58 protein-coding genes (2 of these 58 running past the window's edge) are annotated in these 56,411 nt (G+C 70.8%); 16 read left to right on the top strand and 42 right to left on the bottom strand.

Annotation, left to right across the window (positions count from 1 at the left end; genetic code table 11):
• The 12 genes from QQX02_RS10945 to hrcA form a co-directional block, all read right to left on the bottom strand.
• A protein-coding gene (locus QQX02_RS10945) for an isoprenyl transferase (protein ID WP_301143101.1) crosses the window boundary here: on the bottom strand, positions 1–131 show its start. The gene continues 628 nt to the left of window position 1, outside the view; only the first 131 of its 759 coding nucleotides appear in the window; the start codon lies at positions 129–131; the stop codon falls past the left edge of the window.
• An 87-nt stretch (positions 132–218) separates the two neighbouring features.
• Positions 219–965, bottom strand: coding sequence for a DNA repair protein RecO (gene recO, locus QQX02_RS10940; RefSeq protein ID WP_301143100.1), 747 nt, complete (start codon positions 963–965; stop codon positions 219–221).
• Positions 966–1,010: 45 nt separating this feature from the next.
• Positions 1,011–1,496 (bottom strand): GNAT family acetyltransferase, encoded by a 486-nt coding sequence (locus QQX02_RS10935; protein ID WP_301143098.1) that lies wholly within the window; start codon positions 1,494–1,496, stop codon positions 1,011–1,013.
• Between the two features lie 7 nt (positions 1,497–1,503).
• A complete protein-coding gene (leuA, locus tag QQX02_RS10930) occupies positions 1,504–3,246 on the bottom strand; it encodes a 2-isopropylmalate synthase (RefSeq protein WP_301143096.1) in 1,743 nt (580 codons plus the stop codon).
• A gap of 158 nt (positions 3,247–3,404) precedes the next feature.
• On the bottom strand, positions 3,405–3,875 hold the full coding sequence (locus QQX02_RS10925) for a hypothetical protein (RefSeq protein WP_301143095.1): 471 nt from the start codon (positions 3,873–3,875) through the stop codon (positions 3,405–3,407).
• A 1-nt stretch (position 3,876) separates the two neighbouring features.
• Positions 3,877–4,797: a GTPase Era gene (era, locus tag QQX02_RS10920; RefSeq protein ID WP_301143093.1), complete on the bottom strand. Its 921-nt coding sequence runs from the start codon at positions 4,795–4,797 to the stop codon at positions 3,877–3,879.
• Position 4,798: 1 nt separating this feature from the next.
• Positions 4,799–5,251 (bottom strand): rRNA maturation RNase YbeY, encoded by a 453-nt coding sequence (gene ybeY / locus QQX02_RS10915; RefSeq protein WP_301143091.1) that lies wholly within the window; start codon positions 5,249–5,251, stop codon positions 4,799–4,801.
• Positions 5,248–6,285 (bottom strand): PhoH family protein, encoded by a 1,038-nt coding sequence (locus QQX02_RS10910; protein WP_301143725.1) that lies wholly within the window; start codon positions 6,283–6,285, stop codon positions 5,248–5,250. Before QQX02_RS10910 ends, ybeY begins: the two co-directional genes overlap by 4 nt.
• 38 nt (positions 6,286–6,323) lie before the next feature.
• On the bottom strand, positions 6,324–6,665 hold the full coding sequence (locus QQX02_RS10905; protein ID WP_301143089.1) for a histidine triad nucleotide-binding protein: 342 nt from the start codon (positions 6,663–6,665) through the stop codon (positions 6,324–6,326).
• Between the two features lie 4 nt (positions 6,666–6,669).
• Positions 6,670–7,461 carry a 16S rRNA (uracil(1498)-N(3))-methyltransferase gene (locus QQX02_RS10900; protein WP_301143088.1) on the bottom strand — a complete coding sequence of 264 codons (792 nt, stop codon included), beginning with the start codon at positions 7,459–7,461 and terminating at the stop codon, positions 6,670–6,672.
• 7 nt (positions 7,462–7,468) lie between these two features.
• Complete coding sequence (gene dnaJ, locus QQX02_RS10895; protein WP_301143086.1) at positions 7,469–8,605, bottom strand: molecular chaperone DnaJ; 1,137 nt, start codon at positions 8,603–8,605, stop codon at positions 7,469–7,471.
• Positions 8,602–9,618, bottom strand: a complete 1,017-nt coding sequence (hrcA, locus tag QQX02_RS10890; protein ID WP_301143085.1) for a heat-inducible transcriptional repressor HrcA — start codon at positions 9,616–9,618, stop codon at positions 8,602–8,604. Before hrcA ends, dnaJ begins: the two co-directional genes overlap by 4 nt.
• A 94-nt stretch (positions 9,619–9,712) precedes the next feature.
• Between hrcA and QQX02_RS10885 the strand changes: the two genes are divergently transcribed.
• The 3 genes from QQX02_RS10885 to QQX02_RS10875 all read left to right on the top strand — a co-directional run bounded on the left by QQX02_RS10885 (position 9,713) and on the right by QQX02_RS10875 (position 11,007).
• A complete protein-coding gene (locus QQX02_RS10885) occupies positions 9,713–10,078 on the top strand; it encodes a magnetosome magnetite crystal formation protein family (protein ID WP_301143084.1) in 366 nt (121 codons plus the stop codon).
• Positions 10,075–10,440, top strand: a complete 366-nt coding sequence (locus QQX02_RS10880; RefSeq protein WP_301143082.1) for a DUF4870 domain-containing protein — start codon at positions 10,075–10,077, stop codon at positions 10,438–10,440. The genes QQX02_RS10885 and QQX02_RS10880 overlap by 4 nt, the downstream gene beginning before the upstream one ends.
• A 90-nt stretch (positions 10,441–10,530) precedes the next feature.
• On the top strand, positions 10,531–11,007 hold the full coding sequence (locus tag QQX02_RS10875; protein WP_301143080.1) for a DUF4870 domain-containing protein: 477 nt from the start codon (positions 10,531–10,533) through the stop codon (positions 11,005–11,007).
• Between the two features lie 23 nt (positions 11,008–11,030).
• Here the strand turns inward: QQX02_RS10875 and hemW are convergent, their stop codons facing one another.
• The gene (hemW, locus tag QQX02_RS10870) at positions 11,031–12,245 is read right to left on the bottom strand and encodes a radical SAM family heme chaperone HemW (protein WP_301143078.1); all 1,215 of its coding nucleotides are present in this window, start codon (positions 12,243–12,245) and stop codon (positions 11,031–11,033) included.
• Positions 12,246–12,247: 2 nt separating this feature from the next.
• On the bottom strand, positions 12,248–14,101 hold the full coding sequence (gene lepA, locus QQX02_RS10865) for a translation elongation factor 4 (RefSeq protein WP_301143076.1): 1,854 nt from the start codon (positions 14,099–14,101) through the stop codon (positions 12,248–12,250).
• 148 nt (positions 14,102–14,249) lie between these two features.
• Here lepA and QQX02_RS10860 point away from each other — a divergent pair, with 148 nt between their 5' ends.
• The 4 genes from QQX02_RS10860 (at position 14,250) to QQX02_RS10845 (ending at position 17,607) form a co-directional block, all read left to right on the top strand.
• Positions 14,250–15,932, top strand: a complete 1,683-nt coding sequence (locus QQX02_RS10860) for a sensor domain-containing protein (RefSeq protein ID WP_301143074.1) — start codon at positions 14,250–14,252, stop codon at positions 15,930–15,932.
• Positions 15,933–15,941: 9 nt separating this feature from the next.
• Positions 15,942–16,496: a type II toxin-antitoxin system PemK/MazF family toxin gene (locus QQX02_RS10855; RefSeq protein ID WP_301143072.1), complete on the top strand. Its 555-nt coding sequence runs from the start codon at positions 15,942–15,944 to the stop codon at positions 16,494–16,496.
• A gap of 70 nt (positions 16,497–16,566) precedes the next feature.
• Complete coding sequence (gene rpsT / locus QQX02_RS10850) at positions 16,567–16,827, top strand: 30S ribosomal protein S20 (RefSeq protein ID WP_062133055.1); 261 nt, start codon at positions 16,567–16,569, stop codon at positions 16,825–16,827.
• Between the two features lie 78 nt (positions 16,828–16,905).
• Positions 16,906–17,607, top strand: coding sequence for an EAL domain-containing protein (locus QQX02_RS10845; protein WP_301143070.1), 702 nt, complete (start codon positions 16,906–16,908; stop codon positions 17,605–17,607).
• Here QQX02_RS10845 and holA read toward each other — a convergent pair.
• The 8 genes from holA to QQX02_RS10805 all read right to left on the bottom strand — a co-directional run bounded on the left by holA (position 17,589) and on the right by QQX02_RS10805 (position 28,601).
• Positions 17,589–18,572, bottom strand: a complete 984-nt coding sequence (holA, locus tag QQX02_RS10840; protein WP_301143069.1) for a DNA polymerase III subunit delta — start codon at positions 18,570–18,572, stop codon at positions 17,589–17,591. The genes QQX02_RS10845 and holA overlap by 19 nt on opposite strands.
• 4 nt (positions 18,573–18,576) lie before the next feature.
• Positions 18,577–20,868 carry a ComEC/Rec2 family competence protein gene (locus QQX02_RS10835; protein ID WP_301143067.1) on the bottom strand — a complete coding sequence of 764 codons (2,292 nt, stop codon included), beginning with the start codon at positions 20,866–20,868 and terminating at the stop codon, positions 18,577–18,579.
• Positions 20,865–21,635 (bottom strand): ComEA family DNA-binding protein, encoded by a 771-nt coding sequence (locus QQX02_RS10830; RefSeq protein WP_301143065.1) that lies wholly within the window; start codon positions 21,633–21,635, stop codon positions 20,865–20,867. Before QQX02_RS10830 ends, QQX02_RS10835 begins: the two co-directional genes overlap by 4 nt.
• 112 nt (positions 21,636–21,747) lie before the next feature.
• The gene (locus QQX02_RS10825) at positions 21,748–22,611 is read right to left on the bottom strand and encodes a DegV family protein (RefSeq protein ID WP_301143064.1); all 864 of its coding nucleotides are present in this window, start codon (positions 22,609–22,611) and stop codon (positions 21,748–21,750) included.
• A 79-nt stretch (positions 22,612–22,690) separates the two neighbouring features.
• Positions 22,691–25,195: a leucine--tRNA ligase gene (gene leuS, locus QQX02_RS10820; protein WP_301143058.1), complete on the bottom strand. Its 2,505-nt coding sequence runs from the start codon at positions 25,193–25,195 to the stop codon at positions 22,691–22,693.
• A gap of 54 nt (positions 25,196–25,249) precedes the next feature.
• Positions 25,250–26,086 (bottom strand): transglutaminase family protein, encoded by an 837-nt coding sequence (locus tag QQX02_RS10815; protein ID WP_301143057.1) that lies wholly within the window; start codon positions 26,084–26,086, stop codon positions 25,250–25,252.
• Positions 26,083–27,006, bottom strand: a complete 924-nt coding sequence (locus tag QQX02_RS10810; protein ID WP_301143056.1) for an alpha-E domain-containing protein — start codon at positions 27,004–27,006, stop codon at positions 26,083–26,085. Before QQX02_RS10810 ends, QQX02_RS10815 begins: the two co-directional genes overlap by 4 nt.
• Positions 27,000–28,601, bottom strand: a complete 1,602-nt coding sequence (locus QQX02_RS10805; protein ID WP_436968510.1) for a circularly permuted type 2 ATP-grasp protein — start codon at positions 28,599–28,601, stop codon at positions 27,000–27,002. The genes QQX02_RS10810 and QQX02_RS10805 overlap by 7 nt, the downstream gene beginning before the upstream one ends.
• Positions 28,602–28,689: 88 nt before the next feature.
• Here QQX02_RS10805 and QQX02_RS10800 point away from each other — a divergent pair, with 88 nt between their 5' ends.
• From QQX02_RS10800 to QQX02_RS10770, 7 genes are all read left to right on the top strand, one after another.
• Positions 28,690–29,205 carry a PH domain-containing protein gene (locus QQX02_RS10800; protein WP_301143055.1) on the top strand — a complete coding sequence of 172 codons (516 nt, stop codon included), beginning with the start codon at positions 28,690–28,692 and terminating at the stop codon, positions 29,203–29,205.
• A 124-nt stretch (positions 29,206–29,329) separates the two neighbouring features.
• Positions 29,330–29,842, top strand: coding sequence for a MogA/MoaB family molybdenum cofactor biosynthesis protein (locus tag QQX02_RS10795; protein ID WP_301143052.1), 513 nt, complete (start codon positions 29,330–29,332; stop codon positions 29,840–29,842).
• Positions 29,842–30,261 carry a molybdenum cofactor biosynthesis protein MoaE gene (locus QQX02_RS10790; RefSeq protein ID WP_301143051.1) on the top strand — a complete coding sequence of 140 codons (420 nt, stop codon included), beginning with the start codon at positions 29,842–29,844 and terminating at the stop codon, positions 30,259–30,261. Before QQX02_RS10795 ends, QQX02_RS10790 begins: the two co-directional genes overlap by 1 nt.
• Before the next feature lie 26 nt (positions 30,262–30,287).
• On the top strand, positions 30,288–31,298 hold the full coding sequence (gene moaA, locus QQX02_RS10785) for a GTP 3',8-cyclase MoaA (protein ID WP_301143721.1): 1,011 nt from the start codon (positions 30,288–30,290) through the stop codon (positions 31,296–31,298).
• The gene (gene modA / locus QQX02_RS10780) at positions 31,299–32,042 is read left to right on the top strand and encodes a molybdate ABC transporter substrate-binding protein (protein WP_301143050.1); all 744 of its coding nucleotides are present in this window, start codon (positions 31,299–31,301) and stop codon (positions 32,040–32,042) included. It begins immediately after the preceding gene.
• A 20-nt stretch (positions 32,043–32,062) separates the two neighbouring features.
• Positions 32,063–32,821, top strand: a complete 759-nt coding sequence (locus QQX02_RS10775; RefSeq protein WP_301143048.1) for an ABC transporter permease — start codon at positions 32,063–32,065, stop codon at positions 32,819–32,821.
• On the top strand, positions 32,821–33,834 hold the full coding sequence (locus QQX02_RS10770) for a sulfate/molybdate ABC transporter ATP-binding protein (RefSeq protein WP_301143719.1): 1,014 nt from the start codon (positions 32,821–32,823) through the stop codon (positions 33,832–33,834). The genes QQX02_RS10775 and QQX02_RS10770 overlap by 1 nt, the downstream gene beginning before the upstream one ends.
• Positions 33,835–33,864: 30 nt before the next feature.
• Here QQX02_RS10770 and QQX02_RS10765 read toward each other — a convergent pair whose 3' ends face one another.
• The 20 genes from QQX02_RS10765 to QQX02_RS10670 all read right to left on the bottom strand — a co-directional run bounded on the left by QQX02_RS10765 (position 33,865) and on the right by QQX02_RS10670 (position 55,050).
• Entirely contained in the window at positions 33,865–34,101 is a 237-nt protein-coding gene (locus QQX02_RS10765; RefSeq protein ID WP_301143046.1) for a MoaD/ThiS family protein, read from the bottom strand.
• A complete protein-coding gene (locus tag QQX02_RS10760; RefSeq protein ID WP_301143045.1) occupies positions 34,101–34,352 on the bottom strand; it encodes a DUF6457 domain-containing protein in 252 nt (83 codons plus the stop codon). The genes QQX02_RS10765 and QQX02_RS10760 overlap by 1 nt, the downstream gene beginning before the upstream one ends.
• Entirely contained in the window at positions 34,349–34,927 is a 579-nt protein-coding gene (mobA, locus tag QQX02_RS10755; protein WP_301143043.1) for a molybdenum cofactor guanylyltransferase, read from the bottom strand. The genes QQX02_RS10760 and mobA overlap by 4 nt, the downstream gene beginning before the upstream one ends.
• Complete coding sequence (gene moaC / locus QQX02_RS10750; protein ID WP_301143041.1) at positions 34,924–35,394, bottom strand: cyclic pyranopterin monophosphate synthase MoaC; 471 nt, start codon at positions 35,392–35,394, stop codon at positions 34,924–34,926. The genes mobA and moaC overlap by 4 nt, the downstream gene beginning before the upstream one ends.
• Entirely contained in the window at positions 35,391–36,599 is a 1,209-nt protein-coding gene (locus QQX02_RS10745; protein WP_301143040.1) for a molybdopterin molybdotransferase MoeA, read from the bottom strand. Before QQX02_RS10745 ends, moaC begins: the two co-directional genes overlap by 4 nt.
• The gene (locus QQX02_RS10740) at positions 36,586–37,329 is read right to left on the bottom strand and encodes a HesA/MoeB/ThiF family protein (RefSeq protein ID WP_301143039.1); all 744 of its coding nucleotides are present in this window, start codon (positions 37,327–37,329) and stop codon (positions 36,586–36,588) included. Before QQX02_RS10740 ends, QQX02_RS10745 begins: the two co-directional genes overlap by 14 nt.
• Positions 37,310–37,996: a sirohydrochlorin chelatase gene (locus tag QQX02_RS10735; protein WP_301143037.1), complete on the bottom strand. Its 687-nt coding sequence runs from the start codon at positions 37,994–37,996 to the stop codon at positions 37,310–37,312. The genes QQX02_RS10740 and QQX02_RS10735 overlap by 20 nt, the downstream gene beginning before the upstream one ends.
• Positions 37,996–39,108: a uroporphyrinogen-III synthase gene (locus QQX02_RS10730; RefSeq protein WP_301143035.1), complete on the bottom strand. Its 1,113-nt coding sequence runs from the start codon at positions 39,106–39,108 to the stop codon at positions 37,996–37,998. Before QQX02_RS10730 ends, QQX02_RS10735 begins: the two co-directional genes overlap by 1 nt.
• Positions 39,109–39,119: 11 nt before the next feature.
• Positions 39,120–40,340, bottom strand: a complete 1,221-nt coding sequence (gene cobA / locus QQX02_RS10725) for a uroporphyrinogen-III C-methyltransferase (protein ID WP_301143034.1) — start codon at positions 40,338–40,340, stop codon at positions 39,120–39,122.
• Complete coding sequence (nirD, locus tag QQX02_RS10720; protein ID WP_301143025.1) at positions 40,337–40,756, bottom strand: nitrite reductase small subunit NirD; 420 nt, start codon at positions 40,754–40,756, stop codon at positions 40,337–40,339. The genes cobA and nirD overlap by 4 nt, the downstream gene beginning before the upstream one ends.
• Entirely contained in the window at positions 40,753–43,326 is a 2,574-nt protein-coding gene (gene nirB / locus QQX02_RS10715) for a nitrite reductase large subunit NirB (protein WP_301143023.1), read from the bottom strand. The genes nirD and nirB overlap by 4 nt, the downstream gene beginning before the upstream one ends.
• Positions 43,327–43,338: 12 nt before the next feature.
• Complete coding sequence (locus QQX02_RS10710) at positions 43,339–44,859, bottom strand: FAD-dependent oxidoreductase (RefSeq protein WP_301143021.1); 1,521 nt, start codon at positions 44,857–44,859, stop codon at positions 43,339–43,341.
• Entirely contained in the window at positions 44,856–47,027 is a 2,172-nt protein-coding gene (locus QQX02_RS10705; RefSeq protein WP_301143020.1) for a molybdopterin oxidoreductase family protein, read from the bottom strand. Before QQX02_RS10705 ends, QQX02_RS10710 begins: the two co-directional genes overlap by 4 nt.
• A 2-nt stretch (positions 47,028–47,029) precedes the next feature.
• Positions 47,030–48,430, bottom strand: a complete 1,401-nt coding sequence (locus QQX02_RS10700) for an MFS transporter (protein WP_301143014.1) — start codon at positions 48,428–48,430, stop codon at positions 47,030–47,032.
• A gap of 443 nt (positions 48,431–48,873) precedes the next feature.
• Positions 48,874–50,184, bottom strand: a complete 1,311-nt coding sequence (hemL, locus tag QQX02_RS10695) for a glutamate-1-semialdehyde 2,1-aminomutase (protein ID WP_301143000.1) — start codon at positions 50,182–50,184, stop codon at positions 48,874–48,876.
• A 37-nt stretch (positions 50,185–50,221) separates the two neighbouring features.
• Entirely contained in the window at positions 50,222–51,208 is a 987-nt protein-coding gene (hemB, locus tag QQX02_RS10690; protein WP_301142999.1) for a porphobilinogen synthase, read from the bottom strand.
• Complete coding sequence (locus tag QQX02_RS10685) at positions 51,205–52,227, bottom strand: uroporphyrinogen-III synthase (protein ID WP_301142998.1); 1,023 nt, start codon at positions 52,225–52,227, stop codon at positions 51,205–51,207. Before QQX02_RS10685 ends, hemB begins: the two co-directional genes overlap by 4 nt.
• 1 nt (position 52,228) lies before the next feature.
• Complete coding sequence (gene hemC, locus QQX02_RS10680; RefSeq protein WP_301142997.1) at positions 52,229–53,146, bottom strand: hydroxymethylbilane synthase; 918 nt, start codon at positions 53,144–53,146, stop codon at positions 52,229–52,231.
• A gap of 19 nt (positions 53,147–53,165) precedes the next feature.
• Entirely contained in the window at positions 53,166–54,407 is a 1,242-nt protein-coding gene (locus tag QQX02_RS10675; RefSeq protein WP_301142996.1) for an MFS transporter, read from the bottom strand.
• Between the two features lie 31 nt (positions 54,408–54,438).
• Positions 54,439–55,050: a copper resistance CopC family protein gene (locus QQX02_RS10670; RefSeq protein ID WP_301142995.1), complete on the bottom strand. Its 612-nt coding sequence runs from the start codon at positions 55,048–55,050 to the stop codon at positions 54,439–54,441.
• 129 nt (positions 55,051–55,179) lie between these two features.
• On the opposite strand from QQX02_RS10670, the gene QQX02_RS10665 reads away from it, so the two are divergent.
• Together QQX02_RS10665 and QQX02_RS10660 are read left to right on the top strand one after the other, a co-directional pair.
• Positions 55,180–56,349 carry a glycosyltransferase family 4 protein gene (locus QQX02_RS10665; protein WP_301142994.1) on the top strand — a complete coding sequence of 390 codons (1,170 nt, stop codon included), beginning with the start codon at positions 55,180–55,182 and terminating at the stop codon, positions 56,347–56,349.
• On the top strand, positions 56,346–56,411 hold the beginning of the coding sequence (locus QQX02_RS10660; RefSeq protein WP_301142992.1) for a glycosyltransferase. Its footprint extends 1,125 nt past the window's final position; 66 of the gene's 1,191 nt are visible here — the first part of the coding sequence; its start codon is at positions 56,346–56,348; its stop codon lies off the right edge, out of view. Before QQX02_RS10665 ends, QQX02_RS10660 begins: the two co-directional genes overlap by 4 nt.

The following is a 56,411-nucleotide window of genomic DNA, read 5'->3' as shown; positions in this document are numbered from 1 at the left end:
GGCAGCCCGCGCTGCTTGGCCCACCGCCCGTTGCCATCCATCACCACGGCCACGTGGGCGGGCACGGCCGATGCGGGCAGGTCCGGAGGCGTCGCGCCTCCTGGGTGCGGATACGGCCGGGAGTACTTCACAGTGGCAAGCCTAGCCGCGCACGACAGGGTCCCGGCCCCCGGCGGCTTCCCCCGAACGCCGTCGGTGACACGGAGCGGGCGCCGCGGTCAGCTCTGACGCGCGTCGGTCCTGTCCACGTGCGTCAGCGAGCGCACCTTTCGCTCCAGATGGAACTGCGTGTACGCCGCGATCAGGCCAGCGGCGTCGCGGCGGGGGCGGTCGTCCGACGCGTCGGCCGAGGCCCAGTCGCCGCTCAGCAGCGCCTCGAGCAGGGAGAACGTCTCGGGAGCCGGCGCCGCGGCGCCGGGCGGCCGGCATGCCTCGCAGACCGCTCCGCCCCCGGCCACCACGAAGGCCCGATGCGGTCCCTGGCGACCACAGCTGGCGCACAGGTCGAAGCTCGGCTCGTAGCCCGCGAGCGCGAGCGACCGCAGCAGAAAGCTGTCGAGCACCATCCCCGGCTCATGCTCACGACGGCTCAGCGACCCCAGCGCCCCATGGAGCAGTCGGTACTGGTCCCACGCCGGCTCCTTCTCGTGGTCCACGAGCTTGTCCGCCGTCTCGACCATCGCGGTGGCCGCGGTGTACATCGCGTAGTCCTCGGCGATGCGACGAGCGTACGGCTCCTTGGTCTCGACCTGGCTGACGATGTCGAGGTTCCGGCCCTCATAGAGCTGAACGTCGACGAGCATGAAGGGCTCGACCCGCGAGCCGAGCCTGCTGGACGTGCGGCGCACGCCTTTGGCGACCGCCCGCACCTTGCCATGGCGCTTGGTCAGCAGCGTGATGATGCGGTCGGCCTCGCCCAGTTTGTGGGTGCGGAGCACGATGGCGTCATCACGGTAGAGGGGCACTCCCCCATTGTCTCTCTCCCGCGCTCCCAGCCGCGCGAGCGTGCCTCAGGGCGAGTCGCTGATCATGCGCCCCAGAGACGCGGAATGGTCTTCGGTCCATCCGAGCGATGCGTAGAAGGCTCGCACCTCACGGTTGGTCTCGCGCACCTGGAGGTTCACCTTGAGGCACCCCACGGCGCGCAGCTCGTCGACGGCGCGCGCGACCAGGGCCGTCGCCACGCCACCGCGCCGATGCTCCGGAGCCACCGCGAGGTGATAGAGCCATCCCCGCACGCCGTCGTAGCCGGCCATCAGCGCGCCGATCACCTCACCGCCGCCCGCGTCGCCCACCGCAGCGTCCGAGCCGGACCCGGCCCGCGCATCGGCCGCTGGCACGCACGCGACCCAGAACAGCTCCGGGTCGCGTGCGAGCTTGCGCGCGATCATGCCATGCGGCTCGTTGCGCGCGGGATCATCCGGGAAGGCCTCGGCCCACAGTGCGGCCACGTCCCCCGCATCGGCCGCGACGAAGCGCCTGACCTGGCATGACACCCGAGCGCTACCGCTCTGCGCGGTTGACCGCCGAGATGATGGCCTTGAGCGTCGCGGTGGTGATCGACGGGTCGACGCCCACACCCCAGAGGATGTCGTCACCGATCTGGCACTCCACGTACGCGGCCGCGCGGGCGTCGCCGCCGCCGGTCATCGCATGCTCGTGGTAATCGAGCACCTCGACCTTGATTCCGCGGGTGCCGAGCGCCGCGACGAACGCGTCGACGGGACCGTTGCCTGATCCTTCGATGGTCACCGCGGCGTCGCCGTCACGGATATCGGCCGCGAGCGTGTCCGCGCCTTCGTCGGACGACGTGGTGCGAGTGCCGTGCAGCGCGAGTCGGCCCCACTGGCGCCCCTCGTCCGGCACGGGCAGGTACTCGTCCTGGAAGATCTGCCAGATGTCCTCGGCGGTCTGCTCGGCGCCGGTGGAATCGGCCGCCACCTGCACGACGCGCGAGAAGTCGATCTGCAGGCGGCGCGGCAGATCGAGATTGCGCTCCGTCTTGAGCAGGTAGGCCACGCCGCCCTTGCCGGACTGCGAGTTGACGCGGATCACGGCCTCGTAGGACCGGCCCACGTCGCGCGGGTCGATCGGCAGGTACGGCACGGCCCACGCGAGGTCGTCGACGCTGACGCCCTGCGCGGCCGCCTTGCCGTCCATGGACTCGAGGCCCTTCTTGATCGCGTCCTGGTGCGAGCCCGAGAAGGCCGTGAACACCAGGTCCCCGCCCCAGGGGTGGCGCGGGTGCACGTCGATCTGGTTGCAGTACTCGACGGTGCGACGAATCTCGTCGATGTCGGAGAAGTCGATCTGCGGGTCGATGCCCTGGCTGAACAGGTTCATGCCCAGGGTGACCAGGTCGACGTTTCCGGTGCGCTCGCCGTTGCCGAACAGGCACCCCTCGATGCGATCGGCACCGGCCATGTACCCCAGCTCGGCTGCCGCGATGGCCGTGCCGCGGTCGTTGTGCGGGTGCAGGCTCAGCACCACGGAGTCGCGGTAGTCGAGGTGGCGGTTCATCCACTCGATCGAGTCCGCGTAGACGTTCGGGGTGGCCATCTCGACCGTCGCGGGCAGGTTGATGATGACCTTGCGCTCCGGGGTGGGCTTCCACACGTCGAGCACCGCGTTGCAGACCTTGACCGCGTACTCCAGCTCCGTGCCGGTGTACGACTCCGGGCTGTACTCGTAGAAGACCTGGGTGTCAGGGATGGTCTCCTCGAACTTCTGGCACAGCATCGCTCCGTGGGTCGCGATGTCGAGGATCTGGTCCTCGTCCGCGCGGAACACGACCTCGCGCTGCACGATCGACGTCGAGTTGTACAGGTGCACGATCGCGTTCTTCGCCCCCTCGAGCGACTGATACGTGCGCTCGATGAGGTGCTCGCGGGCCTGCGTCAGCACCTGGATGGTGACGTCGTCGGGAATGCGCTCGCCCTCGATCAGCGCGCGCACGAAGTCGAAGTCCGTCTGGCTCGCCGACGGGAAGCCCACCTCGATCTCCTTGTAGCCCATGCGCACCAGGAGGTCGAACATGCGCATCTTGCGCTCGATGTTCATGGGCTCGATGAGCGCCTGGTTGCCGTCGCGCAGGTCCACGGCGCACCAGCGCGGGGCCTTCTCGATGCGCTTGTCGGGCCACGTGCGGTCGGGCAGGTCCACCGTGATCTGCTCGTGGAACGGGCGGTACTTCTGGATGGGCATCGCCGAGGGCGTCTGATCGCCCGAGGTGTAGTAATCGCTCATGTCTGGGGTCCTTCGTCGGGGTCTGGGCTGAAGAGTCAGCCGGCGCGACAGCCTCCGCGACGAGGAGCCGGCCTGGTGTTAGGCCTCGTCGCGGCGACGAAGAAGAAGCGAGCGTGCACGCATGCGTTCACCATAGCCGATGCTCACCAACCGGGCCGTCAGCGCAGCGGGAGCCCGTCACCGTCATGCCGCACGCTTGCGATCTCCGCGATGCTCCACACGCGGAGCCCTACCCCGATCACCACAGACACGATGAGCAGCGTCGACCCGAGAGCAAGGTTGTCGCTCGCCCCGAGCACGGCAAGCCCCCCTGCCCCGAGGACTATCGCCACGGCGAGCAGCGACGCTTGAAGGTTCGCGAGCCGATGCTTCCCGATGGAGCGGTTGTGAGCACCGGCCGGCCCTCTGAAGCGCCCTCTGGACTCGAAGTCCGCGTATGAATAGGGCGACACTCTGCCCTCCGTCGTGGTTGCCCCACCCCCGTGGTTCACAAGATCGGCCCCGCAGCTGACGCAGGACACCGTGGTGCCCGCGTTGACGAACCCGCATTCGCGGCACCGCCGCCTGCTGCCCGAGTCACGTGCGGCACCGAGCGCCTCGAACGCATCCTCTCGCGAGTAGTCGGTCACGTCAGAAGCCCATGCGGCCCAGCTGCTTGGGGTCGCGCTGCCACTCCTTGGCGACCTTGACATGCAGGTCCAGGTAGACGCGACGGCCGAGCAGTCGCTCGATGCCCGCACGGGCGGTCGCACCCACGTCGCGCAGCCGTTCGCCCTTGTGGCCGATGATGATGCCCTTCTGCGAGTCACGCTCAACGAACAGCTGGGCGCGAATCTCGAGCACGTCCTTGGTGGCCTCCGGGGAGTCGGGCTCCACCATCTCCTCGATCATCACCGCGATCGAGTGCGGCAGCTCGTCGTGCACTCCCTCCAGGGCGGCCTCACGGATCAGCTCGGCGACGCGCACGTCCTCGGGCTCGTCGGTGATTTCGCCGTCGATGTACAGCGGCGGCCCCTTGGGCAGGTACTTGACGAGCAGGTCGGCGAGCACATCCACCTGAATGTCCTCCACCGCGCTCACCGGGATGACCTCGGCCCAGTCGGCGAGCTCGGACACGGCCATGAGGTGCTCGGCCACGCGGGCCTTCGGCACGGAGTCGACCTTGGTGACGATCGCGATGACGGGAGCACGCGCCTCGCTGAGCTCGCGAGCGATCCACTTGTCGCCCGGGCCGATCTTCTCGTCGGCAGGCAGGCAGAAGCCGATGACGTCGACCTCGTTGAAGGTCTCGCGGACCACGTCGTTGAGGCGTTCACCGAGCAGGGTGCGCGGCCGGTGGAGTCCGGGGGTGTCCACGAGGATCAGCTGCGCGTCGTCACGAGTGAGGACGCCTCTGATGGCGCGCCGGGTGGTCTGCGGGCGCGAGGACATGATCGCGACCTTCTCGCCTACGAGCGCGTTGGTCAGCGTCGACTTGCCGACGTTGGGGCGCCCCACGAAGCAGGCGAAACCGCTCCGGTGCGTCTCGGCGGTGGTCGCGTCGTCTCCCATGTCAGGCACGTCCCGCGAGGAAGGTGAGCAGCAGACGTCGCTGCAGTGCGAACATCTCCTTCTCCTCCTCTGGCTCGGCGTGGTCGTAGCCGAGCAGGTGCAGAATGCCGTGGGTGGTGAGCAGGAGCATCTCCTCTTCGGGGGTGTGGCCGGCCGTCGCGGCCTGACGTGCCGCGACCGTGGGACAGACGACGATGTCGCCGAGAAGCCCCGCCGGCGTGGGCGCATCGGCCGTGCCTGGACGCAGCTCGTCCATGGGGAAGCTGAGCACATCAGTGGGTCCCGGCTCATCCATCCACTGCAGATGCAGCTGCTCCATCGCGGCCTCGTCGACGAACAGGATCGCGAGCTCCGCGCCGTCGGCGACGTGCATCTCATTCAGGACGTACGTGGCGAGCTCGGCGAACTCGACCTCGTCGACGCTCACGTCCGTCTCGTTGTTGACGTCGATCATGCGGAACCCCCTTGGTGGCCGAAGCGTCGGTGCTGGCCGCCGCCGCGCGGTGCGTTGCGCTCGTCGAGCTTGGCGTACGCCGTGATGATGTCGCTCACCAGCCGGTGTCGCACCACGTCGTCCGCGTTGAGTTCGCAGAACGCGATGTCGTCGATCCCATCGAGGATCTCTCGCGAGGCGCGCAGTCCGGACTGGGTGCCGCCGGGGAGGTCGACCTGCGTCACGTCTCCGGTCACCACCATCGTCGAGCCGAAGCCCAGGCGGGTGAGGAACATCTTCATCTGCTCGCGAGTGGTGTTCTGGGCCTCGTCGAGGATCACGAACGCGTCGTTGAGCGTGCGACCGCGCATGTATGCCAGCGGCGCCACCTCGATCGACCCCGCCTCCATCAGGCGCGGGATGGACTCGGGGTCCACCATGTCGTGCAGCGCGTCGTACAGGGGACGCAGGTACGGGTCGATCTTCTCGTTGAGACCCCCGGGCAGGAACCCCAGCCGCTCCCCCGCCTCGACCGCCGGCCTGGTGAGCACGATGCGGTTGACCTTCTTTGCCTGGAGCGCAGCCACGGCCTGCGCCATGGCGAGGTACGTCTTGCCGGTGCCGGCCGGGCCGATGCCGAACGTCACGGTGTGCGTCTCGATCGCCCTCACGTACTCGGCCTGGCCGTGCGTCTTGGGCCGGATCGTGCGGCCCCGGCTGGACAGGATCGACCGCGACAGCACGTCGACGGGGCGGCTCGCGACAGCGTCTCCTGAAGTGCCCACCGTACCCGTGTCCCCGGCCCCCGCCGCGGCCGCAGCGACGCCACGCGCCGCGCTCAGCATGCGAGTCGACTCGCGGGCGACTTCCGGCGTCAACGGGACGCCAGCCGAGCGCACGGAGCGCAGCTCCTCGATCGCCGTGGCGGCCGCAGCGACCTGGGCGGGATCCCCGGTCAGCGTGATCTCGTTGCCCCGCACGTGGAAGTCGACGTCCTCGAAGGCTCGCTCGATCTCCTTCATGACGGCGTCGCCGCTGCCCATCAGATCGGTCATCTCGGCCGAGTCGTCGACCACCACGATGCGGTTCGGGCTCACGCGGGGTTCCAATCGAGCTCGCCCCCGCCGATCACGTGACCGTGCACGTGGAAGACGCTCTGGCCAGCGCGCGCGCCGGTGTTGAAGATCCACCGGAACTGCCCGCCGCATTCGGCGTCCGCGATCCGCTGTGCGACCTCTGCCATCTCAGCGAGCACCTCAGGGATCTCGCGGGCGGCGGCGGCGACATTCGGCACATGGGCGCGGGGCACCACCAGCACATGCACCGGCGCCTTGGGCGCGATGTCTCGGAAGGCCACCACGCGCTCGGTCTCGAGAACCATGTCGCCGGGAATGTCACCGGCGATGATCGTGCAGAACAGGCAGTCGTCACTCATATGGCTAGCGTAGGCCCCCGTCGGCCTGGTCGTCGGACCCGTCGGCGCCGGGCCAGGTGCCGCGGGCCACCGCGAGCGCCGCGAGAGCGGCGGGACCGGCCGTCGACGCGCGCAGCACGTGGGGCCCGAGCACCACGGCCTCGGCGCCCGCGTCCGTGAGCGCGGCGAGCTCGCCGTCGGAGATGCCGCCCTCAGGCCCCACCACCAACCACACCGTCGGGGCCGAACCGTCCCACGCCAGCGTGGCGAGGCCGGCGGTCGCCGACTCGTGCAGCACCAGTACCCGCTCCCCGCGCGCCACGGCATCGCGCACGAGCCGAGCGAGTTCAGCGGACGAGACCTGCGGGTCCACCGTCGCGACGAGCGCACGTCGCGACTGCTTGGTCGCGGCGACGACGAGCGACTGCCATCTCCCCCGCGCCTTGTCCGCTTTCGCCCCGCGCCATTGCACGATGCAGCGGGACGCGGCCCACGGGACGATGCGGGTGGCCCCGAGCTCGATCGCGGCCTCGACGGCCTGCTCGTCGCGGCCGCCCTTCGCCAGCGCCTGCACCAGCACCACCTCGGGGTCATCGTCGCTGGACACCGATTCCACGCGCACGCGCATCTGGTCGGCGCTCGTCTCGGCGATCACGCCGCGGGCACGTCGTCCCGCACCGTCGACGACGTCGACGGTCTCGCCTGGGGCTCGGCGCTGAACCGTCACCGCATGCCGCGCCTCATCACCGGTGACGGCGATCACGTCGCCGGGGCGCGCATCGGCCGCCGCGTCGCTGAGGAACACCGGGGCGCTCATGGCGGCGTCAGCGAGGCTTGAACGCGTCGCGCAGTCGCGAGAACACGCCGCCGCCGATGGGCGCGAGCGTCGCCTCGGGCATCTCCTCGCCTCGCAGCTCGGCGAGACGACGCATCAGGTCGCGCTGCTCGTCGTCCAGGTCCTCTGGCGTCTGGATGTCGAGGTGCACGAACAGGTCGCCGCGGCTGCCGCGCTGGAGGCGGCCCACACCGAGACCTCGCAGCCGTACGGTCGAGCCGGCATGCGTTCCGGGCCTGACGTCGATCTGCTGCTCGCCGTCGAAGGTGTCGACGCCCATGGTTGCGCCCAGCGCCGCGGCGGTCATCGGCACCTCGACCGTGCAGTGCAGGTCGTCCCCGCGCCGCTCGAACGTGGGGTGCTGCTTCTCGCGGATCTCGATGTACAGGTCGCCCTTGGACCCGCCGCCCGTGCCCGCGTCGCCGCGGTTCGGAAGCCGGATCCGCGTGCCCGTCTCGACGCCCGCCGGGATGTCGACGGAGATCGTGTGACGCGAGTGCGTGCGTCCTTGGCCCGAGCAGTCGGCGCAGGGCTGACGGATGATCGTGCCGTAGCCGCCGCAGCCGGGGCACGGTGACGTCGTCATGACCGGTCCGAGCAGCGATCGCGCGGTGCGCTGAATCATGCCCGCGCCGTTGCACTGCCGGCAGGTCTCGGGAGACGTTCCCGGTGCGCAGCACGAGCCCTGACACGTCTCGCACCTGTCGGCGAGGTCGACCTGCACCTCTCGAGTGACGCCGAACACTGCCTCTTCGAGAGTGACGGTGGTCTGCACCAAGGTGTCCCCGCCGCGCTGGGTCCGCGACGCCGGGCCACGCTGCTGCGCTCCCCCGAACGGACCGCCGGAGCCGCCGAAGAACTGCTCGAAGATGTCCTCGAAACCGTATCCCTGCGGGCCGCTCTGGCCGCCCGACGCGGAGCGAGGGTCGACGCCGCGGTCGTATTGCGCGCGCTTGTCGGCGTTGCCGAGGACCTCGTAGGCGGCAGCCACGTTCTTGAAGTGGTCGCCCGCATCGGGGCCCGCCACGTCAGGATGGTGCTCGCGCGCGAGCTTGCGGTAGGCCTTCTTGATCTCTGCCTCGGAGGCGTCTCGCGAGACGCCCAAGGTGGCGTAGTAGTCCTTCACTCGTTCTCCACGACTCTTGAGAGGTAGCGGGCGACGGCTCGCACGGCGGCCATCGTCCCTGGGTAGTCCATGCGGGTGGGGCCAAGCGCCCCCAGCAGGGACGTCGCGTCCCCGCCCGGTCCGTAGCCCGCAGCGACGATCGATGTGCGCGCCAAAGCCTCGTTCTTGGTCTCGGCGCCGATGCGCACGGCGATGTCGTGGCCATCAGCAGCCATCTCGTGCAACAACCGAAGCAGCACCACTTGTTCCTCGAGTGCGTCGAGCACCGAGCCGATCGCATCCGACTCGAAGCCCGCACCCGCACGTGCCAGGTTAGCGGCGCCGGCGAAGACCACGCGCTCCACGGTGCCGCCGCGCGCCGCAGCGACCACCGCATCGGCGACTGACTGGGCCCACGCCACCTGGGAGGGGCGGGCCACCCAGCCGTCGAGCGAACGCTGGAGTGCCGCAGGGGTGTGCCCGACAGACGCCTCGTTGATCTCGCGAGCGACGCGCTCGAACTCCTCGTCGGGGGTCTCGCCGCCGAGCGAGATCGTGGACTGCTCGACCCTGGCATCGGCCGAGACCACGACCACCAGCGCGCGATCCGTGCCGATCCTCACCAGTTCGACCCGACGCACCGCGGACTCGCGCAGGCTCGGGTACTGCACCACCGCAACCTGGCGCGTGAGCTGGCTCAGCAGGCGGACCGACCGCTCCACGACGTCGTTGAGGTCGACGGCATCGGACAGGAACGTCTGGATGGCGCGCTTGTGGGGGTCCTGCAGCGCCGATGCGGCGAGGTGGTCGACGAAAGAGCGGTAGCCGGCGTCGGTGGGAATGCGTCCTGCGCTCGTGTGCGGCTGGGCGATGAGCCCGTCCTCCTCGAGAGCGGCCATGTCGTTGCGGATCGTCGCCGACGACACCCCCAGCACCGACGACGCCGCCAGCGCCCTCGACCCCACGGGCTCGGACGTGGACACGTAGCCCTCGACGATCGCGTGCAGCACGGCGCGCCTGCGTTCCTCACTCACTTCACACACCTCCCCCTGGGGACCCGTTCGCGTTGGCACTCGACTGGTTCGAGTGCCAATTCTAACGCGGACCTCTGGACGGTAGCGTGGCCCCATGAGGGAGCCCGCAGACGCCGTCGCCACCCCCGGCCGGGACACCGCGCTGGCGAGCGTCGCGCACCTGGGGGCGATGGCCGGTCCGCTCGTGCCGTGGATCGTCTACGTGTCGCGACGCAGGAGCGAACCGTGGGCCGCGCGCGAAGCCGCAACTGCGACAAACTTCGGATTCCTGGTACTTGCCGGGTTCGTGGTCGCCACGCTCGTCCGAGAACTCGTGCCTTTGCTGGCGTTTCTCGGTACATTGGCCCAGTTGGTGATCCTCATCGTCGCGGTCGCGCTGTGCCTCCAGGCATTCCGCTCCGTGCGACGAGGGCATCCAGCGACGTACCCCTACGAGATCAAAGTGGTGAGACAAGCATGACTGACAGCACGACTCCCCCGCCCCCCGAGCAGCCCGCCGCGGGCGGACAGCCGCAGGGCCAGAACCCGTACACGATGGCCACCCTCGCACACGCGACGGTCTTCACCGGCTTCCTCGGCCCGCTGATCTTCTGGCTCATCGGCAAGGACCAGAGCCCGTTCGCCGACGAGGAGGGCAAGAAGGCCCTCAACTTCGGCATCCTCATCTCGATCGCGTACATCATCTCGGTCATCCCGTTCATCGGATGGATCATCTGGATCGCCGCGATCATCGCCGCACTGGTGTTCGGCATCCAGGGCGCCATGGCTGCGAACAGCGGAAAGCCGTACAAGTACCCGTTCACGCTGCCGATCGTCAAGTAGTTCTCAGGGGTCTACCCCGACGGAATTCAGGGCCCGTCATCGGTCGTCAGACCGATGGCGGGCCCTTGCCGTCTCTGCCACTCTGGTCACATGAGCGAGAACACACCCCCCAGCACCCCCACCCCGCCGAGCGCGCCCGAGCCCCACGGGCCGCCTCCCACCGGCTACTCTCCGCAGCCGTCCGGACCCACCGTCGCCCCGATGCTCGAGTCAGAGGCTCGCACCTGGGCGATGCTGGTCCACATCATCGCCGCCGCCGCGATCATCCTCAGCGCTGGCACCCTCGCGTTCGTCGCGCCCCTCGTGGTGTGGCTGCTGTATCGCGAGCGCAGCGCCCTCGTGGACTACCACGGCAAGCAGAACCTGAACCTGCAGCTCACGCTGCTCGTGGTGGGCATCTCCGCCATCGTGATCGGCCTGGTGACCTTCACCGTCGGGTTCCTCATCACGCTGCCCGCGCTGTTCGCCTACGGAATCTACGCGCTCGTCATCTCGATCATCGCGGGCGTCAAGGCGAATGCCGGCGAGTACTACCCGATCGGCTTCACGATCCGCTTCATCCGCTGATCCGACGCTGCGGTGCGCTTGTCTCAGGTGAGCGCGCGCACTGCGGCATCCGCGAGCAGTCGGCCCCGCAGCGTCAGCAGCAGCATGCCTGCGATGGCCGCCCGGCCGTCGAGCACCCCGTCGGCCACGAGAGCGGCCACGGCCTGAGTGCGCGTCTCGGGGAGGTCCCCGATGGGCATCCCCTGCGCGAGGCGCACCCTGAGCATCACCGATTCGAGAGCGAGATCCGCCGGGCTGAGCGGTTCGCGCTCGGCCTCCGGACTCTCCCCCGCGTGCAGACGCTGCGCGTAGACGCGCGGCAGCTTGACGTTCCACCACCGCTCGGCGGGCGCATCGGCGCCATCCGCGCCGATGCGCGGGCCCAGGTAGCTGTGCGCCCCCGGCCCGATCCCCCACCAGTCCTGGCTGGTCCAGTACGCGACATTGTGGCGGCACGCGTCTGCAGGTGTCCGTGCCCAGTTCGAGACCTCGTACCAGGCGTATCCCGCCTGGGCCAGGCGCGCATCGGCCGCCTCGTACATGTCCGCCTGGGTGTCGAGGTCCACCGCCTGGATCTCGCCCCTGCGCAGCTGGGTGCCCATGCGGGTGCCGGGCTCGATCACCAGGGCGTAGGCGCTGACGTGGTCGGGCTCCAGCGCGATCGCTGCGTCGAGGCTCGCGTGCCAGTCCGCGAGCGACTCGCCCGGGGTGCCGTAGATGAGGTCGAGGCTGGTCGCGAGGCCGGCCTCCTTGGCCCACGTGATGGCGCGCTCGACGTTCTCGGGCCGGTGGGTGCGCTCCAGCGTTGCCAGGACGTGCGGCACTGCGGACTGCATCCCGAACGACACCCGCGTGAAGCCGGCCGATGCGAGGGCTGACAAGGACTCGCGCGTCACCGAGTCAGGGTTGGCCTCGGTGGTGACCTCGGCATCGGCGGCAAGGCCCCAGGTCTCGCACACCCCGTCGAGCAGGGCGGCGAGCGCGCCCGCATCGAGCATGGTCGGGGTGCCACCGCCGACGAAGACGGTGCGTGCCGGGCGATCGTCGCCTGCCATCACGGTGCGAGCGAGCGCCATCTCGCCCAGCGCCGCACCCACGTAGTCGTCTCGCGAGGAGAACTCGCTCTCGCCTGGCGCGTACGTGTTGAAGTCGCAGTAGCCGCACCGCACCGCACAGAACGGCACGTGGATGTACACGCCGAAGTCGCGCCTGCCGCCCTCGTGCTGCGACAGGGAGGGGGCGGACAGGGCGTCGCCCACCGCTACTTCTTCTTGCCCTTGGCGGCGCTGTCGTCAGAAGTGGACAGCGCGGCGATGAACGCCTCGGGCGGCACCTCGACCGAACCGATGTTCTTCATGCGCTTCTTGCCCGCCTTCTGCTTCTCGAGCAGCTTGCGCTTGCGGGAGATGTCGCCGCCGTAGCACTTGGCGAGCACGTCCTTGCGGATGGCGCGGATGGTCTCGCGCGCGATGATCCGGGCACCGATGGCCGCCTGGATGGGAACCTCGAACTGCTGGCGATCGATGAGGTCCTTCAGCTTGCCCACCATGGACACGCCGTAGGCATAGGCCGCGTCCTTGTGGACGATGGCGCTGAACGCGTCCACCTGCTCGCTCTGCAGCAGGATGTCGACCTTGACGAGATCGGCTGCCTCGTCACCCGCGGGCTCGTAGTCGAGGCTCGCGTAGCCCTTGGTGCGGGACTTGAGCTGGTCGAAGAAGTCGAACACGATCTCGGCCAGCGGCAGCGTGTAGTGCATCTCGACGCGCGTCTCGCTGATGTAGTTCATGGTGCCCATCTGGCCCCTGCGCTCCTGGCACAGCTCCATGACCGACCCGATGAACTCGCTCGGGACGAGGATCGTGGCCTTCACGATGGGCTCGCGGACCTCGGCGATCTTGCCGCCCGGGAACTCGGACGGATTGGTGACCGTGATCTCCTTGCCGTCCTCCATCTTGACCGTGTAGACCACGTTCGGGGCCGTGGAGATGAGGTCGAGGTTGAACTCGCGCTCGAGCCGGTCGCGCACGATCTCGAGGTGGAGCAGTCCCAGGTAGCCGCAGCGGAAGCCGAAGCCCAGCGCCACCGAGCTCTCGGGCTCGTACACGAGCGCGGCATCGTTGAGCTGCAGCTTGTCGAGGGCGTCGCGCAGCACCGGGAAGTCCGAGCCGTCGAGCGGGAACAGCCCGGAATAGACCATCGGGCGAGGGTCGCGATAGCCGCCCAGCGACGTCTCGGCGCGGCCCTTCGCGCGCGTCACGGTGTCGCCGACCTTGGACAGGCGCACGTCCTTCACGCCGGTGATGAGGTAGCCCACCTCGCCGACGCCGAGCCCCTTGGTGGGTGTGGGCTCCGGGGAGATCACGCCGATCTCGAGCAGGTCGTGGGTGGCGAGCGTGGACATCATCGCGATCTTCTCGCGAGGCTTGAGGTCGCCGTCCACCACCCGGACGTACGTGACGACGCCACGGTAGGAGTCATAGACCGAGTCGAAGATCATGGCGCGCGTGGGCGCGTCGGCGTCGCCGACGGGGTGCGGGATGTCGCGCACCACTCGGTCGAGGAGCTCGGGCACGCCCTCGCCCGTCTTGCCGCTGACGCGCAGGACGTCGTCGACGTCGCAGCCGATCAGCTGGGCGAGCTCGGCCGCGTAGCGGTCCGGGTCGGCCGACGGCAGGTCGATCTTGTTGAGCACCGGAATGATGGTGAGGTCGTTCTCCATCGCCAGGTACAGGTTGGCGAGCGTCTGCGCCTCGATGCCCTGGGCCGCATCGACGAGGAGCACCGCACCTTCGCACGCCGCGAGCGACCGCGACACCTCGTAGGTGAAGTCCACGTGGCCAGGGGTGTCGATCATGTTGAGCGCGAACGGGCTGCCCTCGACGTCCCACGGCATCCGCACTGCCTGCGACTTGATGGTGATGCCGCGCTCGCGCTCGATGTCCATGCGGTCGAGGTACTGCGCCTTCTGCAGACGCTCCTCGAGCACGCCGGTGATGCCGAGCATGCGGTCGGCGAGCGTCGACTTGCCGTGGTCGATGTGCGCGATGATGCAGAAGTTCCTCAGGAGCTCCGGCGCGGTCGCGGCAGGCACGATGCGGGGATCGGTGGTCACAGTCGTGGCGTTTCCTCGGGTCGAGTGATGCGGAACACCTATCCTCCCACGAGTGGGCCCGCGCTCATGCGACGGGCATTCGTGCCGATAAAGCCTGGTGACGGCGGGATTTGTCCCCCGTCACGACCGTGACACAAGGGGGCACGGGATGGCGCACCACGATCTGCTGTTTCACCAGACCTTTCACGACTCGCCCATCGGCATGCTCATCGCCGATGCCGAGGGGAAGGTCGTGTCCGTCAACCGGGCGTTCACCCACATGTTCGGTCACGACGGTGCGGTGCTCGAGGGACGACGGGCGGAATCGCTCACGCATCCCGACGACGTGAGCCGCGAGCGCGAGCTCGTGCATCAGCTCGTCGCGGGACACCACGACTCGTACCAGGTCAACAAGAGGCTGCTGCACCGCTCAGGGGACGTGGTCTGGACACGCTCCACCGTGTCGAAGGTGGTGGACGACGCGGGCGACGCACGCTACGTCGCCCAGATCGAGGACGTCACCGAGGTGCGCAAGGCCAAGGACCTGCTGTCGCGGCGGACCCTCCACGATCCCCTCACGGGGCTCGCGAACCGCGCGCTCGTCCTGGAACGACTCACGGTCTCCCTCGACGCCCACCGGGAGCGCGACACCACCGTCGCGTGCCTGTTCCTGGACATCGACCACTTCAAGCTCATCAACGACTCGCTGGGCCATGAGGCCGGCGACACCCTCCTCGTGGAGCTCGCCCGTCGCATCCAGCACGCGGTGCGGGCAGGCGACACGGTCGCCCGCCTCGGCGGCGACGAGTTCGTGGTGGTGCTCGAGGACATCGCGGACCAGGGAGTGGCGGAGGACCTGCTCACCATGGTCTCGACTGCAGTCCAGTCGCCGTTCATGGTCGAAGGGCACGAGGTGGTGCCGACCGTGAGCGCCGGCCTCGCACTCGCCGAGCCCGGCATCTCGGCCGAGTCATTGATGCGCAACGCGGACACCGCGATGTCTCACGCCAAGGCGAGCGGGCGGAACCGCAGCGAGGTGTTCACTGCGCACCTGCGCGAGAACGCCCTGGTCAGACTGTCCATCGAGGCGGAGCTGCGGTCCGCGATCCGCGAGGGCGAGCTGGTGGTGCACTATCAGCCCATCGTGGACCTGGAGTCCAGGACCACCGTGGCCCTCGAGGCGCTGGTGCGCTGGAACCACCCCACCCGCGGACTGCTCCTGCCCCAGCACTTCATCGACGTCTGTGAGGACGCGGACCTGGTGGTGCCGCTGGGCGCCTTCGTGCTGCACGAGGCATGCCGGTTCATCGCTGATCGGCCTGATTACACCGGCCGGGTGCTCGTCAACGTGTCGACCCGTCAGATCGGGGCGGCCGACCTCACGCGAGTGGTGCGCGCCGCGCTCGAATCGTCCGGAGTCCACCCGTCGCGGATCGGGCTCGAGATCACCGAGTCCGGAATGCTGCTCGCCACCCAGGCGGCGCACGCGGACCTGACCTCTCTGAGCGCCATGGGCGTCGATCTCATCATCGACGACTTCGGCACCGGCTACTCGGCGCTGTCCTCGGTGCTGCAGAACCCCGTCGCGGGCCTGAAGCTGGCCCGCGAGTTCACGCTGCGACTGGGCGACCGGTCCACGGGTGACCGCATCTCGACCGCGGTGGCCACGCTCGTCAACAGCCTCGACATGTACGGCGTCATCGAAGGCATCGAGACCGAGGCGCAGTACCGACAGGCGCTGCGTCACGGCTGGCGGCTCGGGCAGGGATTCCTGTTCAGCCATCCGCGTCCCGCGGAGCAGATCGACACGAGCCGATTGGAGCGCTCGCCGGAGCCGCTCGCGGCTGGCTAGGGTGCGACTGTGGAGCCATTCATCGTCCTTGCCGCCGTGGTCATCATCGCCGCGCTGGCGGCGGTGCAGCGACACCAGCGCGCGACGCGCCGGCGGGAGCCGGTCCGCCGCCGCCCGTCGCACCAGCGCCCTCACGGCGCCCATGCACCGCATCGCCACTACCCCGGGGACTACACGGGGCGGGTCGACCTGCGCTATGCGCCGCGTCACGACGGCCAGCCCGATCCCGGCGAGATCGTGTGGACCTGGGTGCCCTTCGAGGAGGACCACGCTCGGGGAAAGGACCGGCCGGTGCTGCTCATCGGGCACGACGGCACCTGGCTGCTCGGAATCCAATTGTCGAGCAGGGACCACTACCTCGACGAGGCGCAGGAGGCGCGGCGCGGGAGGCACTGGCTCGGGATCGGCGCGGGACCGTGGGACGCCAAGCGGCGCCCGTCCTCCGTGCGACTCGATAGGATCATTCGGGTGGACCCCCTCGCAGTGCGCCGTGAGGGCGCGATGCTCAGTCGCCGAATGTTCGACGAGGTCGCACGTTCGCTTTCAGCGCTGCATCACTGGTAGCATCGGAAGCCGTGTGTGAGCGCGCTCGCGCTCCATTCCAGAATTTTCCCATCATCGCAGAAGGACTGTCGTGGCAAATATCAAGTCGAAGATCAAGCGCATCGGCACGAACGAGAAGTCGCGCCAGCGCAACGTGGCCGTGCGTTCGGAGCTCAAGACTCACGTGCGTCGTGTCCGCGAGGCCGTCGCCGCTGGCGACAAGGCCGCAGCCGAGACGGCGCTCAAGACCGCCCTCACCAAGCTGGACAAGGCCGCTTCGAAGGGCGTCATCCACCAGAACCAGGCGGCGAACCGCAAGTCCTCGCTCGCCAAGAACGTCGCCGCTCTCTAGCGACTTCTGAGCCAAGAGCCCCGACGCGCCGCATCGGCGTGCGGGGCTCTTGCCGTGCATGCCGATATCGTCTCGACCGTGACCCGCGCCCCGGCCGCTCCCCGAACCTGGCACCTGCCTGCATCGGGACGCCATTCGGGCGCGTCACGACGGGTGCTCCTGGGCCGTCAGGGGATCTTCACCGCTGATCGCGATCTCTACGCGTACGAGCTGCTGTTCCGCGCCCCCGGTCGTGTGGGGCTGCGCGTCGACCTCTGGAACTCGCGCCAACAGGACCGCGCGACGGAGCACGTCGTGGCGGCCGCCTTCCACCTCGACGAGCGCCCACCGCTCGACCAGCTGGCGTTCGTCAACTTCACCCGCAGCTACCTGATCGAGCGCGACTGGATCGGCTTCGCGCCCGACCAGGCCGTGATCGAGGTCGTGGAGTCCGCGTTCGCGGACGAGGCGCTGCGCGACCGCGTGCGCACGCTGCGAGCGGAGGGCTACCGGGTCGCGATCGATGACTTCGTGGGCACCACGTCACAGTTGGCGCTGCTCGAGCACGCCGACTACGTGAAGATCGACGTGCGGGACCTCGCCGCACGCGGCCCCGATCTCGCCACCGTGGGACGCAGCCCCGGCTGCACCATGATCGCGGAGCGCGTCGAGGACGCCGGCACCCTCGCGTGGTGTCAGGAGCTGGGGTTCGATCTCTACCAGGGCCACCTCTTCGAGCCCGCAATCATCATGGACCGCGGGCGTGACCCGCTGGCCGAGGATCAGTCCGCCGCCAGCTGAGCGACGCGCCTGACCACCCGCTCCATGGCGAAGTGCGGGGCACGGCCGCCGCCCTTGATGTCGGCGTCGGCCTCGGCGACCAGCTCGATCGCCTCGCCGAGCGTCTCCGCCGTCCATCGCCGCAGGTCGCGACGCGCGCGATCCACCTGCCAGGGCGCGATGTTCAGGTCCTTGGTGGGGTCAAGTCCGCGCCCTCGTGACGCCCCGACCTTGGCGAGCGTCCGCAGCTTGGCGGCGAGCGCCGCGGTCAGGGGCACGGGATCCACGCCCGAGGACAGCGCGTGGCGCGTCAGCGCGATCGCCTGCCGCACGTCGCCGGCGATGGCGGCATCGGCCACCGCGAACGCGGTGGCGTTGACGCGCGAGCCGTAGTATCGCGCGACTGACTCCTCATCGACGGTGCCCTCGACGTCGTTCATCAGCTGCTGGCATGCCGCCGCGAGCTCCGACACGTCGCCGCCGACCGCATCGAGCAGTCGGCGAGCCACCACGGCCTGCACCGGACGCCGCTCGCGCTCGAACTCGGCACGCACGAAGTCCACGAGCTCGGCGTCCTTCTTGACCGCCGGGCAGAGGTATTCGGGAACTCCCGCCTTGCGCAGGGTGTCGAGCAGGCGCTTGCCTCGCACACCCCCGCCATGCAGGATGACGACGACCACCTCAGGGTCCGGCGCCTGAGCGTACGCGAGCGCATCGGCCAGGAACTCGTCGTTCATCGCTTCGGCGCCTCGCACCACCACCAGGCCTGGCTCGTCGAACAGCGAAGGGCTCGCGGCGGCGAGCAGTGCGCCGCGCGAGTACGCGCCGGCGTCGAGAGCCGTGAGCGCGACTCCGGCACCCATCGCGCGGTGGATGAGCTCCACGGCGCGGTCGGCGAGCAACGACTCCGGTCCGCTCACGAGCACGAGTGGCGCGGGCTGTGCGCGGTGCCACGTCGGCTCGGCGGCGCGGGTACGGGGCGGCATGGGACTAGCGTGCCACGTCCGTCGGACAGCGCGACCACGTGAGCGCGCCGTCGACGGTGCCGAGGTGGACGTCGCCGCACAGATCGGTGCGCAGAAGCGCCTCCGCGCCAGCGCCGTACAGTTCGAGCGCCTCGTCAGTCGGGTGACCGTGCCTGTTGTCGAGCCCCACCGTGACGACCGCGACGACGGCGTCGATGCGTGCGGCGAGCGCCGGCAGCTGATCAGCCGAGCCGTGATGGGCGACCTTCACGACATCGACCGCGACCCCGCCACTCAACTGCGTCAGCAGGCCCTGCTGCCCCCGCCGCTCCAGGTCCCCCAGCGCAAGCAGGGTCGTCTCCCCCGCTGCCGCGTGAACGATCACGCTGGCATCATTGCCGTCCTCGCCCGGGTCCGCATGCGCCTCCGACAACACCGTCAACGCCACCCGACCCACCTGCTCCTGGCGTCCGGGGCGGGGCACCTCGACGGGCACGCCCGCGCCGGCGAGAGCGCTCGCTGCCGGGCCACGCGCTCCCGCCTCCGCCACCCAGGCCGATTCGACCGTCGCGGCCCCCAGCACGGACACCACGGCGCCGTCGTGATCCTGATGGGGGTGGGTGAGCACGAGTACAGGAACGCGCTCCACCCCGTGGCGCTCCAGGCAGGCCGACGCGCCGCCGCCGGGCGGGCCGGTATCGATCACGACCGCTGCACCGGGCGCCGCCCGCAGCAGGAGCATGTCACCTTGACCGACGTCGCAGACGGCAATGTCCCAGTCCCGCATGACGGGGCTCTCCGCTCCCGCCGCGACCGCAAGGCTCGCGCCTGTCAACGCGCACGCCCCGACGAGGGCGGCGACGCGCCTGCTGGGGTGATGAAGCACGGTCGCCGCGATGAGGCAGGCGGTGACGAGTGCCGCCAGGATCACGCCGAGCACGCCCGCCGGCCACGACAGCCAGGAGCCTGGCGCACCCGCGCTCACACGCGCGATCATCGCGATCGCCGAGGCGCACAGGCCGGCCAGCTGCGCGGCGGCCGCCGCCGCCCAGGGGAAGCCAGCCGCGAGCACGAGCGTCGTCGCTCCCACGAGCATGGTCGGCAGCACGGCGATGCCGGCGGCCAGATTCGCGATCACGGCGTAGGGCCCGAGGCGCGGCTCGATGACCACGAGCACCGGCGTGACCGCCGCCTGCGCGACGATGGGGATCGCCGCCACTCGCGCCAGGCCGGGCGTCACCACGCGAGCGAGCGTCACCGCGACGCGTGGCGACCACAGCACGATCGCGGCGACCGCGAGCACGGACATCGCGAACCCGAGCGACCCCGAGAGCTCCGGCTCGACCACCATCAGCACGGTGACCGAGGCTGCGAGGGCCGCGAGTCCTCGCGCCGGCCGTCCCCACGCCGTGGCGAGAGCGACGGCCACCGCCATCCCGAGCGCGCGCAGCACCGAGGACTCCGCCCCCACGAGGGCCGCGAAGATGACCGCCACCGCAAGGATCACTCCCGCGCGGATCGCGCGCGGTGCGCGCATCGCCGCCATCGCGCCACCGCTCGCCATGATGAGGATCGCGAAGTGGGCTCCCGACACGGCGGTGAGATGGGCGAGCCCCGCCACGCGCATCTCCCGCTCCTGCGACGGCGGCATGCTCGAGGTGTCCCCCACGACCATGCCGCGCACGAGGCCGCGGGACGAGGGGTCTACCCCAGCCGTCGCTCGGTCGAAGCTCGCGCGCCATGCGACGAGCAAGGATGGCGGGCCGACCTCGACAGTGCGAGCGTCCCACGCGACCGCTGCCGCACGGCCACGGTCCGACGCGACCCAGAGAGCCTCGACTCGGAGCGCATCTCCCCGGCGTGGCGGCGCCTCCAGTGACACCATCACCGGGGCGTCGGATGCTCTCCACGGCGCACACGAGGGCGGCTCTCGACACTGCGGACGCCACGCGGAGACGGTCGCAGCGACCCGGTGGCGTTCGCCCCCGTCCCACCCCGTGAGCGGGGTGGCCTGACTGGTCACCGTGATCCACGCCTCAGTGTCGCCAGCGGCGATGATGGCCTCGCCGGACGCTGCCTCGCGATCACCTTGAGCCGTGGCCACCCCTGTCACGCCACCCGCGACCGCGCACACGAGGGCGCACGTCGCCGCGATTCGCGATCCCCGCAGCATCGCGACTGCGGCCCCGCCGCATCCGAGGCACACGAGGAGCACGGCGACCCCGAGGGGCACACGCCCCCCGGACGTGGCGACGAGCGCCGCAGCCCACGCCGCACCGGCGGCTGGCACCAGGCGCGCGTCGTGAACAGTGCTCACGCGACCGCGGAGTCGGCCAGGCCTGCGACGAGAGCGTCGCCGACACCGCTCACGCGCGTGAGGTCCTCGAGCGACGCAAAGGGCCCGTTCGCCTCCCGCTCCGCAACGATGCGCTCGGCGATCACGGGTCCGATGCCGGGCAGCTCCTCGAGCTGCTGGGCCGTGGCGGAGTTGAGGTCGACCGGCCCCGCCGGAGCGGCCTGGCCGCTCGCAGCGACGGGCTCTCCCACCTCCGGCACATGAATGTGCTCGCCGTCGTGGGGCCGGCGAGCGAGATTGACCGCTCCGAGGTCGGCGGACGGCGCCGCTCCCCCGGCGCGATCGATCGCGTCCGCCACGCGCGCATCGGCGCTCAGCGTGACGAGCCCCGGCTCATCGACGGCGCCGCTCACGTGCACCACGACGGCCGTCGTCGTGGGCGTCGGAGAGACGCTCAGGCCATGGCCCACGACGGCAGAGACGGTCGGCGAGGCCGCGGCCGAGGACTGGACATGGGCCGGCAGCGGTGGCTCCGCACGGGCGACCCACCATGCCCCCAGCGCCAGGAGCACGAGGGCCACGGCGGCGGTCGTCGCGACCCGGGGCTCGAGTCGCCACCGCACTCGGGTCGCATCGTCGACGATCTCCCTGCCGTATGCGGCGGCGTACGCGCGAGACGCGACCCGCGAGGCGCTGTCGGCCCAGCGCGCGGGGACGTCCGCTCCGGGTGGCTGCGACAGCGCGTCGCGGTCGCCCGGAGGGCCAGGGGGACGGGGAGACGGGGGCACGCGAGCACCGTAGATCGGGTCCGTCGGCTAGCCCGTCGACCACCGCAGTGCGTGGTGGGGTCGGGAGGTCAGTCGAGCCCTGGGGACGGACGGCGGTCGTCAGGAGGCGGCGTCATCGCACGCGTGCGGGGAGGTCTGCCGCGACCGCCGCGAACGTGCCCGGACCCGTGTGAACCGCGAGCACCGCGCTCACCGGGGTGCGCACCAGCAGCCCGAGATCCGGGTGGCGCTCCTCGAGGTCGTGGGCGGCCTGATCCCCGTACGACGCGTCACCCAGCATCATGACGGCCGATGCGGGCCTCGCCATCGGGGCCATCGCGGCCTCCGCGCGTGCCAGCACCGCAGCCCGGGCCCGGTGCGTGCTGCGCACGCGCTCCACCATCGCCACCTCGCCATCGACGAGCTCGAGAACCGGCCTGACGCTGAGCACTCGCCCGACGGCGGCGACCGCAGGCGAGACCCGCCCTCCGCGTCGCAGGAAGTCGAGAGTATCGACCGTGAACACGCACTGTGAGCTCCGTGCGACCCGTTCGGCCTCGGCCGCCACCTCGGCAGGGCCGGCGCCTTCACGTGCGAGCGCCGCGGCGGCGATGGCGGCGAAGCCGGTGGCCATCGCCAACGTCCTGGAGTCGACCACGGTCACGGGCACGTCGGCCGCCGCCGCGGCGGACCGCGCCCCATTGACCGTGCCGGACATCTTCGACGAGATGAGTACCGCGACGACGTGAGTCGCGCCTTCCCGAGCGGCCCGCGCGAACGCGCGCTCGAAGGCCGCGACGGACGGCTGCGACGTGCTCGCCTCGCGCCCGGCGATCAGGGCCTCGATCACCTGGTCGGCGCCCATCCGCTCGCCCTCGTCATGGGCCTCGCCGTCGATCACGACCTGGAGCGGGACGACGCCGATCCCCCACGTGCGTGCCAACGCCGGCGGGAGCGACGCCGCCGAGTCGGTGATGACGGCGACGGCTCCTGACATGGGGGTCAGCGTACCGACCGTGACGCCAGCGCGCTGCGCCGCCCCTCGCAGACCATGCCTGCGCGCTCGAGCTGCGTCGCTAGACGGGGACGATGTTCACGAGCCTCGGCGCACGGACGATGACGGTGCGAATCTCGGCGCCGTCGAGCGCGCGCTGGATGGCGGGCGACGCCATCGCCGCGGCCTCCAGGTCACCGTCGCTGATGTCCGGCGACACCTCGAGTCGGTCCCGCACCTTGCCCTTGACCTGCACGACGCACGTCACGGTCTCCTCGACCAGCAACGACTCGTCGACGGCGGGCCATCCGGCGCGGGCCACGTTCTCGCGGCCCAGCATCGCCCACATGTCCTCGGAGCAGTACGGCGCGAACAGGCTGAGCAGGATCGCGACCGCCTCAGCGGCCTCACGCACCGCGGGGTCCGCCGCGCCCGGTCCAGAGTCGATCGCCTTGCGCGTGGCGTTCACGAGCTCCATGATGCGCGCGACGACCACGTTGAATCGGAAGCCCTCGACGAGCGACGCGCAGTCGTGAAGCGTGCGGTGGGTCACGGCACGCAGTGCGGCGTCGCCGGTGGCGGCGTCGGCATCGGGCGTGGATTCGACATCCCGTGCCAGCCGCCACGCACGCGCCAAGAACTTCGCGCTGCCGGCGGGCGAGACGTCCGCCCAGTCGATGTCGTCCTCCGGAGGGCCGGCGAACGCCATGGTGAGGCGAATCGCGTCGACGCCGAACTCGTCGAGCTGATCGCTCAGACGCACGAGGTTGCCGCGGCTCTTCGACATCGCGGAGCCATCCATCTGCACCATGCCCTGGTTCAGCAGGGCGCTGAAGGGCTCCTCGAAGTCGACCATCCCCATGTCGTGAAGGGCCTTGGTGAAGAAGCGCGCGTACAGGAGATGCAGGATCGCGTGAGTGACGCCGCCCACGTACTGGTCGACCGGAGCCCACCGCGCGGCCTCGGCAGGGTCGAACGGGCCGTCGGTCTTGCCGGGAGAGAGGAACCGCAGGAAGTACCAGGACGAGTCGACGAAGGTGTCCATCGTGTCGGTGTCGCGCCTGGCGGGACCGTCGCACCGGGGGCACGTGGTGGTGACCCAGTCGGTGGCGGCACCGAGGGGCGACGTGCCCTTGGGCTTGAGGTCGAGACCGTCAGTGGGAGGGAGCTCCACCGGAAGCTGGTCATCCGGCACCGCGACCTCGCCGCAGGCGTCGCAGTGCACGATCGGGATGGGCGTGCCCCAGTAGCGCTGACGCGAGATCAGCCAGTCGCGGAGCCGGTAGTTCGTCGATGCGCGGCCCCTGCCCTCGGTCTCCAGCCGAGCAGTGATCGCGGCGATCGCTCGCTCCTTGTCCAAGCCGTCCAGGTCTCCGGAGTTGATCAGCGTGCCGTCGCCCGTGGTCGCGACGCCGGACTCGGCCGGGTCGGGAAGCGACTCCCCGTTCTCGTCACGGCAGTCCAGCACCGCGCGCACCGGCAGGTCCATGGCGCGTGCGAAGTCGAGGTCGCGCTGGTCGTGCGCGGGCACTGCCATGATCGCGCCGTGCCCGTAGTCGGCGAGCACGTAGTCGGAGGCCCAGATCGGCAGCCGCTCGCCGTTGACCGGATTGATCGCGTACGCGTCGAGGAAGACGCCCGACTTGGGTCGCTCGGTGCTCAGGCGGTCGATCTCGCTCGAGCCGCGCACCTGTTCGAGGTACGCGTCGAACTGCTGCTGGACGCCCGCATCGGCCCGCTGGGCGATCTCCGCAGCGAGGTCGGAGTCCACGGCCACCACCATGAACGTGGCGCCGAAGAGAGTGTCGGGGCGCGTGGTGTAGATGTCGATCGGCTCGTCGCGGCCCTCGATGCGGAACGCGACGTCGGCACCCGTCGAGCGCCCGATCCAGTTGCGCTGCATCGCGATGACCTTGGACGGCCACGTGGCCTGCAGGGTGTCGAGGTCGTCGAGCAGTCGGTCCGCGTAGTCCGTGACCTTGAAGTACCACTGATTAAGCTTCTTCTTGGTGACGGGGGTGTCGCACCGCTCGCAGAGCCCGCCGACGACCTGCTCGTTCGCGAGCACGGTCTGGTCCTTGGGGCACCAGTTGACGTTGCTGTGCTTGCGGTAGGCGAGTCCGCGCTCGTGCAGACGGGTGAAGATCCACTGGTTCCAGCGGTAGTAGTCCGGCCGGTGAGTCGCGAGCACGCGGTCCCAGTCGAAGGAGCACGCGTAGCGCTCCATCGAGGTGCGCTGCTGCGCGATGTTGTCCTCGGTCCAGCCGCGGGGGTCAAGGCCGCGGGTGATCGCGGCGTTCTCGGCAGGCAGGCCGAACGAGTCCCACCCGATCGGGTGCAGCACGTTGAACCCGCGCTGCGTCCAGTAGCGCGCGATCACATCGCCCAGCGCGTATGCCTCGGCGTGACCCATGTGAAGATCGCCCGAGGGGTAAGGGAACATGTCCAGCACGTACTTGGTGGGCCGCTCGTCGTCCGGCCCGCCGGCACGGAACGGCTGAGTGCGGCGCCACTCGGGCAGCCAGCGCTCTTCGATCGCGCGGAAGTCGTAGCGGTTCTCGTCGGTCTCGGGGCTCGCAGCAGTCACCCGGCGATTCTATCGGCGACCACGGCCGCTCCTTCCCGGTGGTCGCCGCGCCCCTCAGGACACCTGGGTGACGGAGACCGTGACGTCCAGATGCTCGGTGCTGCCCGCGACCACGCCGGTGAGCGGCGGAATGTCGGAGTACTCACGGGCCCGACCCACGATCACGTGATGGTCGCCCACCTCGCGGTCGTTCGTGGGGTCGAAACCGGTCCACTCCCCCGTCCACCACTCGATCCAGGCGTGAGACTCGCCGTTGACGGTCTCGCCGATCTCGGCATCCCGCTTCGGGTGCAGATAGCCGGACACGTACCTCGCGGGGATCCCTACGCTGCGCAGCGCCCCGGCGGCGAGCTGAGCCAGGTCCTGGCAGACGCCCGACCGCGCGTTCCACGCGTCCGATGCGGCGGTGTGCACGTTCGTCGCTCCCGGCACGTACTGGATCTCGTCGTAGAGGAACTGGCAGATCGCACGCGCCGTGTCGTCTGGGGTCATGCGGCCTGCGGCCTCGCTCGCGAAGTCGGCGAGCTCGGGAGGGGGTTCCGTCATCGCGGAGTGATCGAGGTACTCGCACAGCAGGTCCTGGAACCGCGGACCGTGGAGCGTGTCCCAGTCTGCGCGCTCTGCACGGACGGGTTGGGGCACGATCTCGACCAGCGAGGAGCCGAGCACCGTGAGCGTGCGATGGGGCAGCAGGACCTCGAAGGCCGTGACGTCGCACTCCCAGTAGTCCCGGTACGTGGTCCGCCACGACACCGGAGAGATCTCGACCTTGGAGTCGAGCACTCGCTGGCGCGGCAGCCAGGCGGGCGTGAGGCGAGCCTCGTTGTACGACGACGGCACATCCTTGCCGTACCGGAAGTGCGTGCGGTGCTCGATCTTCAGCTGGGTCACAGTGCCTCCTGGTTCCATGCGACCGTCGCGGCCGGCAGGAAGTAGCGGTCCCGAATCAGGTCCGAGGCCGTCGCGCACGCGCGCTGGACCTCGTGCATCTGGGGCACGAGGTCGTCGAGGATGTCGCGCACGGGGCTGTACTCGAGATTCGTGCGTGCGCGCCCGAGCGCGAGGCGCGCCCGGCCGGCGAGCGCCCGGTTCGACTCCGAGCCCTCGATCTCGGTGAGGATCGTCTCGGCCCGGTCGAGGTTGTACGCGATGGACCGTGGGAACAGTCGATCGATCAGCAGGAACTCGGCGGCGCGCTCCTCGGTCACGAGCGCACGCACCGTACGGAGATAGGCCTCGTGGGCCGAGCACGTGCGCAGCAGCGTGGTCCAGTTGGGCCCGGTGGTGCCCTCGAGGCTGCGGGTCATGAGCAGGCGGGCGATCATGTCTGCTCGCTCGAGCGACCGTCCCAGCTCCATGAAGTGCCACGCGTCGTCACGCGACGTGGTCGCCGACGACAGTCCCCACACGATGGCCGCCCGCTCGCGGACCCAGACGAAGTACTCGTGAGGCCGGGACGCCCGGGTCCATCGCGGCAGGCCCATGCGCGTGGTGTTGAGCGCCTCCCACACCTCGGTGCTGATCACCTCGCGGGCGCGACGGGCATTCTCACGCGCAGCGGTGAGGGTGCCGGCGATCGACGCAGAGCTGCCCACGTCGAACGCGAGCTTGCGCAGCACGTCGTCGCGGTTCACCTGGTCCTCGTGAGGGATGTTCATCACCGACAGGAGCGACGCGTTGGCGCTGGGCTCGTCGACCCACGGGTCCTCGAGCAGCACGTTGAGGTGCACGTCGAGCAGTCGGGCGGTGTTGTCCGCGCGCTCGACGTAGCGGCCGATCCAGAACAGTGACTCGGCGATCCGGCTCAGCATGGCTCGCTCCCTTGGGTCCGCTGCTGCTGTTGCTGCTGCGCCTGCTGCCCCGCGATGTTGTCCTCAGGGTGCGCGGCCTGCGGCACCGACGTCATCCCGCTCAACTCGATCCGCGACTCGGGTGGCGCCTGGGACGAGCCTCGGTGGCGTACTCCGCCGAGCACCCACGTGTCCTTGGACCCGCCGCCTTGAGACGAGTTCACGATGAGCTGCCCGCGTGCAAGCGCGACCCTCGTCAGGCCGCCGGGGAGGACCCACACGTCCTCGCCGTCGTTGATGGCGAAGGGGCGCAGGTCGACGTGGCGGGGCTCGAGGCCGTCGTCCGTCAGCGTGGGCACCGTGGACAGCTGCACGACCGGCTGCGCGATCCAGCCGCGCGGGTCGCGCAGAATCTGGTTGCGCACCTGCGCGAGCTCGTCCTTGGAGGCGCGCGGGCCGATGGTGACGCCCTTGCCGCCCGCGCCGTCGACTGGCTTGACGACGAGCTCGTCGAGGCGGTCGAGCACCTCTTCGCGCGCATCGGCCTCCTCGAGGCGCCAGGTGTCCACGTTCGGAAGGATCGGCTCCTCGCCCAGGTAGTACCGGATCAGGTCCGGCATGTAGGTGTACATCAGCTTGTCGTCCGCCACGCCGTTGCCGATCGCGTTGGCGATGGTGACGTTGCCCAGCCGCGCCGCGGTCACGAGTCCTGGGGCACCCAGCGCACTGTCGGAGCGGAAGGCGACCGGGTCGAGGTAGTCGTCGTCGACCCGGCGGTAGATCACGTCGACGCGGCGCCGGCCCGCCGTGGTGCGCATGTACACGCGTCCGTTGGTGGTCTCGAGGTCGCGACCTTCGACGAGCTCGACGCCCATCGTGCGGGCGAGCAACGAGTGCTCGTAGTACGCGGAGTTGTACACGCCCGGCGTCAGCACCACGATCGTGGGGTCATCCACGCCCTCGGGAGCGGATTTGGCGAGCGATGCCCGCAGCCGGCGCGAGTACTCCAGGACGGGCCGGATGCCCATTGCACCGAACATCTCAGGGAACATCTGCGACATCGCGCGCCGGTTGGACAGCACGTAGCTCACGCCCGACGGGACGCGCACGTTGTCCTCGAGCACTCGCCAGATGCCGTGCTGGTCCCGCACCAGGTCGATGCCTGACACGTGCACCCGCACCCCGTTGGCGGGCTCGACACCCGCGACCTTGCGGTAGAAGTGCGGCGACGTCGCGATGAGCCGCCGTGGCACGATGCCGTCGGTGACGCAGTGCTGGGAGCCGTACACGTCCGCGAGGAAGGCCTCGAGCCCCTTGACGCGCTGGGACACACCGGGCGAGATGATGTCCCACTCGTCGCCGCCGATGACGCGCGGCACGATGTCGAGCGGGAAGGGCCGCTCCTCGCCCGCGTGATCGAAGGTCACGCCCTGGGCGAGATACGTGTTGGCGAGCGCCTCGGCCCGTGACACGAGGTCGTCGCCGGACATGCGGTCGATCTCGGCATAGACGCGTGCGTACGGTTCGCGGATGCGTCCGTCGACGTCCATCGCCTCATCCCACGCCGCAGATGGCGCGTATCCGGTCCAGGGCGTCGAGGCAACGTCGTCGGTCATGTCCCCACGGTAACCGGCGTTGGTTGCCGGAACGTTTCCCGCCCCGCTCAACCGCGTGTCGACAGTCGGGTGCCGCTAGAGTCCCAGCATGGGATATCCGGAACGCCTGCTCGCTCCCGAGGAACAGCTGCTGCTTCATCGGCATCGTCACTGGAAGGCGCTCATCGCGCCCACGCTGTGGGGCGTGGCGCTCACCGGGGCCGGCGTCGCTCTCTACGCCTGGCTCGACAGCCGGGAGCTCGACGCGACGCTCGCCACCGTGCTCGACATCGCGCTGGTCGTGGTGTGGCTGGTGCTCGTCTCGTGGCTCGTGATCGCGCCGTACGTGCGATGGTTCACGACGCACTTCGTCATCACGGACCGGCGCGTGCTGTTCCGCACCGGCGTCTTCACACGGTCGGGGATCGACATCCCGCTGGCGCGCATCAACACGGTGCAGTTCCGTCACGGCGTCATCGACCGCATGTTCCGCACCGGAACCCTTGTGATCGAGTCCGCCTCCGACGACCCTCTCGAGTTCGACGACATCCCCCGGGTGGAGCGCGTGCACTCCATGCTGTACGACGAGCTGCACCACGAGATCGAGGACGACGAGCGTCGATAGCTCCGCCCGGCCGCGCGCTTCCCGCGTTCACGGCCCGTGCCCGGGCCCTGCGCACCCCCCGCAACGCGCCGGAAACCCGCTCCTGCCTACACTGACCTGACAGCCACCAGGAAGGGGCGGGACCATGACCGGTGCACGCGAGACGCCCGCGCTGGCGGGTGCCGCCGCGGCGGTCATCACCGTCTCCGACCGCCGTTCGGCCGGGCAGGCGGACGACACCGCGGGCCCCGCTGTCGCGGACGCCCTCCACGCCGCAGGCGCGGCGGTGGAGGCGTGGCTGGTGCCCGATGGGCGGGAATCGGTCGCCACCGCGATCGAACAGGCGCTGGCCTCCGGAGCCCGCCTGATCCTCACTGCGGGCGGCACGGGGGTGCATCCACGTGACGTGACCCCCGAGGCGACCCGGCCGTTCCTCGCCCGCGAGCTGCCGGGGATCCCCGAGCTGCTGCGCGCGACGGGTGCGCGCACGACGCGGACCGCCGCGCTCAGTCGTGGACTCGCGGGCGTGAGCGCCGGGCACGCCCCCGCGGTGATCGTGAACCTTCCCGGCTCCGAGGCCGGGGCTCGCGAGGGCATCGAGACCCTGCTGCCGCTCCTCGCTCACCTGCTCTCGCAGCTCGACGGCGGCGACCACTGATGGCGGTCGCGCTCGCGCGCATCTCGACGGAGACGTTGAGCCTGGACGCACACGTCGCCGCGGTCACGGGGCCCGGCCACGGCGCCATCGCCACCTTCATCGGACAGGTGCGCGACCACGACCCCAGCGTGGAGGGCGAGGTCACGCACCTCGAGTACTCCGCCCATCCCGACGCGGAAGCCGTCCTCGCCCGCCTCGCAGGTGAGAGCGCCGCTGACGACACCGCGGTCGCGGTCTCCCACCGCATCGGCCTCCTCGCCGTGGGCGAGGCGGCCATCGTCGCGGCCGTCGCGAGCGCGCATCGGGCCGATGCCTTCGACACCTGCCGGGCGCTTGTCGAGCGGGTCAAGGCCGAGCTGCCAGTGTGGAAGCGAGAGATCCTCGCGGACGGATCGCACACCTGGGTGGGCATCCAGTGAGCGACGCTCGACCCTCCGACGCGGCGATGGCAGGGGCCGCTCACCCCGGGCTCACCGACCGGTTCGGCCGGGAGCACCGCGACCTGCGGATCAGCCTCACCGACCGCTGCTCGCTCCGCTGCACGTACTGCATGCCGGCCGAGGGCGTGCCGTGGCTGAAGAGCGACACGATGCTCACCACCGACGAACTGGTGCGAGTGGCGCGCGTGGCCGTCGAGATGGGGATCGACGAGATCCGGCTCACGGGCGGTGAACCGTTGCTGCGGCCGGACGTCGTGGATGTGGTGGACCGGCTCGCCCACCTCGAGGGGCCCACTGGGCATCCCGAGATCTCCCTCACGACCAACGCGCTGCGGCTGCCGGCCCTCGCCGCTCCCCTGCGGGAGGCCGGACTCGCGCGCGTGAACATCTCCCTCGACACGCTGCGGCGCGACCGCTTCCGGGACCTCACTCGCCGCGACAGGCTGACCGACACTCTCGCCGGCATCGCGGCGGCGGACGCCGCAGGGCTGGCGCCCGTCAAGATCAATGCCGTCGCGATGCGAGGCGTGAACGACGACGAGATCGTGGACCTCACCCAGTTCTGCGTCGATCACGGGTACCAGATGCGGTTCATCGAGCAGATGCCGCTCGACGCGGGACACACGTGGGATCGTGCCGAGATGGTGACGGGCGAGGAGGTCCTCGCGGCGCTGTCCGCTCACTGGACGCTCACCGAGCGGGCCGGGCGCGGAGCGGCACCCGCTCAGGTGTGGGACATCGACGGTGGACCCGCCTCGGTGGGCGTGATCGCGTCCGTCACGCGGCCGTTCTGCGGCACGTGCGACCGGGTGCGGCTCACCGCGGACGGTCAGCTGCGCGCGTGCCTGTTCGCGCGCAAGGAATCGGACCTGCGCACTCTCATACGGGATGGCGCAGACGACGCGGCCGTCGCCGGCGCCATCGCAGCCTGCCTGCGGCTCAAGCAGCCGGGACACGACATCGCCGACCCCACGTTCCTGCAGCCTGATCGCCCCATGAGCGCGATCGGCGGCTAGATGAGGCGCGCATCGGCGGCGGTCGTGGCCGTGGCCGTCGCCGCCGGCATCGGTGCCTGCACCGCGACGGCTGAGCCGGATCCCACGCTGACGGTCTACGCGGCGGCGTCGCTCACCGACGTGTTCGCGCAGATCGAGGCGGACTTCGAGGACGCTCACCCCGACGTCGACGTGACGACCGTCTACGGAGGCTCGGCCGATCTCGCCGCGCAGATCGCGGAGGGCGCACCCGCTGACGTCTTCGCATCGGCGCATGCCGCGCCGATGGAGGCGATCGCAGGCGAGCTGGCCACCACCCCTGTCGCGTTCGCCACCAACACCCTGACCATCGCCGTGCCCTCGGGCAACCCTGCAGAGGTGACGAGCCTTGCCGACCTCGCAAGCGGCGGCGTCACCAGCGTCATCTGCGCGCCGCAGGCGCCGTGCGGAACGGTCACCGCCGCTCTGGCCGCGGCCCATGGCCTGGACCTGGCGCCCTCATCCATGGAGAGCTCCGTCACGGACGTGCTGGGCAAGGTCGCCTCGGGCCACGCCGATGCCGGGGTGGTCTACGCGACGGACATCGCGCGCGCCGACGGCGTCGAGGAGGTGACGATCGCGGGCGCCGGCGAGTCCGCCACCACCTATCCGATCGTGGCGCTCGAGACCGCGCAGGACCCCGACCTCGCGGCGGCATTCGTGTTGTACGTTGTGGGCGTGAAGGGCCAGGCAGTCTTGGCGAGCGCGGGGTTCGGTGCGCCGTGACGGGAGCCCTGCCTCGATGGATGATCCCCCTCGCCATCGTGTCGTCCACCATGGTGGCCCTGCCCCTGCTGGCCACGACTCTGCGGCTGGACTGGGCCCGACTCCCCGCACTCCTCACGGCGCCCGCGGCGCTGGACGCGCTCTCGCTCAGCCTCCGCACGGCCGCGATGTCCACGGTGCTGTGCATCCTGCTCGGCGTGCCGCTCGGCTACGCGCTCGCGACGTGGCGGTCTCGGTTCCGCCCCGCGGTGCGGGCGCTGGTGCTCGCGCCGCTGGTGCTTCCACCCGTCGTGGGAGGCCTTGCGCTGCTGTACGCCTTCGGACGGCGCGGCCTCATCGGTGGCCCCCTCGCGGACGCCGGACTGGATCTCGCGTTCTCGACGGCTGCGGTCGTGCTCGCCCAGACGTTCGTCGCGATGCCGTTCATGGTGCTGACCGTCGAGTCCGCAGTGTCGGCACGGTCGGGTCATCACGAGTCGCTCGCGGCGACGCTGGGAGCGGGGAGGTCAACGACGCTGTGGCGCGTCACCCTGCCTGCCCTGCGACCGGCGCTGGTCACGGGCACCGTGCTGACGTTCGCCAGGGCTCTCGGCGAGTTCGGCGCCACCCTCACGTTCGCGGGCAGCCTGCCAGGGGTGACGCGCACGCTGCCGCTCGAGATCTATCTGCGTCGCGAGACGGATGCCGATGCCGCGATCGCGCTCGCGATGCTGCTGGTCACCGTGGCGGTCGTCGTGGTCGCGGTGGCGTACCGGCCCGGCGTGCGGAGTGATCGGTGATGCTCACGGCCCGCGTGGTCGCACCCGCACGCGGCGTGGACGCCACGATCTCGGCGGAGGCGGGACGGACGCTCGCGCTCCTGGGCCCCAACGGGTCGGGAAAATCCACGCTGCTCGCCGCCATCGCGGGTCTCGTCAGGCCCGCGGCGGGGGCGGTCACCACGGGGACGCGCGTGCTGCACGACCTTGACGCCTCGCGTCCCGTGTGGCGGAGTCCCCGCGAGCGCCGGGTCGGACTCGTCACCCAGGGCGCGGACCTCTTCCCGACCATGACCGTGCTGGACAATGTCGCGTTCGGGCCCCGGTCGCAGGGCGCTCCGCGGGCCGATGCGCGCGAGCAGTCGGCCCGCTGGCTCGACAGCATGGGCCTCGGTGGGTTGGCCGACCGCAGGCCCGCCTCTCTCTCGGGCGGCCAGCACCGCCAGGTGGCGATCGCCCGCGCCCTGGCATCGGCGCCCGACGTGCTCGCCCTTGACGAGCCCTTCGCGGGGATCGATGTGGAAGCGGCCTCACAGCTGCGGACCTTCGTCGCGTCGTTCGCGAGCGACCTCACCGTGATCCTCACCACCCACGACCCGCTCGATGTCCACCTGCTCGCGCACGACGTCGCGGTCCTGGACCACGGCTCGGTGGTGGAACGCGGCACCGTCGCCGAGGTGCTCACCCGTCCACGCACGGGATTCGCGGCGCGCATGGCAGGGATGATGCTGCTCCATGGCACGGTGGGGCCGAGCGGCGAACTCGTGACGGACGACGGCATCCGCGTGGCCGCTCTCGCACCCCACCTGTCAGCGGGGCAGTCGGCCGTGGCGGCGCTCCGGCCACGGGCGGTGCGGCTCGCCGCGTCAGGCGGGATCCCCGACGTGATCCGCACTATCGAGCCGCGCGGCGATGTGGTGCGCGTCCATGGCGAACGCCTGGTGGCGGACATCGATCCGGCCTCGGCGGCCGGCCTGCTGCCGGGAGCGTCGATCGCGTTCGACGTCCCCCCTGTCGAGGTCTACGCGCCCTAGCCGGCGCGGGGGTTCAGGCGTGGCGTGGGATCAGCCGCCCGCGAAGGGCGGCAGGACGTCCACGGTGACGGCTGACGGAATCTCCGCGTCGTCCGCACGCCGGTGCCCACCGACGACGATGGCGCATTGCCGCAGCACCGGCGCGAACCCGGCGCCGTGCGCGTCGATCAGTTGCGCACGCACCTCCCCCACGGTCGTCGCAGCGACCTGGGTCTCGTCGACACCGGCGGCCTCGGCGGCGGCGGCGAAGAGTCGCACGGTCACCATCAGCCGGGCATCTCCTCGGTCCAGCGCCGCGCGAGCGCGGTCGCGGTCGCGGACGCCTGGGCGGTGGTCATGCCCCCACGACCGGCGGCGTACCCCACCAGGAACGTCGTGAGCGGCGCGGCTGGCCGGGTCACCGAGTGCGCGGCGTCCCGCGCGACGTCGAGCAGCAATTGGACATCGACATCGACGGGGTCGAGCTCGAGCTCCTCGGACAGCGCGGTCACCCACGCATCGAGCTGGCTGGTGGTCATCGCCACTCCTTTCGCAGTGCCTCCACATCATCCCAGGTGTCCGCGTCGCGCGCGGCGTCGCCCACGGGCACCTCGCGCATGGCGAGCGCCGACGTGAGCGTGCGCATCGAGGCGCCGTGGGGATCGCCCAGGGCCACGAGCGCTCGCGTCAGGGCATCGCGCCGGTACACGGCGAGCAACGGCTGGGCGCGAGCGTCCGAATCGATGGCCCACGCTCCGTCCCAGGCCGCGGCACCTGGCGCCGCAGCCGCGTCCAGCAGCGCGGGCACGGCCGCGCGGGCGTGCGGCATGTCGCATGCCAGGACCAGCACGTGGGACGACACACCTGCCAGAACGCCGAGCCCCGCCGCGATCGCGGCGACCGGGCCGCCACCAGGGGGGTCCTCGCGCGTGACCATGACCTCAGGGCGCCCAGGGGCAGAGGGCCCCACGACCACCACGGGCGCGCACACAGCAGCCGCGGCGAGCGCGTGCTCCAGCAGGGTCCCCTTGCCCACGCGCACGGAGGCCTTGTCGACTCCTCCGAGCCTGCGCGCACCGCCCCCAGTGAGGACGATCGCGGCGGTGGGGGTCACGGGCGTGTCCAGCCGCCCGACTTGCCGCCTTCCTTCGCGAGCAGCCGCACGTCGCGGATCGAGGTGGCCTTGTCGAGCCCCTTGACCATGTCGACCACGTTGAGCGCCGCGACCGAAGCGGCAGTGAACGCCTCCATCTCGACCCCGGTGCGGTCGGCCGTCGATACGGTCGCCACGATCCGCACGCCGTCGTCCTCGATCGTCAGGTCGACTGCCACGCCGTGGACGCCGATCACGTGCGCGAGCGGGAGGAGCTCAGGCGTCCGCTTGGCGGCCGCGATGCCGGCGACCCGCGCCACGGCCAGCACGTCGCCCTTGGGCACGGAGCCGTCCCGCAGCGCCGCCACCACCGGGGCTGCGCACGCGACGAAGGCCTCCGCCGTGGCTCGTCGCACGGTCGGCTCCTTCTGCGTCACGTCGACCATGCGGGCGTGCCCGCTGCCGTCCAGGTGCGTGAACTCGCTCATCTGCTCCACCTCACGAGGTTCACGGTATCCCCCGGTGCGACGCGCTCGGCACCGGCGGGAACGTCCGCAAGCGCCTCGGCCGCCGCGAGCCCGGCGATCAGGTGAGAGCCCGAACCGCCAGGCGTCGCCGGGACCACGGTGCCGGCAGCCGTGAAACGCACGGGCATGAACTGCCGCCGCCCCGGCGGCACGGACCATCCTTCGTCCACCACCGCGGCCTCGTGCGCACGGCTGTCCACGATCCCGCCGCCACCGCTGTCGCCGCCCAGCCGCCTGAGCATCGGCGCCACGATGGTCGCGAAGCTCACCAGCACGCTGACGGGGTTGCCTGGCAGGCACACCGTCGGGGTGCCGTTCACGAGGCCGAGCCCCTGCGGCTTGCCCGGCTGCATCGCGACCCGCACGAACTCCACTCCGCGGGCGGCGAGCGCCTCCTTCACGACGTCGTAGGCGCCCACGCTCACGCCGCCGGTGGTCACGATGAGGTCGGCATCCACGGCGGCGATCCGGGCGAGCAGCTCCTCGGGACGGTCGCTCACCTTCGCGATCACGACAGGGTCGGCACCGGCCTGGCGGAGCAGCCCCGCCAGGAGCACCGAGTTGGAGTCGTGGATCTGCCCAGGTGCGAGGTCCTCCCCCACATCCACGAGTTCGTCACCCGTCGCGATCACGGCGACGCGCGGAGCGCGCACCGCATCGACCGTCGCGACGCCGACGGCGGCGAGCGCCCCCGCCCTCACTGCGGTGAAGCACTGTCCGGCGTGGACGATCACATCACCCGGTCGAGCGTCCTCCCCCGCGCGACGGACGTGACGGCCTTCGCCGACGGACGCCGTCATCGTGACGTCGGTGACCCCACCGTCCGTCGACTCCACCGGGACCACCGCATCGGCCCCGTCCGGCATAGGCGCGCCCGTCATGATCCGCCACGCGTGCCCGGCGGGGACGACGCCGGGCGGCGCGCCTGCCGCCGTCTCGCCCGCGACGGGCAGCACCACCGGGGACGCGGGAGTCGCGCCCTGAACGTCCGCGGAGCGCACCGCGTAGCCGTCCATCGCCGAGTTGTCGAAGGGCGGGCTCGCGTCCCGCGCGGCGTGGTCGCGCGCGGCCGTCAGCCCGAGAGCACCCCCGAGGGCAAGCCGCTCAGCCGCGAGCGGCGCGACGAGTGCGAGGGCCCGAGCGACGTGCGCGTCAAGATCCCGCACTCGCAGCCTCTCGTCTGGGCGCCACCGGGGTCAGCGGAATCTCGCGCCAGCGACCGGTGCGCGCATCGACCATCGCAAGGATCCCCGCCAGCGACGTTCCTGCGCCGCTCGCCAACTTGAGAGCCTCCGTCGCCATCGCCGCGCCCACCTGACCGCACAGCGTGCCGAGCACCGCCCCGCCCTCGCAGGCGTCCAATGCCTCGGGTGGCTCCTCGGGGAACAGGTCGCGCATCCGCGCCCGGCCTGAGAACACCGTCACCTGGCCATGCCAGCCCTGCACCGCACCCCAGGCCACCGGGATTCCCAGCGCCTCCGCGGCGTCGGCCACCGCCAGGCGCGACGAGAAGGTGTCGGTGCTGTCGACGATGGCGTCGTGACCGGCGAGCAGGTCGGCGGCATTGCTCGCGTCGAGCCGGCGCACCACCGGCTGAAGGTCGAGTCCGGGGGCGAGCAGGCGGAGCGGCCGCACGGCCGCGTGCACCTTGGGCCGGCCCACATCGTCCGGGCCGAAGAGGATCTGGCGGTGCAGATTGGTGAGAGAGACGTGATCCGCGTCGATCAGCGTGAGGTGCCCCACGCCGGCGGCCGCCAGGTACTGCGCGACCGGGCAGCCCAGACCGCCGACGCCCACGATCGCGACCGAGGCGCCGGCGAGAGCACGCTGGCCCGCCTCTCCGAATCCCGAGAGGCCACGCTGCCGGGAGTACGGGTCAGGCGCTGAGCGCGTCATGGAAGCGGTCCGCGATGATCTCGAGCAGGAAGTGATGGGGCGCGAGCGGCTCCGTGACGAAGTCCGCGCCCGCCTCGTGAAGGCGGCGCTGGAACAGTCCGGGAGCGAGCAGGTACGAGGCGACAGCCACGACGCCATCCTCGCCGTTCTCGCGGGCCGACGCCACCGCATCGGCCACGGACGGCTTGGTGCCCGCCGCGAAGCCGATGCGCACGGGCCCGTCCCAGTGCTCCCGCAGCATCTCGGCCGCCCGCTCGGTGTCCGCCTGCGAGCGGGGATCGGACGACCCGGCCGCCGCGAGGACCACCGTCGCGTCGTGCGGCACGCCCTGGTCGTCGAGCCGTTCGCGCACGATCTCGAGCAGGCGCGGGTCCGGTCCGAGCGCGCCGACCGAGCGGATGTCCGTGCGACCCTCGACGGCCTCGGCGATGTCGACGTACACGTGATAGCCGCCGGCCAGCAGGATCGGCACCACGACCGCGGACACGCCGTCGCCCGGCTCGACGCCCTCGATCACGAGGTCGATCTTGGGATCCTGAACATCGACGTACGCCTCGCGCACCTCCACGCCCATGGAGTCCCGGACGGCATCGAGCAGGTCACGCACGGTCTGCTGCCCCTCGTCCGCGCGTGTGCCGTGGGCACATCCGATCAGAATTGCGCTCATCAGGCGCTCACCCCCAGTGCGTAGCCCCTCTTGACGACCGTGCGCACCAGCGAGCGGCTGCCCGCGTTCTCGCGCAGTCGATTGATCGCGGCCTCGACCGCGTGCGGCCCAGCCTGCGCTCCCGGCAGCAGCTCTCCGAGCTGCTCGCGCGTGAGCACGTTGCCTCCCGCCTTCGCGAGCGCGCGCAGGATCTCGAGTCCCGTCGGCGTGAGCGGAAGCACCTCCCCGTCGAGAACCGCAGCAGTCGCGCGCATCACCAGCGGCCCATCGGGTGTCGCGATGGCCTCGGTCGCTTCGCCATAGTGCTTGACGAGTTCGCGCACGAGCGCGCCGAGGCGCCACCGGTCAGGGAAGCAGGTGGGCAGTCCCGCGCCTTCGAGCGGCGCGGCGGTCACCGGCCCGACGCCTGCCAGCAGCAGGTCTCCCGAGTGGACGCGGCCGCTGATCGCGTCGAACAGTCCCGCCCGTCTCACGTCGGTCAGCCAGGCGTGGGAGCCTGGCGCGGATGTGAACAGCACCGCGTCGGCGTGCCCCGCCGCGGCGCCATCGATCCAGCGCTGGTGAGCCGCGGGGTCGAGAGGCGGTCCCCAGCCGTAGATGAGCAGTGACTGGACGTCCGCCCCGGCCTCCTCGAACGCCTCATCCAGCCCGTCCGATCCATTGCCGTGATGCTGGACCGCGATGCGAAGACCCGACACGCCCTCCGCGAGCAGGTAGTCCTGAAGCTCCGCCGCGGTCTCCGTCTCGGCGACCCAGTCCGCCTCGAGCCCGGCCGCCTGAATGGCGCCCCTGGCCTTGGGACCGCGGGCGATGAGCCGTGCGTCGCGCATGCAGTCGAGGAGGTCCTCCGCAAGGCCGGCAGCATCGGCGGCCTCGATCCAGCCACGGAATCCGATGCCGGTGGTCGCCACCACGATGTCGGGAGGCGCGGCGATGAGCGCGCGCGAGTCCGCGATGAGCTGCTCGTCGTCCAGATGCGAGATCGTGCTGAGCGCCGGGGCGTGGTGGACGGTCGCGCCACGGCGCTCCAGCGCCGATGCGAACTCGCGCTTGCGCCGGTCCGCGGTGATGACCATCGCGCACCCTGCGAGCGGCTCCCCCACGTGACTCACGGCTCCCCCGTTCACAGCTCTGGCGTCGCTGCCACGGCACTCGCCAAGAGTCCGGGCTGACTCACCTGTCCCACGACGATAATGGCTGGAGGTTTCACGTCCGTTTCGTCCGCACGACGAACGATATCTGCCATGACGCCGTGGGTGACCCGCTCGTGGACGGTGGTGCCGTTCTCGACGATTGCCACCGGAGTCTCGGGATCGCACCCCCCGGCGATGGCGGCGTCGACGATGCCAGGGAGCGCGGTCACCCCCATGAGGATCACGACAGTGGCGCCGGCCGCCATCGCCGCGATCGAGGCCGGATCGGCGCCGGCGTGACCCGTGGTGACCAGCACGGACGTGGAGACGCCGCGCTGCGTCACGGGGATTCCCGCGCGAGCGGGCACCGCGAAGGCCGAGGTGATCCCGGGCACCACCTCGACGTCCACCCCGGCCTTGATGCAGGCGTGGACCTCCTCACCCCCGCGGCCGAACAGGTACGGATCGCCGCCCTTGAGACGCACCACCGTCTTGCCTTCGAGTGCCCGGCCCACCAGCAGGCTGTTGATCTCGCGCTGTGGCACCGGGTGACGGTCAGGGGACTTGCCCACATTCACCACGTCGACGTCGTAGGGCACGGTGACCAGCAGCTCGGCGGTGCCGAGGCGGTCGGTGACCACGACGTCGGCCTCTGACAGCGCCTGCCGTCCACGCACGGTGATGAGGCCAGGGTCGCCGGGGCCGGAACCGACCAGGATGACCCGGCCGGAACCCGGCCGGCGGCGGCGCAGATCGACCTCGCCGCCGTCCAGATGCGCGGCGACGGCGTCGCGCACCGCGCGGATCCGCCCGGGGTCGGGAGCGCCGAGGGAGATCACTCCGACGCCGAGGTCGCCGTGCTTCGACATGGCCGCCTGGCGAGCCGTGCCCTTGGACGCGTCGGAGGCGTCGATGCACCAGATCTGGCGCTCGTGCGCCCATTGCGCGACGGCGTCGTTGAGGACCGGGTCGTCAGTCGCGGCGAGCACGAACCACGCGCCGTCGAGATCCTGGGGAGCGACGCCGCGCCGGTGCACGACGATGTCGCCGTGGCCCGCATGCCGCTCGATGTCGTCTGAGATGTGCGGGGCGACGACCGTGACGCGCGCGCCCTCGGCGACGAACCGCCGCACGCGCCGGGACGCGACGGAGCCACCGCCCACGATCAGGATCGGCTTGTCCTTGAGATCGAGTCCGAAGAGTGCGGTCACTCGTCACCTGCCAGGTCGATGTACACCTGGCCATTGTCGAGGGTGACGGGGTAGACGACCAAGTCCGCCGCGCGTCCGGGGCGCGGCGCCTTGTCCATCGTGGCCAGACACGTGCCGTCCACCAGGGAGAACACCTGCTTGTAGATCGGCGACGCGACGGTGGGCACTCCCCCGCGGTCGCCCGTGATGCCCCGCGACATCACGGCCGCACCGGAGAAGGGACACACGTTCTGCACGGCGTGGACGCTCCCGTCGGTGAGCCGGAAGATCGCCACCTGGCGGCCGTCCACGAGCGCGGCGACCCCGAGCTCCGGCGTGAGCCGGTCGTACTCGCAGATCGCGACGCGCGTGGTGGCGGAACTGCCCGACCGCCCGGCCGATGCGGTGGTCGGGTCGGTCACGGACGCGGCAGTCATGAGCGGACCTCCAGGGTTGCGGGGGCGATGAGGACGGCGCCGCCGTCGCGCTCGGAGTCCGTGGCGGGGCGGCGCTGGCCGCGCTCCTCCACGTACGCGAGAGACGGGTCGGGCTCGTCGGGCGCGTTGACGAAAGAGCTGAACTGACGCAGCCTCTCCGGGTCCTTGAGCACGGCCGCCCACTCGTCCTCGTAGGAGTCGATGTGGCGCGCCATGTGCGCGTCGAGGTCGTCGCAGATGCCGAGCGAATCGTTCACCACGACGTCCCGGATGGCGTCGAGGCCGCCCTCGTACTCCTCCTGCCAGGGAGCGGTGCGCTGCAGCCGGTCCGCGGTCCGGACGTACAGCATCAGGTAGCGGTCGATGATGCGGAACACCGCATCGTCGTCGACGTCCTCGACGAGCAGCTGCGCGTGCCGAGGGGTGAATCCGCCGTTGCCGCCGACGTAGATGTTCCAGCCGTTGTCCGTGGCGATCACCCCGACGTCCTTTCCACGCGCCTCGGCGCACTCGCGTGCACAGCCGGACACGCCCAGCTTGATCTTGTGCGGGCTGCGGAGTCCGCGGTACCGGAGCTCGAGGGCGATCGCGAGCCCCACTGAGTCCTGCACTCCGTACCGGCACCAGGTCGAGCCCACGCAGGATTTCACCGTGCGCAGGGACTTGCCGTAGGCGTGGCCGGATTCCATGCCCGCGTCGACCAGGCGCTTCCAGATGCTCGGCAGCTGCTCGAGGCGCGCGCCGAACAGGTCGATCCGCTGGCCGCCGGTGATCTTCGTGTAGAGCCCGTAGTCCTTGGCGATCTCGCCGAGCAGGATCAGGTGCTCGGGCAGGATCTCGCCGCCCGGCACGCGCGGGACCACCGAGTAGGTGCCGTCCTTCTGCATGTTCGCCATCACGCGGTCGTTGGTGTCCTGGAGCGCCGCCCGGTCCGCCGCGAGCACATGCTCGTTGTACAGCGTCGCGAGGATCGACCCGATCACCGGCTTGCAGAGGTCGCAGCCACGGCCGGTCCCGAACCGCTCGATGATCTCGGAGAAGGTGCGCAGACCGCTCACCTGGACGGCGCTGAAGAGCTGCGCCCGCGACATGTCGACGTGCTCGCACAAGGCGTTCGAGATCTCGATGCCGGACTTCTCGAGCTCGGCGCCGACGATCTTCTTCACGAGCGGCAGGCAGGAGCCGCACGACGTCCCCGCCTTGGTGCACGCCTTCACTCCGGCGATGTCGGTGCAGCCCTCGTCGGTCACGGCGCAGCGGATCGCGCCCGCGGTGACGTTGTTGCACGAGCACACGGACGCCTCGTCCGGCAGCTCCACATTGGGGCGCTCCACGGCGCCCTCCGGCAGCAGCCAGCCGCCGGGATCGCCCCCGAGCTCCGATCCCACCATCGGGCGAAGCGAGGCGTACGCCGACGCGTCGCCCACCAGGATGCCGCCCAGCAGCGTGCGTGCGTCGTCGGTCAGCACGAGCTTCTTGTAGACGCCCGCGACGGGATCGGCATAGACCAGCTCGAGCGCACCCGGGGTGGTGGCGAACGCGTCGCCGAACGACGCCACGTCGACGCCCAGCAGCTTGAGCTTCGCGGCCGTGTCCGCACCCGGGAAGGTGGAGTCGCCGCCGAGGAGCCGGTCGACCGCGATCTCCGCCATCGCGTTGCCCGGCGCGATGAGTCCGATGCACGCGCCCTGGATGCAGGCGACCTCGCCGATAGCGCTGACGGCCGGGTCATCGGTCAGGCAGGTGTCGTCGACCACGACGCCGCCACGCTCGCCCATCGCGAGTCCCGCGGTGCGCGCGAGCTCGTCGCGCGGTCGCACGCCGGTGGCGAAGATCACGACGTCGACCAGCTGCTCGCCGCCTCCCTCGAACACCAGCCGGCCCGCACGCCCCGCGCGGTCGGGCTTGATGGCCTGCGTCTTGGTCGAGCAGCGCACAGTGACGCCGAGCCGTTCGATGAGCCGCTGCAGCGCGTGACCGCCGCCCTCGTCCACCTGCAGGTTCATGAGCCGGTCCGAGAACTGCACCACGGTGCTGGTCGCCCCGAGCTCCTGGAGCGCTCCTGCGGCCTCCAGCCCCAGCAGCCCCCCGCCGATCACGGCGCCGCGCACCGGCCGCCCGAGCTCCTGCGCGCGGTGCTCGACGTACGTGCGCAGGGCGGCGACGTCGTCGATGGTGCGGTAGACGAACACTCCGGGCAGGTGGGCGCCTTCGGTGGGCGGCGTCCAGGCGTACGAGCCCGTCGCGAGCACCAGGTGGTCGTACGGGTGCTCGCGGCCGTGGCGGTCCGTCACCACCTTCGCGTCGCGGTCCACCGTGTCGACGCGCGCATCGCGCTCGAGCCGCACCAGGGGGTCGTCCCACAGCGCCCGATCGCCGAGTTCGAGGTCCTCGGGGTGGCGACCTGTGAAGTAGGTGGTGAGCGCGACCCGGTCGTACGGCGCCCTCGGCTCCTCGGCGAGCACCGTGACGGAGAACCGCCCGTCGGCGTCACGCGCGCGCAGCGCCTCCGTGAAGCGGTGCGCAACCATGCCGCCGCCCACGACGACGATCCTTTGCGTATCGGTCATGATCTTCCCTTCTCAGGCACCCGCGAGCGCGGGGGCCGACATCTCGTCGTCACGGCTCGGCGAGCCTGGGTTCTCGGCACCGCCGCTGGCCGCGATCAGCGCGGCCACCACGGATCGACAGTCACCGCATCCGGTGCCGGCGCGCGTGGCCTTGGCGACGTCCTCGACGCTGGCGCAGCCGTCGCCCAGCGCCGCAACGATGCGGCCCTTCGGGACGGAGTTGCACTGGCACACGGTGTGGTCGTCGTCCATGTCTTCGACCGCCGTGGCGGCCGGACGGGCGGCGCCCGCGAGCGGTCTGATGATGAGGTGCGCGGGGTCGGCAGGCACCGGCAGCATCCGGGTGTACATCGCGCTGAGCTCGGAGGCCGCCTGCTTGTCCCCCACCACCGTCGCGCCCACGAGCAGCCCGTGAGAGACCACCACCTCGACGAACCGGCCGATGGCAGGGTCGCTCATGCGCACGGCGCGCAGCTCGCGCTCCCCGTGCTCGAACTTGCCCGACAGGCCCATGGTGACCACGTCGAGTCCGGCGGCCTTGACCCGCACGACGTTCGTCGGGTCGAGCCCGCCATCGTCCACCGGCGCGGGTGCAGCATCGGCGCCCGCGACCTCCGCACTCGTCCACGAGTCGACCAGCCGCGTCGTCTGCTCCCATCCCTGCGCCACCAGCCCCGTGCCGCCTTCGGGCGGCTGGGCGCAGTCGCCGATCGCGAAGACCCGCGCATCGGCCGGCGAGGCGAGGTCGGCGCCCACGACGACCCCGCGCTCGCACGGCAGTCCCGCAGCGCGCCCGAGTGCCGTGTCGGGGATGGTGCCGGCGCACATGACGAGCATGTCGGTCAGCTTCTCGGTGCCGTCGGTGAGCCTCACTGCGCTCAACACGCCGCGACGGTCCAGGGCGTGTGCGACGGACGTCTCGGTGATCACCGTGACGCCGAGCTTGCGCAGTGACCCCGTGGTCACCTGTGCGGCGGCGTCGCCGAGCTGGCGCTCCATGAGCCTGCCGTGGTGGTGGACGAGCGTGACCGCCAGTCCCTGCGACGCGAGGCCGGTCGCCACCTCCAGGCCGAGCACGCCGGCACCGAGCACCACCGCTCGGCGCGCCTTCGGAATCCCCGCGACGATCCGGTGAGCGTCATCGAGGTCCTTCAGAACGCTCACGCCCGGCAGGAGCCCGCGGTCGTTGGCGATGCCCTGAATCCCCGGCACCCGGGCCTGTGAGCCGGTCGCGAGGACCAGGCGATCGTACGGGTGGCGCTCGCCCGTCGCGTCGACCACCTCGCGCGCGTCGCGGTCGACCGAGGAGGCCGCCACGCCGCGGAGCACCCGTACCCTGTCGGTCGGCGCACCCGGCAGCGCGAGGGAGCCGGCCTCCGTGCGACCGCTCACGACGCTCGACAGCAGCACGCGGTTGTAGGGCTCGTGGTGCTCCTTGCCGAGCACGGTGACCTCGGCGTGGGGGTCGCGTCGGACGAGCTCGTCGACGAATCGCGACCCCACCATTCCATGGCCGATCACCACCACCTTCATGGCGCGGTCACCTCCACAGGCACGCGGGCGGGAGCAATGGCGACGGCCGTGACCTTGAACTCGGGCATACCGCTGATCGGGTCCGTGGCGTCGTTCGTGAGGCGATTCGCACTGCCGGCGCCTGCCCAGTGGAAGGCCATGAAGACCGTGTCCGGGCGGACGGACTCGGTGAGGCGCACGGTCGCCGTGGCCGTGCCGCGTGCGGTCGTCAGCACCGCCTCCTCGCCTTCGGTCAGGCCGATGCGCTCCGCGAGCAGGGGGTGCACCTCCACGAAGGGCGCGGGCTGAGCGGCGTCGAGCTCGGGGACGCGACGGGTCTGGGCGCCCGACTGATAGTGCTGGAGCACGCGCCCCGTGACGAGGTACGTCGGCGCATCGGCGCGCACGTCGTCGTGAGGCGCGTGGTGGTCCACGGGAGTCATGCGTGCCCTGCCGTCCGGCGTGGGGAACCGCTCGAGGAACACTCGGGGCGTGCCCGGATGGGCCGCCGACGGGCACGGCCACTGGATCTGCTCGCCCGCATCGAGGCGGTCGTAGTCGATGCCCGAGTAGTCCGCGACGCCCCCGGCCGATGCGCGGGCCAGCTCCGCGAAGACGGTCCGCGGGTCGTCGGGAAAGCCCTCGCTCACGCCCAGGCGACGCGCGAGCTCGCCGAGGATCCACAGCTCGGAGCGAGCGCGACCAGGAGCGTCGACGGCCTTGCGGCGCCGCAGCACACGGCCCTCGAGGTTGGTCATGGTGCCGTCCTCCTCGGCCCACTGCGTGACCGGCAGGATGACGTCCGCCAGCAGCGCGGTCTCGGACGGCACCATGTCGCAGACGACGAGCAGGTCGAGCCTGGAGAGAGACGCGCGGACGGCATCGGCGTTCGGCGCAGAGACGACCACGTTGCTGCCGTGCACGAGCAGCGCCCGGGGTCCGCCCTCTCGCCCCAGCGACGCGAGCAGCTGCACGGCGGGCACGCCGGGGCCGGGGAGCGAGTCCGGTTCCACCCCCCACACGCCGGCCACATGGGCGCGGGCCGCGGGATCGGAGATCGATCGGTAGCCCGGCAGCTGATCCGACTTCTGGCCGTGCTCGCGCCCGCCCTGGCCGTTGCCCTGCCCCGTGACCGGCCCGAACCCGGACCCCTCGCGTCCCACGAGGCCCAGGACGAGGGACAGGTTGATCGCGGCGGTCACGCACGCGGTGCCCTGCGTCATCTGCTCGACCCCACGGCCGGTGAGCACGTAGGCGCCACGGCCCCCTTTCGAGGGTGAGGCCGCGGCCAGCAGGCGCGCGGTGCGTCGCAGCTCGTCTGCCGGGATGCCGCAGACGGTCTCCGCACGTTCGGGCCACCACGACGCCACCGACCGCCGTACGGCGTCGAACCCGTGGGTGCGCTCCTCGAGATAGTGCAGGTCAGCGAGCCCCTCGGCCAGCACCACGTGGGTGAGCGCGAGCAGCACCACCATGTCGGTCGCCGGCACGGGCGCCAGGTGGATGCCCTGGTCGTCGCTCGCCAGACGCGCCGTCACCGTCTCTCGCGGGTCCACCACCACCAGTCCGCCGCGCTCACGCGCTCCGGCCAAGTGCTGGACGAACGGAGGCATTGTGACGCCCATGTTCGACCCCAAGATGAGGACCGCATCGGCCCCGCCCAGATCCGCGAGAGGGAAGCCCAGGCCCCGATCCATGCCGAAGGCCCGGTTGGACGCCGCCGCCGCGGACGACATGCAGAACCGTCCGTTGTAGTCGATGTACGGAGAGCGCAGCACGGTGCGCGTGAACTTGCCGAGCGCGTAGGCCTTCTCGTTGGTGAGCCCTCCACCGCCGAAGACCGCGACCGTGTCGCGGCCGTGCGCCTCCTGCAGCGCCGTCAGGCGATCGGCCACCAGGTCGAGGGCCTCCGCCCATTCGGCCTCGCGGAATCCGCCGTCGGCCGTGCGGATCAGCGGCGTGGTCACGCGGTCCGAGGCGCGCAGCACCTCGGCGGACGTCCACCCCTTCTGGCACAGGCCTCCCCTGTTGGTGGGGAAGTCGCGGCCGTCGACCTCGACAGGCAGGCGGCCGTCGGGGGTCCGCGTGAGCGTCTGTGCGCACTGGAGCGCGCAGTAGGGGCAGTGGGTCGCGACGGCGTCGCCCGGCGCAGTGGCCCCGGGCGACGCCGACTCGGTGGGAGCTGACACGATCAGACGTTCGCCATCGGTGAGCCCTTGCGCAGGTAGAAGGCCCACGTCAGCGCCGCCATCACCAGGAACACGACCACGTAGATCTGCAGCGCGGGAACGATGGAGCCGTCGAAGGTCTCGCGGGACCACATGTAGACGAACGGGATCGCGAAGCCGCCGAAGGCGCCGATCGACGAGATGATGCCCACCGCTCCGGCACTCTGCCGCTTGAAGTCGAGCACCGACGCCTCCGAGCCATCGCCCAGGCGGTCACGCAGGCGGTTGAAGATCGACGGGATCATGCGGTACGTCGAGCCGTTGCCGATGCCGGTGAGGGCGAACAGTGCGATGAAGCTGGCGAAGAACATCCCCAGGCTCTTCTGCTGCACTCCCACGACCGCCGCATATCCCGCAGCCGCCATAGCGATGAAGGCGATGATCGTCACGATCGAGCCGCCGAACCGGTCTGCGAGCTTGCCACCGTACGGACGCGCCAGGGACCCCACCAACGCGCCGATGAAGCCCCAGGCGAGAGCGATGTCGGTGCGCTCGAAGACCACCGACAGGAGCGTCGGGAAGGCCGCGGAGTAGCCGATGAACGAGCCGAAGGTGCCGATGTAGAGGAACGACATCAGCCACGTGTGACCGTGACGCAGAGAGCGCGCCGTCGGCTTGGGATCCGCCTTCGCCTCGCGCAGGTTGTCCATGAACAGGAACGCCAGCACCGCGGCGGCGAGGGCGAGAGGGACGTACACCAGGCCCGCGGCGGCGAGGCCGACACCGCCGATTCCGATCACGAACGGCACCAGCTTCTGCGCCACGGCGACGCCGATGTTGCCGCCCGCGGCGTTGAGGCCCAGTGCCCAGCCCTTCTGCTTGTCCGGGTAGAAGAAGGTGATGTTCGCCATCGACGAGGCGAAGTTTCCGCCTCCGAAGCCTGCGGTGGCGGCGATCGCGACGAGCACGCCGAACGAGGTGTCCGGCCGGCCTACGACCCACGCGAGGCCCAGAGTGGGCACGAGCAGTAGCAGTGCGGAGACGACGGTCCAGTTGCGCCCGCCGAAGATCGGCACGGCGAACGTGTACGGGATGCGCAGGAAGGCGCCCACTCCGGAGGCGACCGCCAGCAGCGTCAGTCCTTGGCTCGCCGTGAGCGCCCACCCGTTCGACCCGGCGGCCACCAGCGCGCCCGACTCGTCGAACGTGCCGTACATCTTCACCACGACGATCGACCACAGCAGCCACACTGAGAAGCCGATGTGCTCCGCCACGATCGAGAAGATCAGGTTGCGGAAGGCGATGGCCTTGCCCTTGGCCTCCCAGAACGTCTCGTCCTCCGGCGTCCAGTGCTCGATCCATCGGCCACGGCCGACCACGCCTGGCTCGACCTCTGCCGTGCCGGTCTTGTCTTGAATCGTCATGAACCCTCCCCAGGGTGCGATGCTGCGAGTGACGTCCGCGCCAGGCAATCGGCGGGGCGCTGACACAGCGCTCCATCGGACACGTCTCACGCTAGGGAGGGGATGTTTCTATCGGCTCCACGCCATGTGAAAGGGGCGAGAACTCTTGCTCACCTCACAGGGGTGGCCGCTGTGAGGTGAATTCTCGCGGGCTTCATGCGCCCTGGCAGTCGATGAGTGCCGAAAGTCGCGTGAAACCGGCACTCAATGACTGCTGGCGCGCAGAGTCAGCGCTCCTTCGCCGCCCACGCGCGCGCCTTAGCAGTGCATGAGCGCACGTTTCCGGGCGAAACGTCCGCTGGTGCACTGCTAGCGAGTGGGGCCGGGAGACCGCTGCGCCGTGGTGGGACATGAGTGCAGGATGGGGCCTGGATCTCGCACTCATGTCCCGCTGAGGCGCAGGGTCAGGGGTGAGCAGTCTCCGAGTTGGCCCACGCGCGCACGGCGTCGAGCACGTGCTCGATCTCGACGTGGCCGTGCTGATGCGACACGAACCAAGTCTCGAAGGCGCTCGGCGGCAGGTGCACGCCCGATTCGTGGAGCGCGTGGAACAGCCGACCGAAGGCCGCCGTGTCCTGCGCGGCCGCCTGCTCGAAGGTCACCGGAGCCTGCGCCAGGCCCAGGAACACCGAGAACAGCGTGCCCGCCCGGCCCACCGCGTGACGGACGCCCGCCTCGGTGAGAATGTCACTGACACCGGTGGCCAGCGCATCGGCCGTTCGCGACAGCCCCGCGTACACGTCGTCGGTGAGCAGGCGCATGGTCGCGAGCCCGGCGGCGACGGCCACGGGGTTCCCGGACAGCGTGCCCGCCTGGTACACGGGACCGAGCGGCGCGAGCTGCTCCATGAGGTCGGCCCGTCCGCCCAACGCCGCGACGGGCATGCCGCCGCCGATGACCTTGCCGAAGGTCACGAGGTCGGGCTGCCACGGATCGACTCCCGTCGCGAGATCGGCATCACGCTCGATCCCCCAGTAGCCTGCGGGGCCGGCGCGGAAGCCCGTCAGCACCTCGTCGACGACGAAGACGGCGCCCTCGTTGCGGCACAGGGTCGCGATGAGCCGGTTGAAGCCCAGTGGCGGGGTGACGGTGCCCATGTTCGCCGGAGCGGCCTCGGTGATGACGGCCGCGATGCGTGGACCGTGCTCGGCGAAGGCATCGGTCAGGGCGTTCTCATCCCCATAGGGCAGCACGATCGTGTCCGCGGCGGTCCCCCGGGTGACGCCGGCGCTGTCCGGGACGCCCGCCGTCGCGAGGCCCGAACCCGCAGCCACCAGCAGGGAGTCCGAGTGACCGTGATAGAGGCCCGCGAACTTCACGATCACGTCGCGTCCGGTGGCGCCGCGCGCGAGCCGGATCGCCGTCATGGTCGCTTCGGTGCCGGTCGACACCAGTCGGACGCGCTCGGCCGGGGCGTAGCGGGCGCGGATCTCCTCGGCCAGCTCGACCTCCCGCACGGTGGTCGCGCCGAACGACAGCCCCCGTGCTGCGGCCTCCTGGACTGCCTGCACCACGGTGGGGTGGGCATGCCCCAAGATGGCTGGCCCCCACGAGCCGACCATGTCGACGTACTCGCGGCCGTTCGCGTCGGTCACCCATGCCCCGCGCGCGGAGGCGATCGGCACCGGCTCTCCCCCGACGCCGTTCCAGGCGCGGACCGGGGAGTTGACGCCGCCGGGCAGGATCGCGGCGGCCCGCTGAGCAAAGGTGGTCACGTGTGCCTCCTCGGAGGGCGCTATCGGTTCGGCGTGGTCACTGGTGGCGCAGCCACTCGGCGAGTTCGATCGCCGCATAGGTCAGGATGATGTCGCCGCCGGCGCGGGCGATCGACGTGACCGCCTCGAGATGGGCGGCGCGCCGGTCGATCCAGCCGCGCTCCGCAGCTGCCTCGATCTGCGAATACTCCCCGGACACGTGGTACGCGGCGACGGGGACGGCCGATGCGGCAGCCACCTCGGCGAGCACGTCCAGATACGGAAGAGCGGGCTTGACCATCAGCATGTCGGCGCCCTCTGCTTCATCGAGAGCGGCTTCGAGAATGCCCTCACGGCCGTTCGCCGGGTCGAGCTGATACGCGCGGCGGTCGCCCTGCAGGTCGCTCTCCACGGCGTCGCGGAACGGGCCATAGGCCGCGGAGGCGTACTTCGCTGCATACGCGAGCACGCTCGTGGACGCGTGGCCGGCGCCATCGAGAGCGTCGCGCACCGCCGCGACTTGGCCGTCCATCATGCCGCTCAGCCCCAGTACATGGGCGCCCGCCTCGGCCTGCGCGAGCGCCATCGAGGCGTAGATCTCGAGTGTCGCGTCGTTGTCGACCGACCCGTCGCTGGCGAGCACGCCGCAGTGGCCGTGGTCCGTGAACTCGTCCAGGCACAGGTCCGCCATCACGACGACGTCATCCCCTGCGGCGTCGACGGACGCCGCGATCGCGCGGTTGAGGATGCCGTCAGTCGCGCACGCCTGGGACCCCATGGCATCGCGAGTGGACGGGATGGCGAACAGCATCACGCCGCCGAGGCCCGCATCGGCCGCCCGGCGCACCTGAGCGCCGATGCCGGAGAGCGGGTGCTGAGACACGCCCGGCATGGAGTCGATCGGGCGAGCCTCGTCGGCCCCCTCGCGCACGAAGAGCGGCAGCACCAGCTGAGCGGGGTCGACGCGGGTCTCCCGCACCAGCCGGCGCATGGCGGGCGTGGTGCGCAGACGGCGAGGACGGCGGACGGGCCGGGGAACGCTCATCGCGCGCCGTCGTCCTCCGCAGGAGCGTCGTCGACATCCTGCTCATCGTCGGCCTCGTCATGCTCGGTGACGGTGTCCTCAGTGGCGTCGGTCTCGGTGGCCACGGACTCTGTGACCTGCTCCTCGGAGACGTCGGAGTCGCTGTGGTCCTCGTCGTGGCCGGACCTCTCGGCGCCGTCCTGCTCGACCTCGGAGTCGCTGTCGCCGTCGACCGCTTCGCTGGCGTCCTCGTCGTCGTACGCCTCCGCGACGTCGGGGTCCAGCGCCTCGAGCAGGCCCGCCACGATGCCGTCGTACGACGGCGCGGTGGCGACGGCGCTCACGGTCAGCCCAGCGGCACGCGCCGAGGCTGCCGTCATGTCGCCGATCGCGACCACCATCGTGTGCTCCGGCAGATGCGGCACGCTCGCGGCGAAGCGCTCGGCCACGGAGCCCGACGTCAGCAGCACGGCGTCGAACTCCCCCGCCTCGAGCTCCTCGCGGGTCGCACGGCCCACGCCGGGACCGTCGATGGTGCGGTACGCCTCGACGCCGTGCACCTGCCAGCCCTTGCGCTCCAGGCCACGCGGCAGCACGGGCGCCGCCAGGTTCCCCAGGGGAGCGAGCACACGGCCGGGGCCGTCGGGAAACTCCTCGACGATGCCACGAGCGTTCTGACGGCCAGACGGCACCAGTGTCACGTCGAGGCCGAGGCTCTCGCACACCGCCCGGGTCGCCTCGCCGACGGTGGCGACCTTGGCGTCGGGCAGCGGGGCGGCCAGCGACATGCCCCGCGCGGATGCGATGCGCTCCATCGCGCGCAGCGCATTGCGGCTCGTCACCGCAAGCCAGTCGTAGTCGCCGGAGCACCATGCCAGCGTCGCCTCTTCGAGGGCGTCCTGATCCTCGGCGGGGGCGATCGCGATGAACTCCGCCTCCTCGACGATGGCGCCGGCCTGCGCGAGTCGTTGCGCCAGGTGGCGACGTTGCGCCGTCACCGGCACCAGCAGACGCCGTCCTCGCAGAGCAGTGAGATCCATGTCAGTTCCTCCCCATCAGGCGGGCGGCTCCGCGCCCCAGCAGCGTCCACCCCGTGCTGCGTCCCAGCGACGCGGCTTCGCTGGCCGGTCCTCGCGCAGACTCGTTGAGGGCGAGAGTACCGGCCACGTCCACGACGCGTGCCCTGAGCGACAGCTGCCCGTTCTCGACCGTCGCGTACGCGCCGATGGGCGCGGAGCACCCCGCATCGAGCACACCGAGCAGCGACCTCTCGGCGGTGACGGCGGCGCGCGTGGCGGCGTCGTCGAGCGAGCGCACGATGTCCGCCCACGCCGCATCGGCCCCCGGCAGAATCTCGATCGCGAGCGCACCCTGACCCGGGGCCGGCATCATGTCCTCGGGGTCGATCAGTTCAGTGGCCTCATCCAGACGGCCCAGTCGCGCCAGACCCGCCGCGGCCAGCACCACGCCGTCGAGGTCGTCGCCCACGCGGCCCAGCCTGGTATCCACGTTTCCGCGCAGCGGTTCGACTCGAAGATCAGGCCGCACCGCGAGCAGCTGAGCACCGCGTCGCGGGGACCCGGTGCCGATCGCCGCGCCCTCCGGGAGGTCGCGCAGGCCCGGTCCCGTGGTGCACAGCGCGTCCCGCACGTCTTCACGGGCGGAGACCGCGGCGAGTTCGAGCTCCGGGTGGAGCTGCGTGGGCATGTCCTTGAGGGAATGCACGGCGAGGTCGCACGTGCCGTCGAGGAGGCCCTCGCGCAGCGCGGCGACGAACACCCCCACCTCCGACAGCCCGACGAGAGAGCCGCGTGAGATGTCGCCGTGGGTGGTGATCTCGACCAGTTCGACCTCGAGGTCGACGCCCGTCTCCCGTGCACGCTCCATGAGCGCATCGGCCACCATGCCCGACTGGGTGCGGGCGAGCAGAGACGCGCGCGTGCCGAGTCGAAGCTTCATGTCCCCCACTTTTCCATAGTCACGCGGTGGGCCGCCGCCACTGGACCGGCCCGCGGTACCCGGGGCCGACGATGACGATGATCAGGGCGGCGGCCGCGAGCACGAGCGCGACCCACGCCGGAGCCCGATATCCGAATCCCCACGCGATGACCAGGGCGCCGAGACCGGTGCCCACGGCGGTCGCCGCATTGAGTGCGGCGTGTGCGAGCGCCGAGCCGAGCGAAGGCGAGCCCTGCAGCACGTCCATCAGGTGGACCTGGGACGACTGCGAGAACACCTGGACGGAGGCTCCGAGCGCGACGAGCAGCACGACTGTCGCGACGGGGATGTCGCCGAACAGTCCGATCCCCAGCAGCGCGCACGCGACGCCCACCAGTCCCAGGCGTCCGGCACCCACGTGCGACCGGTCAGTGAGCTGTCCGCCCAGCCACGCGCCGAGCGTCATGGCGCCACCCCACGCCACGAGAATCCACGTGACCTGGCTCGGCGCGAACCCGTTGGTGATCTCGAGCAGCGGAACGATGTACGAGAACACCGCGCCGAGGCCCGCGAAGCCGACGGTGATGGCGACGATCGCGGTCCACAGCGGCCGGCCGCGCAGCGCGCGCAGCTCGGATCGTGGCGAGGCGGCAGGGTCGCCAGGAAGGTCGGGGGTGAACAGCCACACGCCCACCAGGCCGATCGCCGCGATGATCGCCACCACGACGTAGGCCATGCGCCACGAGGCGACATTCGACAGCCATTGCATGAGCGGTACGCCGACCACGAGGGACGTGGTGAGCCCCAGCATGATGATCGAGACGGCCTTGCCGCGCCGTTCGCGACCCAGGACGCTCATCGCGACGAAGGATGCGACGCCGAGCAGCGCGCCGTGCGGGAGCCCCGCGACGAAACGCACGGCCAGCAGGATCTCGACGGTCGGGGCGATCACGGTGGCGACGGTGGTCAGCAGGAACAGCGCCGCCATCACCACGAGCAGCGGCCTCCGTCGCACGCGGCCCAGGCCGACCATGATCAGCGGCGCTCCGACCACCACTCCCACGGAGTACGCGACCATGGTGAATCCGAGCACATCGATGGTGGTGCCGAGGTCGGCGATCTGGTCCTGCACCACGCTCGCAGCGCCGTTCTGGGTGAGACCGATGCCGAAGCCGATGACGGCGAACGCGGCGAGCACATGCCAGGGGCGAGGCTCGAGGGCGGTGCGCGGCACCTTCCAGCGCGGCTGCCCGGCGTCGAGCGTCGAGGGCAGGTCCGTCATGAGGATCCGGCGAGTGCTGCGGCGGGGCGCGTCATCGCTGCCGGGCCCTGGCGGCGAGGATCGCCACGAGCGCGCCGCCCGCGGCGACCACTCCCAGGAGCGGGAGGACCCACGCCGGGATGTCCTCGGGCGCGCCCGAGTCAGGGTCGGCAGGCGCGGTCGGGGACGGTGTGGCCTCGGGAGTCGAGGACGTCGCCACCTCCTCGCCGATGGGCTCATCGTCTGCGGGTGTGGGGCTCTCCACCGGCGTCTCGGTCTCGACTGGGCCGGCGTACGTGAAGGCGAGCACTCCTTCGATCGGGTGCCCGTCCTCGGCGACGATGCGCCAGCGCAGCTCCGCGTCGCCCGCGGCGACCTCGTCCTCGACGGTCCCCGTGACGGCATTCGCCGACGGGAACTGGGGCACCAGCTCGTGCTCGGTGCCCGCAGCATCGACGAGGGTGAGCTCGGCGCCGATCTCGAGCAGGTCGCCCGTGAACTCGAGCCGCACCTCGGACAGCTGGTCGACCGTCGATCCCTGCTCCGGAGTCGTGGCTCGCAGCTCGGTGTGCGCAGACGCGGGCGAGCCCCACGTGAGGACGAGCACTGCGGCTGCGGCGAGAACGAGCAACGGACGAGCGAGGGCGCGGACATCGATGGGCATAGCTCCCAGTGTCCCACTCCCGCCGCATGCGATTCCCCCAGCGCCGTCATCCCGCCGACACTCAATGTTCACGGGACATTCGGAGCGCTCAGGCTCGCCGCGGTGCACCCTGACGGCGACAATGGTGGCGTGAAAGTCGCACTGGTCGCCGAGTCGTTCCTGCCGCATGCGAACGGCGTGACGCACTCGCTCCTGCGCGTCATCGAGCACCTGACGGCGCGCGGGGATGAAGCGCTCGTCATCGCCCCCGAGGCGAAGGGCTCGGCGGGACCGATCCGCTACGGCTCCGCGACCGTGAAGCGACTGCCGTCGATGGGCTGGCCGGGCTACGACGATGTGAGGGTGTCGCTGTCAGGGTCGGCGCGCATCGGCCGCATGCTCGACGACTTCGAGCCGGACGTGGTGCACCTCGCATCCCCGTTCATGCTCGGCTGGTCCGCGATTCGCGCAGCGAATGAGCTGGACCTTCCCACCGTCGCCATCTATCAGACCGAGGTCCCCAGCTACGCGGGAAGCTACAACGCCGCGTGGGGCGAGCCTCTCCTGTGGAACCGAGTCCTCAACATCCACGCGCGGGCCGACCTCACACTGGCGCCATCCACGTACGCGATGCGCCAGCTCGAGCAGCTGGGCGTCCCGCGACTGCGACTGTGGCCGCGCGGAGTCGACACCGCGCGGTTCCGGCCCGACCGCCAGGATGCTGACCTTCGCGCGCGCTGGGCGCCGAACGGCGAGGTGATCGTGGGATACGCGGGCCGGCTCGCGGCCGAGAAGCGCGTCGAAGATCTCGCCCGGCTCACCGACGTCGAGGGCATTCGCGTGGTGATCATCGGCGACGGCCCCTCGCGATCCCGTCTCGAGACGCTGATGCCCGACGCGGTCTTCACCGGCTTCCTCGCGGGCGACGAGTTGGCGCGCGCGCTCGCGAGCCTGGACGTGTTCGTGCATTGCGGAGAGCTCGAGACCTTCTGTCAGACCATTCAGGAGGCGCACGCCTCGGGCGTCCCCGTGGTCGCACCACGCCGCGGCGGACCCATCGATCTTGTCGACACGGACCACACGGGCTACCTCTACACCCCCGGCCGGCTCGACCTGATGGTCGCGGGGGTGCGCACGCTCGTCTCCGACACCGAACGCCGCGAACGCTTCTCCGCGAACGCCAGAGTGTCCGTGGAGGACCGCACCTGGCCGCGCGTGTGCGACACCCTCATCGGCTACTACGAAGAGGCGATCCGCTCCCACGACGCGACGCCGGTGCGCCCGTGGGACATCCTCGAGCACGACGTGGTCGAGCCATGAGGATCGCGCACATCGCGAACTTCTATGGCCCCACCTCGGGAGGCCTCCGCACCGCGATGCAC

It is taken from the genome of Demequina muriae (assembly GCF_030418295.1).
In the GTDB taxonomy this organism is placed as follows: Bacteria; Actinomycetota; Actinomycetes; order Actinomycetales; family Demequinaceae; genus Demequina; species Demequina muriae.
The sequence above is the reverse complement of the archived record's forward strand: the minus strand, read 5'-3'. Positions and strand labels throughout refer to the sequence as shown.

What these genes read in the sequence shown, in the direction of transcription:
- QQX02_RS10825 (WP_301143064.1), bottom strand. Translation starts at nt 22,611, where the DNA reads ATGTCAGGAGCCGTCGCCGTCATCACCGACTCGGCGGCGTCGCTCCCG.
- QQX02_RS10760 (WP_301143045.1), bottom strand. Translation starts at nt 34,352, where the DNA reads ATGACCACCAGCCAGCTCGATGCGTGGGTGACCGCGCTGTCCGAGGAG.
- QQX02_RS10810 (WP_301143056.1), bottom strand. Translation starts at nt 27,006, where the DNA reads ATGCTGAGCCGGATCGCCGAGTCACTGTTCTGGATCGGCCGCTACGTC.
- nirD (WP_301143025.1), bottom strand. Translation starts at nt 40,756, where the DNA reads ATGACTGCCGCGTCCGTGACCGACCCGACCACCGCATCGGCCGGGCGG.
- QQX02_RS10710 (WP_301143021.1), bottom strand. Translation starts at nt 44,859, where the DNA reads ATGAAGGTGGTGGTGATCGGCCATGGAATGGTGGGGTCGCGATTCGTC.
- moaA (WP_301143721.1), top strand. Translation starts at nt 30,288, where the DNA reads ATGGCAGGGGCCGCTCACCCCGGGCTCACCGACCGGTTCGGCCGGGAG.
- QQX02_RS10860 (WP_301143074.1), top strand. Translation starts at nt 14,250, where the DNA reads ATGGCGCACCACGATCTGCTGTTTCACCAGACCTTTCACGACTCGCCC.
- modA (WP_301143050.1), top strand. Translation starts at nt 31,299, where the DNA reads ATGAGGCGCGCATCGGCGGCGGTCGTGGCCGTGGCCGTCGCCGCCGGC.
- QQX02_RS10700 (WP_301143014.1), bottom strand. Translation starts at nt 48,430, where the DNA reads ATGACGATTCAAGACAAGACCGGCACGGCAGAGGTCGAGCCAGGCGTG.
- nirB (WP_301143023.1), bottom strand. Translation starts at nt 43,326, where the DNA reads ATGACCGATACGCAAAGGATCGTCGTCGTGGGCGGCGGCATGGTTGCG.
- QQX02_RS10805 (WP_436968510.1), bottom strand. Translation starts at nt 28,601, where the DNA reads ATGACCGACGACGTTGCCTCGACGCCCTGGACCGGATACGCGCCATCT.
- QQX02_RS10675 (WP_301142996.1), bottom strand. Translation starts at nt 54,407, where the DNA reads ATGACGGACCTGCCCTCGACGCTCGACGCCGGGCAGCCGCGCTGGAAG.
- QQX02_RS10770 (WP_301143719.1), top strand. Translation starts at nt 32,821, where the DNA reads ATGCTCACGGCCCGCGTGGTCGCACCCGCACGCGGCGTGGACGCCACG.
- QQX02_RS10685 (WP_301142998.1), bottom strand. Translation starts at nt 52,227, where the DNA reads ATGGATCTCACTGCTCTGCGAGGACGGCGTCTGCTGGTGCCGGTGACG.
- leuA (WP_301143096.1), bottom strand. Translation starts at nt 3,246, where the DNA reads ATGAGCGATTACTACACCTCGGGCGATCAGACGCCCTCGGCGATGCCC.
- hemB (WP_301142999.1), bottom strand. Translation starts at nt 51,208, where the DNA reads ATGAGCGTTCCCCGGCCCGTCCGCCGTCCTCGCCGTCTGCGCACCACG.
- QQX02_RS10900 (WP_301143088.1), bottom strand. Translation starts at nt 7,461, where the DNA reads ATGAGCGCCCCGGTGTTCCTCAGCGACGCGGCGGCCGATGCGCGCCCC.
- QQX02_RS10765 (WP_301143046.1), bottom strand. Translation starts at nt 34,101, where the DNA reads ATGGTGACCGTGCGACTCTTCGCCGCCGCCGCCGAGGCCGCCGGTGTC.
- QQX02_RS10885 (WP_301143084.1), top strand. Translation starts at nt 9,713, where the DNA reads ATGAGGGAGCCCGCAGACGCCGTCGCCACCCCCGGCCGGGACACCGCG.
- QQX02_RS10740 (WP_301143039.1), bottom strand. Translation starts at nt 37,329, where the DNA reads ATGACGCGCTCAGCGCCTGACCCGTACTCCCGGCAGCGTGGCCTCTCG.
- QQX02_RS10800 (WP_301143055.1), top strand. Translation starts at nt 28,690, where the DNA reads ATGGGATATCCGGAACGCCTGCTCGCTCCCGAGGAACAGCTGCTGCTT.
- QQX02_RS10910 (WP_301143725.1), bottom strand. Translation starts at nt 6,285, where the DNA reads ATGACCGATCTGATGGGCAGCGGCGACGCCGTCATGAAGGAGATCGAG.
- QQX02_RS10875 (WP_301143080.1), top strand. Translation starts at nt 10,531, where the DNA reads ATGAGCGAGAACACACCCCCCAGCACCCCCACCCCGCCGAGCGCGCCC.
- QQX02_RS10735 (WP_301143037.1), bottom strand. Translation starts at nt 37,996, where the DNA reads ATGAGCGCAATTCTGATCGGATGTGCCCACGGCACACGCGCGGACGAG.
- QQX02_RS10775 (WP_301143048.1), top strand. Translation starts at nt 32,063, where the DNA reads ATGATCCCCCTCGCCATCGTGTCGTCCACCATGGTGGCCCTGCCCCTG.
- QQX02_RS10880 (WP_301143082.1), top strand. Translation starts at nt 10,075, where the DNA reads ATGACTGACAGCACGACTCCCCCGCCCCCCGAGCAGCCCGCCGCGGGC.
- ybeY (WP_301143091.1), bottom strand. Translation starts at nt 5,251, where the DNA reads ATGATCGACGTCAACAACGAGACGGACGTGAGCGTCGACGAGGTCGAG.
- QQX02_RS10905 (WP_301143089.1), bottom strand. Translation starts at nt 6,665, where the DNA reads ATGAGTGACGACTGCCTGTTCTGCACGATCATCGCCGGTGACATTCCC.
- QQX02_RS10790 (WP_301143051.1), top strand. Translation starts at nt 29,842, where the DNA reads ATGGCGGTCGCGCTCGCGCGCATCTCGACGGAGACGTTGAGCCTGGAC.
- era (WP_301143093.1), bottom strand. Translation starts at nt 4,797, where the DNA reads ATGGGAGACGACGCGACCACCGCCGAGACGCACCGGAGCGGTTTCGCC.
- QQX02_RS10670 (WP_301142995.1), bottom strand. Translation starts at nt 55,050, where the DNA reads ATGCCCATCGATGTCCGCGCCCTCGCTCGTCCGTTGCTCGTTCTCGCC.
- holA (WP_301143069.1), bottom strand. Translation starts at nt 18,572, where the DNA reads ATGCCGCCCCGTACCCGCGCCGCCGAGCCGACGTGGCACCGCGCACAG.
- hemC (WP_301142997.1), bottom strand. Translation starts at nt 53,146, where the DNA reads ATGAAGCTTCGACTCGGCACGCGCGCGTCTCTGCTCGCCCGCACCCAG.
- moaC (WP_301143041.1), bottom strand. Translation starts at nt 35,394, where the DNA reads ATGAGCGAGTTCACGCACCTGGACGGCAGCGGGCACGCCCGCATGGTC.
- QQX02_RS10795 (WP_301143052.1), top strand. Translation starts at nt 29,330, where the DNA reads ATGACCGGTGCACGCGAGACGCCCGCGCTGGCGGGTGCCGCCGCGGCG.